This is a genomic window from Paractinoplanes deccanensis (assembly GCF_016862115.1).
GTDB lineage: Bacteria > Actinomycetota > Actinomycetes > Mycobacteriales > Micromonosporaceae > Actinoplanes > Actinoplanes deccanensis.
In genome coordinates this window covers 1-54,433 of sequence record NZ_BOMI01000158.1, presented here as the reverse complement: position 1 = coordinate 54,433, position 54,433 = coordinate 1, and the positions used below count along the sequence as shown (strand labels likewise).

The window sequence follows — 54,433 nt, the reverse complement described above, 5'->3', positions numbered from 1 at the left end:
ATCGCCAGCGCGGGAGTCGATGTCCGCGGGAGAGTCGAACTGGACCGTGTCCCGGTCCGCCGAATCGGCTGCGGGAGACGGGTCGCGTGGAGGAAGATCGTCGGAGGTGCGACGGCGCTGGGTCGCGGCGGCGAACTCGGGCTCCGCCACGTAGGCCTCGTCGGGATAGTCGTCGACGGGATAGCCGGCGTCGTCGGTGTAGGGGTCGTCGGCGAACGGCTCGCCGGCCGGTGCGGTGGATCGTGCGGCCGCGCGCCGGGCGGACGCCGCCTGGCGCGCGCCGACCACCAGGAAGACCGCGGCCAGCAGGCTGGCCACGATCGAGCTGATCAGCAGGTTGCTCGACCCGCCGGTGATGCCCAGCACGAGCAACGCCACCGCGACGAGGATGAGCAGGAGACTAGCGACAATCACGGCTCATCCTCGTCGTCGAAGACTTCGAAAACCGGCGGGGAGGGAGATCAGCGCCCGGACTCGATGGAGTTGGCGCGGCCGCCGCCGTACGAGCTGGCGAGGCCGGCCGCGGCGAGACCACCGCTGCCACCGACGGCCCGGCCGGAGTCGGCGCGCGACATCTCGGCCTCGAGGCCCTGGCCCCGGCCGTCGAGGTCGCGCAGCTGGCTCTCGAGGTAGGCCTTCAGGCGCGTGCGGTACTCGCGCTCGAACTGCTTGAGCTCCTCGATGTGCTTCTGCAGCGCCGTGCGCTTGGCGTCCAGGCCACCCATCGCCTCCTGGTGGCGCTGACGGGCGTCACGCTCGAGGGCGTCCGCCTTGGCGCGGGCCTCGCGGGTGACCTCCTCGGCCTTGGAGCGGGCGTCGGAGAGAAGCTTGTCGGCCTCGCGGCGCGCGTCGGCGACGTGGTCGTCGGCGGTGCGCTGGGCCATCATGAGCACGCGCAGCGCCTGCTGCTCGCCGTCGGCGCCGCCACCGGTGGCGCCACCGCCGACCGGGCCCGCGGCGCGGACCTGCTCGAGCTCGGCCTGCATCTGCCGGGCGGCCTGCTCGGCCTGCGCCTTGTCGCGCTGCACCCGGTCGAGCTGGGCCTTCACTTCGTTGAGCTCGGCCGCAAGGCGCGGGTCGGCGCTCGGACCGGCTGGTGCGCCACCCCGACCGCCGCGCTCCACCTGGGCGCGCAGCTCGTTGTTCTCCTCGATCAGACGGGCGAGCTCGCGCTCGACCTCGTCAAGGAAGGCGTCGACCTCCTCCTCGTCGTACCCCCGCTTGCCGATCGGGGGCTTCTTGAAGGCGACGTTATGCACGTCGGCCGGGGTCAGCGGCATCGAAACTCCTCGGGTCAGTCGCGGCCGCGGTGGGGCTGCTGTCTAGCTAGCTGAAGTTCACTATCAGGTTTTGCAGCACGAACCTCATGAGCACGAACAGGATAACCAGCAGCACGATGGAAGCCAGGTCCAAGCTCACGTTACCAATGCGCAGCGGTGGGATCACACGCCTCAACGCCTTGAGGGGCGGATCAGTGACGCTCCACACCGTTTCCAGTGCCGCCGACGCCCCTCGACTGGGTTGCCACCGGCGCCCGTACTGAAGTACCGCACCCAGCACGAACCTGGCAAGCAGGACGAGAAAGAAGATATAAACCAGCAAATACAATATTTGGAACACGACCGAGAGCACGGTGCTCGAGTCCTCCCCCATATGGGTTAAGCCGGGCGCCGAGGCCGTCAGCCCTGGCTGAAGAACCCGCCTTCAGCGATCTTGGCCTTGTCCTCCGCGGTGACCTGGACATTCGCCGGTGAGAGCAGGAACACCCGGTTCGTCACGCGCTCGATCGTACCGCGAAGGCCGAAGGCCAGACCGGCCGCGAAGTCGACCAGACGGCGGGCGTCACCCTCATCCATCTCGGTGAGATTGATGATGACCGGAACGCCGTCCCGGAAGTGCTCTCCGATGGTGCGGGCCTCACGGTACGTGGTCGGGTGCAGCGTCGTGATCTGGTAGCGCTGCTCCTCCTCGGCCTGGCGCGGCGCCGGCTGCGGCTGGTGCACCGTCTGCGGGGCGAGCGCGAGGTTCTCCCGCGTCGAGTAGTTGTGCACGGACGAGTCGTCGGCGCCGGCACCCGAACGGGTGATGGAGCGGACACTGGCGCGCTCGGTGCGCTCGACCGGCTCGTCGTCGACGTCGTCGTGCGCGGAGAGGCGGCTCGACAGCCGGCCGGCGCGCTCGGTGCGGGCCCGAGGCACCGTGCGCTCCTCCTCGAACTCCTCGTCCTCGTCGTCGAAGTCGGTCTCGTAGGCGCCGGCGGAGTGGCGGCGGTCGCGCCGGTGGTAGGAGTCGTCGCGGTAGCCGTAGTCGCGGTCGTCGTCCTCCTCGACGAGGCCCAGCCAGACGCCCGCCTTACGAACAAAGGCGCTCATGCCTTCACCCCATCCCGCATCCGAGCGTGAGCTCGCTCGGCGCCGACCCGACCAGCCATGTGCCCCCACCTTCGTCCGCTGCGCGGAACGCACCCCCTGCGATCCGCTGTCCCCCCTCGCACCTCAGCGGCCGGTCCGATCAGGACCGCACGCTGCGGCGACGCCGCGTCGTCGGACGCGGGGCCACCTTCCCCGGTAGCGCCGCGCGTAAACAACACCTATGTAGTTTGCTGCCCGCCGCAAGGCTACCGCAGCGGGTTTCGCATTCCGAGCAAAGAAGTGCCGATCCGGACGTGTGTCGCACCGTGCCGGACGGCCGCCTCGAGGTCGCCGCTCATGCCCGCCGAGACGGTGGTGACGCCCGGATGCGCCTTCACCAGGCGCTCCGCGATCACCGCGAGCTGCTCGAACGCGCGGTCGGGGTCCCAGCCGAGCGGCGCGACCGCCATGAGCCCGCCGAGGCGCAGGGTCTCCGACGCGGCGATCGAGTCGGAAACCCGCCAGATGTCGTCGCCCGCCGCGCCCCCACGCGCCGGGTCGCCGTCGATGCTGACCTGCACCAGCGCCTCGAGCGGCTCGGGCCGGCCGGCGGCCGCGCGGGCGAGCGCCACGGCCAGGCGCTCCGAGTCGACCGACTCGACCACGCCGGCGTACGAGACGACCGAGCGCGCCTTGTTGCGCTGAAGCCGGCCGATGAAGTGCCACCGTGGCCGCGCACCGGCGGCGGCCACCTCGGCGGCCTTCGGCGCGGCCTCCTGATCGCGGTTCTCGCCCACGTCGGTGACGCCGAGCCCGGCGAGCAACACCACGTCGCTCGCCGGGTACGTCTTGGTCACCGCGACCAGGTGCACGGCGTCCTCCGGCCGCCCGGCCGCCGCGCAGGCGCGGGCGATCCGCCCGCGCACCTCGGTGAGGGCCGCGGAGAGCTCGGCCCTGCGATCGGTCACCGCCGTCAGGAGCCGTTCTTCAGGAAGTCCGGCACGTCGACGTCGTCGAAGAGCACCCGGCGCGGCGTCGGCGTCGTGGTGGCGGGCGGCGGCGTGACCGCGGGAGCGGCCGGTGCCGTGGCCGGCACGGACGGCGCGGCCGGCTGCTGGACGACCTTGCGCGCCGGCTCGGACGGCTTGTACGAGGGCGAGCCCCCGTCGAAGCCGGCCGCGATCACCGTGACGCGCACCTCGTCGCCGAGCGCGTCGTCGATGACCGCGCCGAAGATGATGTTCGCGTCCGGGTGCGCCGCGTCGGTGACCAGCTGCGCCGCGTCGTTGATCTCGAAGAGGCCCAGGTCGGAGCCGCCGGCGATGGAGAGCAGCACGCCGCGCGCGCCGTCCATGCTCTGCTCCAGCAGCGGGCTGGAGATGGCCCGCTCGGCCGCCTCGACCGCGCGGTTGTCGCCGCGGGCGCTGCCGATGCCCATGAGCGCGCTGCCCGCGTTGCTCATGACGCTCTTGACGTCCGCGAAGTCCAGGTTGATCAGGCCGGGCGTGGTGATCAGGTCGGTGATGCCCTGCACACCGGAGAGCAGCACCTGGTCGGCCTGGCGGAACGCGTCCATCATGCTGATGCCGCGGTCGCCGAGCGCGAGCAGCCGGTCGTTCGGGATCACGATGAGCGTGTCGCACTGGTTGCGCAGCTCCTCGATGCCGGACTCGGCCTGCACCTGGCGCCGCTTGCCCTCGAACGAGAACGGCCGGGTGACCACGCCGATGGTCAGCGCGCCGAGCTTGCGGGCGATGTTCGCCACCACGGGCGCGCCGCCGGTGCCGGTGCCGCCGCCCTCGCCGCACGTCACGAAGACCATGTCGGCGCCCTTGAGCACCTCTTCGATCTCGTCGCGGTGGTCCTCGGCGGCGTTCTTGCCGACCTCGGGCTGCGCGCCGGCGCCGAGGCCACGGGTGAGCTCGCGCCCGACGTCGAGCTTGACGTCGGCGTCGCTCATCAGCAGCGCCTGCGCATCGGTGTTGATCGCGATGAACTCGACGCCCTTGAGCCCGACCTCGATCATGCGGTTGACGGCGTTCACGCCGCCGCCGCCGATCCCGACGACCTTGATGACCGCCAGGTAGTTGTGGGGAGGTGTCATGGGCTCTCAGCCTTCCCTTCCAGGGTTAGTGGATGCCGTTAGGCCCCGGCGCGGTCCGGCCAGACCACGCGTCGGCATCCGCTGCCGTACAAGGGAGGGCGAGGAAACCCTCACCCTCTACTAGAGGCTTAGGGTTATGTCAACCACTGAAGCCTCTGGTGGCAACGTAAGCGGGTTTCCGACGTCAACCAAAGACCCGGCGCGGCGTGTCGGCGTCCGCTTACGTGGCGAAAATCCGACGGACCCGTAACCTCGACCAAAAAGTGCCGTTTGGGCGTGGATGTCCGCTTAGCGGAAATGTTAGCGGATCGTCACGACCGACGGCACACTGACGTCGATCTCGTGGCCGGCCCGCTTCAGCAGCGCCGTGGCCACCTGGCTCTTGGTGTCGCTCTGGGTGTCGTCGCCCCACACCACCGTGCGGTTCTTCTTGAGCTGCAGCTCGATCCGGGCGGGCGCGGCCACCGACACGGCGACCAGCTGCTCGCGCAGGTCCTCGCTCAGGGCGGAGAGGACGGTCAGCGCCGACTTCGTGTTCACGTCCTGCGGCCCCGGCGTCGCGGTGCGCACCAGCGGCAGCCCGGCCGGCTGCTGCTGGACCGTGCGGTACGGCACACCGGAGCGGTCGATCAGCGAGAACTGGCCGGACGTGGGCACGGCGGCCACCGGAGTGCGTTCCACCACCTCGACCACCAGAGTGGAGGGCCAGCTGCGCCGCACCACCACCCGGTCGACCGCGGGCAGCGTGCGCACCTTGGCGCGCACGCTGTCGAGATCGACCCGGGCCAGCGGCTCGCGCTCCGGCACGGCCGCCGCCTGCTCGATCTGCAGCGGCGTGAGGAACTGCGTGCCGACCACCTTGACCTCGCGGACGCCGAGCATCGACGTGCCGTAGAGGATCCACGACACGATGCCGGCGAGGGCGAGGACACCCGCCGCGACCGCCCACGGCAGGACGGCGCGCAGCTTGCGCTTGCGGGCGCGGGCCATGAAGCGGCGCGCCGAGGCGGGCACCGCGTCGGTGTCCGCCCGCACGAGCCGCCAGTTGCGCCCGCCCCCGCTCATCACGCTCCTAGCGCTCCTCGAGCCCGTTGCCGCTGGGCTGCGCGGGCGCCGGCTGGAGGTCGGCCTCGGCCAGCGCGGCGAGCAGCTCGTCGCCCATCAGCGAGATCGGCGGCGCGCCCATGGTCACCACGACGTCGCCGGGGCGGCTGCGCCGGACGACCTCGGCCGGCACGTCCTCCCAGTCGGGCACGAAGATCTTGTGGTCGGCGGGCAGGTCGACGGCGGCGGTCAGCGAGACTCCGCCCTCGCCCGGCCCGCGCACCTCGCCCGGCCCGAAGACCTCCATGACGATCGCCTGGTCGGCGAGGCTCAGCCCCTCGGCCAGCTCGGCCTCGAGGTCGCGGGTGCGATAGACGCGGTAGGGCTGGAAGACCACCAGCAGCCGGCCGTCGCCGGCCACCTCGCGCAGCGTGCGCAGGGCGGCCTTCACCGAGGTCGGGTGGTACGCGTACTCGTCGTAGACCCGGACCCCGGCGGCGATGCCCTTGCGCTCGAAGCGGCGGCGCACGCCCGGGAACGACGCCAGCGCCTCGACGATCTTGTCGAGCGGCAGGCCCAGCCGCAGCGCGGTGAGCACGGCGGCCGCGCTGTTGAGGCCCATGTGCTTGCCGGGCAGCGCCAGCCGGATCTCGCCGAGCGGCTTGCCGTCGAGCTCGGCCTGGTAGCGCACGCCGCTGACCGTGGACACCACGTCGGTGATCCGGAGATCGGCCGACGCGCTCTCGCCGTACGTGTAGACGGTCTTGCCCTTGCTCTTGAGAGCCGCGATCAGCTCCTGCGTGCCCTCGTCGTCGGCGCAGGTCACGACGAAGCCGTCGGGGGCGGCGAGCTCGGCGAACTGGAGGAAGCCGGCCTTGAGCCCGTCGAGGTCGCCCCAGTTGTTGAGGTGGTCGCCCTCGATGTTGGTGATGATCGCGACGTGCGGGCGGTAGATGAGGAACGACTTGTCGCTCTCGTCCGCCTCGGCGACGAAGTGCGGACCGGTGCCGTGGTGGCCGTTGGAGCCGGCCTCGGAGATCTCGCCGCCGATCACGAAGGACGGGTCCTGCCCGGCGTGCTGGAGGATCACCGTCATGATCGACGTGGTGGTCGTCTTGCCGTGCGTGCCCGCGACGGCAATGGTCTGCCGGTTGGTCATCGCGGCGGCGAGCGCCTCGGAGCGGTGCAGCACCCGCAGGCCACGGCGGCGGGCCTCGACCAGCTCCAGGTGGTCGGCCGGGATCGCGGTGGAGTAGACCACGGTGTCGACACCGTCGAGGTTCGACGCGACGTGGGCCATGTGCACCGTGCCGCCCAGGGCGCGCAGCCCGGCCAGCGCCGGCCACTCGCGCAGCTCGCTGCCCGAGACCGGGACGCCGCGGGTGAGCAGCAGCCGGGCCAGGCCCGCCATGCCCACCCCGCCGATCCCGATGAGGTGCACGCTGCCGAGGTCCTCGGCGGTCAATTCGCCGGCCGGCCTCAGCTCCGCCGTGTTCACAGTCCTGCTCCCTTGATCGCGTGAGTCATCGGGCCTTCTGCACCGCTTCCAGAACGAATTCGAGCAGCGCTTCGTCACCGTCGCGGCGACCGTACCGGGAAGCGGCCATGCTCATCGAGGCGAGACGCTGCCTGTCCCGCGCCAGCGGGACGATGTTCTGCTCGATCCACTCGGGCGTGAGCTCCGAGTTGTCCACCAGCACGCCGCCGCCCGCCTCGACCACCGGCAGCGCGTTGCGCTTCTGTTCCTGATTGCTGTACGGGTACGGCACGTAGACCGCGGGCACGCCCAGCGCCGTGGTCTCGGCCACCGTGATCGCGCCGCTGCGGCAGAGCATCAGGTCGGCGGCCGCGTAGCCGAGCTGCATGTCCGACAGGTACGGCAGCACCCGGTAGGGCACCGGCAGGTCGGCCGGCACCTCGAACGGGTCGTTGCGGCCACCCTGCACGTGCAGCACCTGGACGCCGGAGTGGGCGAGCCGCTTGGCCGCCGCGGCGACCGCCAGGTTGATCGTGCGGGCGCCGGAGGAGCCGCCCGAGACGAAGAGCACGGGCAGGTCGGGCCGGAGCCCGAACTGGTAGAGCGCCTGCGGCCGAAGCGCCGCCCGGTCGAGGTGCGAGATCGCGGTGCGCAGCGGCACGCCGACCACCCGCGCGTCGCGCAGCGACTCGGCCTGCTGCGGCTGCTGCGGGAAGCCGACCGCCACGTTCTTGGTGAACCGCATGCCCATCCGGTTGGCCACGCCCGGCGGCACGTTGACCTCGTGGATGACGATCGGCACGTCGCGGCGCCAGGCCGCCAGGTAGGCCGGCACCGACACGTAGCCGCCGAAGCCCACGACCACGTCCGCCTGCACCTCTTCGAGGATCTTGCCGGCGGCGTGCGCGGACTTGTACATGCGGTCCGGGGTGCGCAGCAGGTTCATGTTGATCGACCGGGGCAGCTGGAACGCGGGGATGACCTGCAGGTCGTAGCCGGCCGGCGGGATCAGCTCGTTCTCCATGCCCTTGGGGCTGCCGAGCGTGGTGATCCGGACGTCCGGGAAGTGCCGCCGCAGCGCGTCGGCGAAGGCGAGCAGCGGATAGATGTGACCGCCGGTGCCTCCTCCGGCGAGCACGACCGACCGCAGCGGAGCCATTTACCTTTTCCTCCCAGCCCCCGCACCTTCCGTCGCCTTGGCAGCGGCCGGCCGCCGTTGCGGGGGCAGCGGCGGCAGCGGGGCCCAGAGTAGCCGTACCCACCTGGCGGGCGGACGGGCGTTCAGGGCTCGGGACGCGTCGGGCTCGGCGCGGGCGAAGGAGGCGAGGATGCCGACCGCCGCCATGGTGACGACGAGGGCGCTGCCACCTGCGGAGATGAACGGCAGCGGGAGGCCGGTGATCGGCAGCATGCCGGTCACGCCGCCGACGTTGATCACGGTCTGGGCGACCAGCCAGGTGGTGATCGCGGTGGCGGCGAGGCGGCGGAACGGGTCGGCGGAGCGCCGGGCGATCCGGAAGCCGGTGTAGGCGAGCACCGAGAACAGCGCCAGGATCACCGCGCAGCCGACCACGCCGAGCTCCTCGGCGACCACGGCGAAGATGAAGTCGTTCTCGGCCTCGGGCAGCCAGTTCCACTTGAGCGCGCCCTTGCCGAGGCCGACGCCGAACCAGCCGCCCTCGAAGATCGCCGACCGCGCCTGGATCAGCTGGTAGCAGGGGCCGTCGAGGTCGCACTTGTCGAGCGGCTGGAGGAAGTTGGTGAGCCGGGCCAGCCGGTAGTTCTCGGCGCCCTTCTCACCCGACCCGGCGCCGCCGGACGCGGCCGCGATGAGCAGGCTGATGCCGGCCAGGCCGAGCACGCCGAGCGCCGCGAAGATGCGCAGCCGTACGCCGGCCGCCCAGAGCAGGCCCACGATGAGCGCGAGCAGCACCAGCATGGTGCCGAGGTCGTTGTAGCCGACCAGCACGAACAGCAGGCCGACGACCGGGAACAGCGGGCGGGACAGCTCCCGCCAGTGCCCCAGCGCCGATCCCTTGCGGGCGATCACGTCGGCGCCCCAGAGCACCATGCCGAGCTTGGCGAACTCGGCGGGCTGCAGGCCGATCGGGCCGAGGTAGAGCCACAGCAGGTCGGCGTGGATCGGGCCGATCCGGGGCGCGCTGAGCAGGTGCACCGACTCGAGCGCCATCAGCAGGTCGAGGATGCCGAGCAGCGCGATGGCCACGCCCATCACGTATTTGCCGAGGTCGCGCAGGGTGCCGGCGGGGAGCCGCTGGCACACCCAGAACGCGAAGAGGCCGAGCAGGGCGAAGACCGCCTGGTTGGCGATGGCGCTGAACGCGTTGCCGTTCTTCGCGTACGCCTCGACGCTGGTGGCCGAGAAGACCATGGTCAGCCCGATCAGCAGCAGCAGACCGGAGCTGGCCAGGAGCAGGTAGTACGAGGAGAGGGGACGCGCCAGCAGCCCGTGCACGGCGGGCAGCAACTGCCGGCTCAACGACGGGCGAGGCGCCTGCGAGGTACGGTCGTCCGCCATCCACTCATCATCGTCGTCACGACACGCCAGCCCGTGTCATCTGCGCTGGCGTGTCGTGTGACTTGATCTATCCCATGACCGCCAGGAAGTCCGAATAGAACAACCCGAGACCGATGGCGACGCAGATGCCGGCCACGATCCAGAACCGCACCACGATGTTGACCTCGCTCCACCCGGCCAATTCGAAGTGGTGCTGCAGCGGCGACATGCGGAAGACCCGCTTGCCCGTGGTCTTGAACGAGATGATCTGGATCACGACGGACATCGTGATGATCACGAAGAGGCCGCCGATGATGATCGAGAGCAGCGTCGTCCGGGTCGCCACCGCCAGGCCGCCGATGAGGCCGCCGAGGCCCAGCGCGCCGGTGTCGCCCATGAAGATCCGCGCCGGGGACGTGTTCCACCACAGGAAGCCCACACACGCCGCCGCTGCCGCCGCCGCGATCATCGCGATCTCCAGCGGGTCGCGCACCTGGTAGCAGTAGTCGTTGACCCGCGCGTAGTCGGAGTCGCCGCACCAGTGGCGGTACTGCCAGAAGCCGATCAGGGCGTACGCGCCGAGCACCAGGATCGAGGCGCCGGTGGCCAGGCCGTCGAGGCCGTCGGTGAGGTTCACGCCGTTCGACATCGACATGATGACGAAGACGAAGACCAGCACCGACCCGACCTTGCCGACGTCCAGCCAGCTGATGTCGCGGATGAACGAGATGTGCTCGCTCGCCACCGTCTCGCCGTTGGTGCTCGGCACGTAGAGCGCCACGATCGCGAACGCGCCGCCGACGAGCAGCTGGCCGAGCAGCTTGCCCTTGGCGCTCAGGCCGTCGGAGTTGCGCCGGCGCACCTTGAGGAAGTCGTCCAGGAAGCCCACCACGCCGCAGAAGACGAAGAGGCCGAGCAGGACCAGCGCGGTCATGGTCGGGCTCTCCTGGGCGATCTGCCGCTCCGGGAGCGTGGTCAGGGCGACATGGCCCGCCGCGTACGCGAAGACGGTCGCCACGATGAACGCGACACCGCCCATCGTGGGCGTGCCCTTCTTGCCCTGGTGGGTCGCCGGCCCGATGGTCCGGATCGGCTGGCCCGCCTTCAGCGCCGTGAAGACACGGATCGCGATCGGGGTGCCGAACAGCGAGATGATGAAGGCGACCGCGGCCGCGACGATGACTGCCCTCACCGGGACTCCTCCTCGGGACGCAGCGCATCGACCACGTCCCATGTGCGGTACCGGGAGCCCTTGACCAGGACGACGTCGCCGTCCCGCAGGTCCCCCTCCAGGATCTCGATGGCCGCGGCCTGGTCGGCGGCGCGCAACGCCTGCCCCGTCCAGCCCTCGACCGCTTGCGCGCCGTCCACGATGGGCCCGGCCTCGGGCGCCACCGCGACGAGCCGGTCCACGCCGAGCTCGGCGGCGACCCGGCCGACCTCCTCGTGCCCGGAGCGCTCGTGCGGGCCCAGCTCGGCCATGTAGCCGAGGACGGCGGTGGTACGCCGGCCCGCGCCCATCGCGGCGAGCGCGTGCAGCGCGGCGGTGGTGGACGACGGGTTGGCGTTGTACGAGTCGTCGATCACCGTGACGCCGTCGGGGCGGGTGAAGACGTCCATCCGGCGGCCGGAGACGATGCCGACCTCGCCGAGCGCCTCCGCCACGTCCTCGGCGCTCATGCCCAGCGACAGCGCCACGCCCGCCGCCGCCAGCGTGTTCGCCACCTGATGGCGCCCGGCGACTCGCAATCGAACGTTTCCGGTTTTTCCGTCCCAGTGGAGTCGGTAGGAGGGGCGGCCCGCTCCGTCCACCACGACATCGGTCGCCCGCACGGCGGCGCGTTCCGCCTCACCGACCAGCAGGACGCGGGCTCTCGTGCGCGGCGCCATCCCCGCCACCAGCGGATCGTCGGCGTTCAGGATCGCCACCCCGGACTCCGGCAGCGCCTCCACCAGCTCGCCCTTGGCCCGCGCGGTCCCCTCGACGGAGCCGAACTCGCCCAGGTGCGCCGCCCCGACGTTGAGCACCACACCGACCTGCGGCCGGGCGATCTCGGTGAGGTAGCGGATGTGCCCGATGCCCCGCGCGCCCATCTCGAGCACCAGGAAGCGGGTCTCGGTCGTCGCCTGCAACACCGTGTACGGGAAGCCGAGCTCGTTGTTGAGCGACCCGGCCGGCGCGATCGTCGGCCCCAGCCGCGACAGCAGCTGCCCGATGTAGTCCTTGGTGGTCGTCTTGCCCGACGACCCGGTGAGCCCCACGACGGTCAGCTCGCCGAGCCTGCCGACCACGGCGCTCGCCAGCGCGGCCAGCGCCGCCAGCGGCTCCGCGACGACGACCCCCGGCTCACCGGTGTCGCGCGTGCTCAGCACGGCCGCGGCGCCCGCCGCGACGGCCTTGCCCGCGAACAGATGCCCGTCGACCTTCTCGCCCTCGAAGGCGACGAAGAGCCCGCCCGGCCCGATCTTGCGGGAGTCGTACTCCACTCCCCCGGTGACCTCGAGGCCCGGCTCCGCGTTGACCACGCGTCCCCCGGTGCACTCGGCGATCTCCGCCAGCGTCATCCGGATCACGAGCCGCTCCCCGCCGCGGCGGTCAGCGCCGCGGCCAGCTCGATCCGGTCGTCGAACGGCAGCATCTCGCCGTTCACCTCCTGGCCACGCTCGTGTCCCTTGCCCAGCAGCGCGATCACGTCGCCCGGTGCGGCCAGCCGCACCGCCTCGGCGATCGCGTCCCGCCGCCCGGCGACTTCGATGATCTTCGCAGGCGCCGCGGTCTCCTCGGCGCCGGCCCGCACGGCGGCGCGCACCGCCGCGGGGTCCTCGGTCCGGGGGTTGTCGTCGGTGATGATCACCAGATCGCTGCCGCGGGCCGCCGCGGCGCCCATCAGCGGGCGCTTGCCGCGGTCGCGGTCGCCGCCGGCGCCGATCAGGCAGATCAGCCGGCCACCGCGGCCGGTGGCGAGCTCGCGCAGCGCCGCGAGGGCCGCCACGATCGCGTCCGGCTTGTGCGCGTAGTCGACCACGCCGAGGATCTCGCCCGGCGCGCTCACCTGCTCGAGGCGGCCCGGCACGCCCGGGCAGGCCGCGATGCCGCGGGCGGCCGTGGCCGGGTCCACACCGGCGGCCACGAGCGCCGCCAGGGCCAGCAGCGCGTTCGCCACGTTGTGCCGGCCCGGCAGGGCGACACCGGCCTCCACCCGTACGCCCTCGGGCCCGTGCGCCTGGAAGCGCTGGCCGAACGCGGACGGCCGGATGTCGGTGGCCCACCACGTCGCGCCGGTGTCGCCGTCCGCCGAATAGCTGATCGTCACCGGCTTGAACAACGGGCGCAGCGCCGCGTCGTCGGCGTTGAGCACCTCGAAGCGGCAGCGGCCGTCGAAGAGCTTGGCCTTGGCGGCGAAGTAGTCGTCGGCGTCGGCGTGGAAGTCGAGGTGGTCGAGGCCGAAGTTGGTGTAACCGCCGACGGTGAACCGCACGCCGTTGACCCGGCCCACGGCCAGCGCGTGGCTGGAGACCTCCATGACCACGGCGGAGACGTCGCGCTCCAGGCCGGCGGCGAGGATCGCGTGCACGTCGGTGGCCTCCGGGGTGGTGCGCACGCTCTGCACCACCAGGTCGCCCAGCCGCGTCTCGACCGTGCCGATCATACCGGTGACCAGGCCGGCGGCCCGCAGGCCGGACTCGACGAGGTAGGCGGTCGAGGTCTTGCCGGCGGTGCCGGTGATCCCGATCACGGTGAGCCGCGCGGAGGGGTCGCCGTAGATCGCCGACGCCGCGGCGCCGAGGACGGCCCGGGGATCGTCCACGACCAGCACGGGCAGGCCGGTGGCGGCCGCGCGCTCGCGGCCGGTGGGGTCGGTCAGGACGGCGGTGGCGCCGGCGGCCGCGACGGCGGCGGAGAACTCCGCGCCGTGCCGGTTCGCACCGGGCAGGGCCGCGTAGAGATCACCGGGACGGACCTCGCGGCTGTCGTGGGTGATGCCGGTGACCTCGGCGTCGAGGCCGGTCAGCGTGGCCTCGACCAGCGAGGCGAGGCTCGACAACCGGTGGGGCGCCACAGAAAGGGGACGGGGAATGCCGGGCACGGCGTCAGACCCTACCCCGTGCCCGCCGCTCGGCGAAAAACGCCATACCGCCCCGCAAAGCCGTCATGGGTGGATCTTCAGCTTCGGCGCCGGCGTGGTCGACGGCGGCACCTTGTTGTGGAGCAGGGTGAACGACATCATCTTCGAGAACGCCGGCGCGGCCACGTCGCCGCCCGTGCCGACCGGCACGTCGGCCGAGACCGCGATGACGTAGCGCGGGTTCTCCGCCGGCGCCATGCCGATGAACGACCCGTAGTTCGCGCTCGTGTACTTGCCGTCGATGAGGCGCTTGCCGGTGCCGGTCTTGCCCGACACGCGGTACGCGGCGACGGCCGCCTTCTTGCCGGTGGCGCCCTCGGTGTCGACGACCGCCTCCATCATGGTGCGCAGCTCGGCGGCGACCTGGGGATCGAGCACCTTGTGGGTCTCCGGCTCCGGGCCGGGGGTGACCTTGCCGTCCTTGCCCGAGATCATCGCCTTGATGAGGTGCGGCTGCACGTAGGTGCCGTCGTTCGCGATCGCGTTGTAGCCGGCCGCCATCTGGATCAGCGTGGCGTCCACGCTCATGCCGATCGGCACCGAGCCCGACGCCGAGCCGCTCCACTCGTCCGGCGTCAGCAGCTTGCCGTCCGCCTCGCCGAGCATGCCCTCGTCCGTCGACTTCCCGAGCCCGAACTTCTGCTGGTACTCGTACACCTTCTGCTTGCCGAGCCGGTCCGCGATGAGGATCGTGCCCACGTTCGACGAGTAGGCGAGCAGGCCCGCCATCGTCATCTTGGTGCCCTTCTTCTGCTCGTGGGTGTCCTCGAAGCGGTATCCGCCGCGCTCCAGCGCCGGGCCGATGGTCAGCACCGAGTCGGGCGTGATCAGCCCCTCCTGGAGGGCGGCGCCGAAGATGAACGCCTTGTGCACCGACCCGGGGTCGGCCACGATGCTGCTCGGCACGTCCTCCCGCTCCGTGGGCGTGTAGTCGCCGGGCTTCGCCGCGTTGTAGGTGGGGCAGCTCGCCTGCGCGAGCACCTCACCGGTCTTCACGTCCATCACCACGGCGCCGGCCATGTACGCCTTCGACTCGGTGGCCTGCTCGCAGAGGATGCGCTGCACCTCGTACTGCAGATCGCCGTCGATGGTCAGCTGGAGCGACGTGCCCGGCTGCGGCTCGGTGTACTTCTCGTAGCCGCTCGGGATCGGCTTGTCCAGGTCACCCTTGCCGATCTCGAAGATCCGCTCGCCGTCGGTGCCGCGCAGCAGCGAGTCGTAGCGCGCCTCCAGCCCTTCGAGGCCGGAGTTGTCGGCGCCGGTGAAGCCGATCAGGTTGGCGGCCAGGTCGGCGTTCGGCACGTCGCGCCGCTCGTCCTCCTTGACCACGATGCCGTCCAGGTCCATCGCGGCGATCTTGTCGCCCACCGAGATGTCGACACCCTGCGCGAGATACTCGAACCGGGACTGGCCGCCGCCGGGCCGCTTGTGCGGCGTCATCAGCGGGATCAACTTCGACGCCTGTACGCCGATCAGCGGCGCGAGCTTCGCGGCCGTCCCCGCCGGGTCCTTGATGAGCATGGGGTCGGCGCCGATGTAGCGCGCCTCCACGCTGTGCGCGAGGACCGTGCCGTCACGGTCGATGATGCTGCCGCGGGGCGCCGGCAGGCGTACCTCGGCCAGCCGGTCCTCCCGCAGCTCGATCAGGCGCTTGGCGTCGGCCGGCGACGAGGCGACCTGGAGGATGACCAGCCGCACCCCGATCATCACGAAGAGCGAGAGCGCGACGACGGCGCCGATCCGCAGCCGCCGGGTGCTGTTGGCGAGCTTCGGCGGCTCGGGCGCGACCGCGCGCACGGCGCGGGAGACCCGCGGCCCGGTCACGATCCGCCGTGGCTTCTCCGCTTTTTCGGGCTTCGGCGCTCTTTGCGGGCGGCGCGGCTTCACTCCGATCCGGGCGCGACGGCTGACCAGCTCGTCGTCCTCGTCCGGCTCGGGGGCCCGGCTGCGCGGGGTGCCCTTGGGCTCACGAGTCTTGGCGGTGCCCTTGCGGCCCCGCTGGGGAGTCTCGGCGGCCTCCGCCGGCTCGCCCGGCTCGGGACGGCCCCCACGCCGGGGACGGCCGCCGTCGAGCACCTGGAGCGCGGGCCGGAACGGATCGGACGTCCGCCCGGCGCGCGGCGACCGCGTGCGCTGGTCGCGCTCGGCCATGGTGCGCCCGCGCGGGGTGTAGGCGCGCGCGTCCCCGATGCCGCCGAACCCGCGGCTCTTGCCGCCGTTGTCGTCACCCTCGGTGGGAAGGTCACGAGACGTGCCGCGCCGGGGCTGAGCGCCCCGGCGCGGTGGTGTGTCGTCAGAGCGCGGCGACATGCGGCCTACTGCCCGTTCCCGTTCTGGCCGGCGTTCTGGTTCGCCGGGCTCTTGTCCTTGGCGCCGGCGGCCGGGTCTGTCTTGGCACCCGCGGCCGGGTCGGTCTTGGCGCCGGCGGCCGGGTCGGTCTTGGCGTCCTGCGCGGTCACCGACAGCTTGCCCGTGGCCGGCATCGGCACGTTGATGGCCTTGCCGTCCGGCAGCCGCAGCACCGCCAGCTTCTCCGCCTTGACCAGGCCGAGCCGCCGCGCCGCCGCGTCCAGGTTGCCCACGCTGGACACCTCGATCAGCTGGTTGTCGAGGCTCTGCTGCTGGTTGTCGAGCGCCGTGCTCTGCTTCTCCAGATCAGCAATCTTGAACGAGTTCTCGTTCGTCTTGGTATTGATCAGCAGAATGCCCAGCACGCCGACGATGACCAGCCCGACAACCCCGGCCGCGAACGGCGCCCGAGGCCCCCGCCGAACCGGCGGCGGCGCCACGGACAGCCGCGGCCCCGCACCGGCCTCGGCCCGCCCGCTGCCGTCGGGCGCGACCTCGAGCTGAAGCGCCGCGGTGCCCTCGACGGGGGCCTCGGCACCCGCCTTGGACCGCGCCTTGTCGAGCTTGTCCTTGTCGAGCCTGCTCCCGTCCAGCCTGCCCCCGTCCAGCCTGCCCTTCTCCAGCTTGGCCGCGATCGGCCGCACCTTGTCCTGGTCGGCGTCCCGGCGGGCCCGCACGTCCTCGGTGATCCGCCGAACCCGCTCCCCCTCGACGTCCCGGCGAGCCTTCAGACCCTCCACGCCCCCACGGACCCTGAGATCCTCGGAGTCGCGGCGAGCCTTCACACCCTCGGTGTCACGACGAGCCGTGAGGTCCTCGGAGCCGCGGCGGGCTCGCAGCTCGCCGGTGTCCCGGCGCGTCTTGATGCCTTCGGTGTCCCGGCGGACGCGGCCGCCCTCGATGTCGCGAGCGCCTTCCGTGTCGCGAGCGCGGACGCGCGGCGTCTCGGCGTCGCGGCCCCCACCGCGAACATCCTCGATCTCGCGCCGTCGTGGGCTCGCGCTCCGGTCCGTGTCACGGCCGATCCCTGACCGGCGCGTGTCGGCCAGGCCGGAACCACCCCGGCCGCCGTCCGAGAAGTGCCGTGCCCCCCGGCCGGCACTGCTGCGGCCCTCCGCGGTCCTCTCCCGCCCAGCAGCCTCCCGGCCGCTGACCTCACGGCCGACGCCTCCGCGGCCGCTGACCTCACGGCCGACGCCTCCGCGGCCGCTGACCTCGCGGCCGACGCCTCCGCGGCCGGTGACCTCGCGGCCGACGCCTCCGCGGCCGTTGGCCTCACGGCCGATGACCCCCCGGCCGTTGGCCTCACGGCCGTCGACGTCGCGGCCGGCCGCCTCCCGGCCGGCCCTGCCTCGGCCGTCGCCGGCCCGGCTCGTGGCGTCCGCATCGCGGCGGCCCGTGCCCGGCTCGCGCCGTCCGTGCCCCTGGCGCTGCTCTTCCGCGGCCCGGCCCCCCGACCGCGGCGCGTGGGTGCGCTCGCTCATGCTTTCCCCTCCCCCTCTTCGCGTTCCCCCGGGCGTAACCGCCCTCGTCCCCCGTGCGTTGACAACCGGGGCCGTTCGCGGGCGGCCCCAGTCGCCTGGTCGTTCTTGTCGAGGCGCTCCACGGCGCGCAGCTTCACCGAAGCTGCCCGCGGGTTCGCCGCGACCTCGTCGTCGCTGGGCGGCTCCGACCCCTTTGTCAGCAGCCGCAGTGTCGGCCCGGTCCCGGGCAGTTCGACCGGCAGGTCGACCGGCCCGGTGCTGCGCGTCCTCGCGGTGAGGGCGCGCTTGACGATCCGGTCCTCCAAAGATTGGTAGCTCATCACCACAAGGCGCCCTTTCGGGGCCAACGCGTCCAGAGCGGCCGGAACCGCGGACTCGAGCGTGGCGAGTTCGCCATTTACCTCGATGCGAAGCGCTTGAAACGTTCTTTTCGAAGGATTTCCACCGGTTCGCCGGGCTGCTGCCGGGATGGCCTCTTTGACCAGCTCGGAGAGCCTGGCGGTGGACGTGATCCGGCCCTTCTGCCGCTCACGGACGATCGACGAGACGACGCGTGTGGCGAACTTCTCCTCGCCGTACGTCCGCAGGATGCGCACCAGCTCACCGGGCTCGTACTCGTTCACGACCTGCTCGGCCGTGATGCCCGTCGTCTGGTCCATGCGCATGTCGAGCGGCGCGTCCTGTGCGTACGCGAAGCCGCGGTCGGCCTCGTCGAGCTGCAACGAGGACACACCCAGGTCGAACAGTCCGCTGTGGATCCGCGGGATGCCGAGCTCGTCGAGCACCCGCGGCAACTCGTCGTAGACCGCGTGCACCAGATGCGCCCGGCCGGCGTACGGCGCCAGCCTGTGTCGCGAATGGGCGAGCGCCTCCGTGTCCCGGTCGAGTCCGATGAGGACGACGTCCGGGTATCGCTCGAGAACGGCCTCAGCGTGCCCGCCCAGCCCGAGCGTGAAGTCGACGTGCACCGCGCCCGGCAACTCGAGGGCCGGGGCGAGCAGCTCGAGGCACCGCTCGAGCAGCACCGGCACATGCGTACCGCGCGGCTCCCCCATGTCGACCCCCATCGCTACCCCGTCTGTCCCTGGCCCACGTGCAACCGGCCCCGTACCGGACCCCGTGCCAACCCCATCGACGACGCCGTAGCGATGTCGCCGCGCCCGAGCAGCCGCCCGAACGTCCTTCCGTACCGCCAGATCCCCATCCGCTCGTGCCCGTTGCCATCGGGCGCGCCCTGGGCCGGACACGCGCCTGGCGCCGGGGAAGAGGCGCCAGGTGCGGGAGCGGCTGGAGATCTCGCAGTACGGCGACAGCGACGCCCGGGCCCCGCAGGGCCGGCCGAATGCCACGCCTCACAGTCCGACGGGCAGCACCCCCTCCTCGATGTCGGCGAACTCGTCTTCGCTCGCCGCGAGGTAGTCGTCCCACGCCTGCTTGTCCCAGATCTCCACCCGGGTGCTCGCCCCGATCACCACGAGCTCGCGGTCGAGTGCCGCGTACTCCCGCAAGTGGGCCGGGATCGTGACCCGCCCCTGCTTGTCGGGAACCTCGTCGTGCGCGCTGGCGAAGAACACCCGGCTGTATGCCCGGGCGGCCTTGTTCGTGACCGGAGCCTCCCGAAGCTGACCCGCGATGCGCTGGAACTCCGGCATCGGGAACACGTAAAGACAGCGCTCCTGCCCCTTGGTGATCACGACACCTCCCGCCAGCTCGTCGCGGAACTTCGCCGGAAGGATCAGCCGCCCCTTGTCGTCGAGGCGCGGGGTGTGTGTGCCGAGGAACATCGGCCCCAACCCCCTGCCCCTGGCGGTTCGCGGTCCGCCTGTCAACTCGGGCCGGCAGGCTCCTCCGAGTCAGCTCTCTTTCGGCCCTGCCACTGCGCTCCACTCTACTCCACTTCCCTCCACCCGCAAGCCGAATGAGCGCGCTCGCGAAGCTTGTTCGCACAAGAAACCCCAGCTCAAAGGCATGCACGCAGAGTGGAGGGCCCCCGCATGATCAACCCCGTCCGGTTTCCGACATCCTCCGCGCACCCCCGTCAAGAACCCCGACAAACACGCCCAAACTTCGCACCCGGTCGCGTTGTCAACCCCCTCCGGGGAGGAAAGTGGAGGATCGCGAACACCACGCCCTGTCAATACCGACTCCAGTTCACTCATCCCCGCCGCCGCCCTCTCTCACGGAGAGAAAGGCACAGTCCCACCGAAGCCCTGACCCCCGACGCACCGCCAGCGCCCCTCGGACGCCTCACGAAAGCGTGCGGCGCGCGCCCATGGCGCTCCGCGCGCCAAAACGAACGCTCGCTCGCCGTGCACCGCGCGTCTTTATTGCGGCGGACAAGCCACGGCCCGCAAACGAACGTTCGTTCGTCAGCGTGCGCGCCGCCGAGAAAGCAGGCTCCAGGTCTGCAAGCGAACGTTCGCTCGCCTGCATACGGGTCGCCTTGGAAGCGAGCGCAGGTTTGGCAAGCGAGCGTTCGTTCACTGGCACGCGCATCCCCGCTCAAAGCGGGGCGCCCGGGTCCCGAAGCGAACGCTCGTTTCACTGACGTGCGCGTCACTTTCAAGGCAGGCCCGGCTCCGCAAGCGAACGCTCGTTCGCCGACACGCGCACCGCCGCCAGAGCGGCAGCATGGATCCGCCAGCGAACGCTCGCTCGACGGCGTGCGCGTCACTGTCAATGCAGGCGGCTCCGCAAGCGAACGCTCGCTCGACGGCGTGCGCGTCGCTGTCAAGGCAGGCGCGGCTGCGCAAGCGAACGCTCGTTCGCCGACACGCGCACCGCCCTCAAAGCCGTCCGCAGGCCGCGAACGAACGCTCGCTCGCCATGCGCACGCCAGCGTTGCAGTAAGGGCTGGGTGCGGAAGCGAACGCTCGTTCGCTGAAGAGCGCATCGGGTGGCGAGGCCGGGCTCTGGAAGCGAGCGTTCGTTCGCTGACGGAGGCATCAGGTGGCGCGGTTGGCGGCTAAGTCTTGGAAACAAAGTTCGCTCGCCAACGGCGGCCGCAACGCGGAACGCGTGCACTGTCATGGTTCGCCTTCCGCCGAAGGCGGATCCTCACGACGGGCGGCGGCCGGCCTATCTACCCCACAGGTTGTGCACGGCGAAGCCTCAGGTGCGCGAGCTTCACTGAGGAGGTGCACAGCGCGGGGCCCGGAGGGGGGAGCCTCCGGACCCGCAGCAGATCCCGCACGGCTTGACCACTCGGCCAAAGACGCCGGCAGGCCGAAGGCAAGCGCGGACCGAGGGCAAGCGCGGACCGAGGGCAAGCGCGGACCCAAAGCAAGCGCGAACCGAACGCATCAGCGAACCGAACGCATCAGCGAACCGAACGCATCAGCGAACCGAACGCAAGAGTGGGCCGGCAGCGCAGGAGCAGGGCCGAAAGCGGCAAACCGGCGCCAGCAGGCGCGGCATCAAGCGTTCCAAGCGAAAGAAACGACAGAGGGACGCGACCGAACCGGTCGCGCCCCACTGAGTACCTGTCGCAGTAAGCCGTCAGACGAGGCGGCGGACCACGTAGTTGGTGCTGAACATCTTGCGCTTCGACACGCGGGCGCCGGTGTGCGGCGAGTCGTACATGTAGCCGTTGCCGGCGTAGATGGCCGCGTGGTAGCCGTACGAGCCGTTGCGGAAGATGATCAGGTCACCTGCCTTCTTCGCGCTCTTCGAGACGGACCGGCCGGCCTTCTGCTGGGTGTTGGCCTTGTGGGCCAGGTTCTTGCCGGCGGCCTTCTTGTACACGTACTTGGTGAAGCCCGAGCAGTCGAAGCGGCTCGGACCCGAGGCGCCGAAGAGGTACAGCGCGCCGGTGTGGCTCTGCGCCTCGGCGAGGACCTTGGCGCCGCTGGCGACGACCTTCACCGAGAGGCGGCCGCCGACCTGCGGGGCGTACGCCGAGGTGCCGGTGTAGACCATGCGGAGCGAGCCGCTCACCTTGGGGGCGGCGTAGAGGGCCACGGCGCCGTTCTTGTTCACCTTGCCGGCGGCCCAGTTCTGCCACTTGCCGTTGCGGAGCGCCTGGAGGCGGACCGTACCGGTGGTGATGGCCTTGCCGTTGGTGGGGTTGATGTACTTCGCCGTCACCTTGACCTTGGCACCCCAGGCCAGCGTCCGCGTGCTGATGCTGGTGCGGACCGAAGGCTTGATCTTCGCCGCGGCCTTGGCGGTGGTCACCTGCGCCACCGCGGGAGCGGGGGCGGCGTGCGCGGCCGGCATGGTAGCCAGCTGACCGGCACAGAGGCAGAGACCCAGAGACAGTGCGAGCTTGCCGGCGCCGGACGCCATGCGGCGGCCCCGGCTCGAACTGTGTTCGTGCACGGTAGAGAAATCCCTCCGGCACGCCTGCGAGGTTAGCTGTCGGGTTCGGGCGGGAAGGTTGCCCGGCCGCGGGGAGGCGGCTTCACCCCAAGGTCTCTCCGTGTGCCGCCACCGGAGCGGGTGGCGCGGAGCGGACCGCTAGTGGGTCCCCCGTCCCTGCCCCCGTATGCCTTTGTGGTCGTACGTGGTGCTCGTGGTCGCGACGGGCGGCCCGGGGCAGGGCTCGGCGTGAACCGTTCGTCGCAAGCTTCCAGCGGGTTGCTGTCGGCCAGACCTTGGTACCTGAGATTTCGCTGCGGCGTCGGGAGCGATCCCATGACGCACAGTAGTTGGCACATGAATGCCTGTCCGATTTGTGACCGGCGCGTAACTTTTGCCATGACGGCTCGTGGTGATCCAAATACGGATCGTCGAAGGTTACGGGTGAATCAGAACACATAATTCGTTGGCAACCTGCCGGTCATCCCCGCCGAATATTCACTCTTCCGCCGTCGTACACGTCCCCACCGGCCAAAACCGGGTCGGCCGAACGGCGGAATCGGATCTTGGACGGACGGGCCCCGGCGACAACTCGACGTAACGTGCCGTTCCGGTACCCTCGTCGCCGTGACGGACGGGAAGATGCCCCTGCGTGCCAAGGTCGCGACCTCCGTGTCGAAGACCGCGGCGGCGCTCTCCAGGGCCGCGGGACGCGGCGACGGCTCGGTCATCGGAGGCTGGATCGGCCTCAAGATCGACCCCGAGCTGCTGAGCCACTTGGCTACCGGACGCGCGATCGCGCTCGTGTCCGGCACCAACGGCAAGACCACCACGACCCGGCTCGCGGCCGCCGCGCTCGGTGTGCTCGGGCCGGTCGCCACCAACTCCTTCGGCGCCAACATGCCCACCGGGCACACGTCGGCGCTGGCCAAGGCCGGCCAGACGCCGTTCGCTGTGCTGGAGGTGGACGAGCACTATCTCCCCCGGGTCATCGACGAGACCCGGCCGAGAGTAGTGGCCCTGCTCAACCTCTCCCGGGACCAGCTCGACCGGGCCAAGGAGGTGGCGATGATGGCGCAGCTCTGGCGCACCGCCCTCGCCGGCCACCCGGATGTGAACGTGGTCGCCAACGCCGACGACCCGATGGTGGTCTGGGCCGCGTACGGGTCGCAGAAGGTCACCTGGTTCAGCGCCGGTCAGCGCTGGCAGGACGACTCGTGGGTGTGCCCCGAGAGCGGCGACCCGATCGAGCGCGCGAACGGCGACTGGTGGTGCACCGGCTGCCCGCTGCGCCGGCCCATCCCGCAGTGGCGCGTCGAGGACGAGGGCGTCATCGACCCGCGCGGCGACTGGCACCTGGTCAAGCTCCAGCTGCCGGGCACGGTCAACCTGGGCAACGCGGCGACCGCGCTGGCCGTGGCCGCCGAGTTCGGCGTACGCCCGATCGAGGCCCTCCCCCGCCTCTCCACGGTGACCTCGATCGCCGGCCGCTACGCGCAGGTCGACCGCGACGGCCGCAACATCCGGCTGCTGCTGGCGAAGAACCCGGCCAGCTGGCTGGAGGCCTTCGACATGGCCGAGCAGGCGCCCACACTGCTGTCCATCAACGCGCGCGACCCCGACGGCTTCGACACCTCCTGGCTGTACGACGTCGACTTCGCCCCGCTGTACGGCCGGCCGGTGCTGATCACCGGCGAGCGGGCGTACGACCTCGCCGTGCGCCTCGAAGTGAACGGAATCCCGTTCCAACACGTTTCCACCTTTGACGAGGCGCTCCGGACGGTTCCGCCCGGCCGCCTCGAGGTGATCGCCAACTACACCGCGTTCCAGGACATCCGAGCGGAGCTTGACCGTGTCAATTGATCCCCGCGGCGGAAAGCAGAAGGACAAATCGTGAGTACCGAGGCCCTGCGCATCGTCTGGATCTATCCGGACCTGCTCTCCACCTACGGCGACCGGGGCAACCTGCTGATCCTGGCCCGCCGGGCGGCCCTGCGCGGCATCCCGGTCGAGACCTACTCGGTCCGCTCCGACCAGCCGATGCCGTCGACCGCCGACATCTACCTGATCGGCGGCGGCGAGGACGGCCCGCAGGCCCTCGCGGCCCAGCGGCTGATCAACGACGGCGGCCTGCACCGGGCGGTCAACCAGGGCGCGTCGGTCCTGGCGATCTGTGCCGGTTATCAGCTGTTCGGTCACTCCTTCTTCGCCAAGGGCGCCAAATGCCCGGGTCTGGGGCTGCTCGACCTGCACTCCGACCGGGGCGAGACGCGGGCGGTCGGCGAGCTCCGCGGCGACATCGACCCCCGGCTGGGACTGCCCCCACTGAGTGGTTTCGAAAATCACGGCGGCCGCACCCACCTGGGCCCGGGCGCCAATCCGCTCGCCCGGGTGACCGCCGGCATTGGCAATGACGGCCAAACCGAGGGAGCCTGGGCAGGGAAGATTCTGGGCACCTACTCACACGGCCCCGCGCTCGCCCGCAACCCAGCGATAGCCGATCTGCTACTGCGTTGGGCGATCGGCGCGGATAGTCTTGCCCTGGTCGACGACACCTGGACCGAGCGTCTCAGGGCCGAGCGACTGGCAGCAGCCGGAGCCTAGATCACGTTTCAGCCGACGACGAGCACCCGGGACGGACGACTGCATGACTGACACCCTGATCGCCCCGCGGGGCGCCATCGCCCTCGCGGACCCTCAGGTTGCTGCCCCTCAGTCCCTGGGCTGGAAGCGCCGGCTCGTCCGGTTCGGCGTGCTCGGCGTCGTCATCGCCGCCCTCGCGGTCGCCGCGGCGGTGCTCCCGCTCCAGGAGATCGCCGACGGCATCGCCAAGCTCGGCCCGATCGCCGCGGCGATCATCGCCGTCGTCGGCGGCCTGCTGCTCTCGGTCCTCGTCCCCCGCACCGCGATCACGGTGGCGTGCGGCGCCCTCCTGGGCGCCGCCACGGGTGCCGCCACCGCCCTGGCCGCGGCCGTCATCGCCGCCGCGGTCACCTACTACGCCGGCCGCTGGGTCGGCCGCGGCGCCCTTCAGGCCCGCGCCGGCGGCCGGCTCGGCAGCAAGCTCCACCGCCTCGACGGCTGGCTCAACAAGCGCGGCCTCTCCGCCGTCCTCCTGGTCCGGTTCCTGCCGCTGGCCCCGTTCGGCCTGGTCGGCTACGCCTACGGCACCACGAGCGTCTGCCGCAAGCGCTACCTGCTCGGCACCACGCTGGCCGCCATCCCGTCCGCCATCTCGTACGCCACGATCGGCGCCGCCGTGACCAAGCCCGGCGAGATGAGCGTGCTGTCGTTCGCCCCCGCCGCGATCGGCTTCCTGCTCACCACCGGCATCGTCCTGTGGTGGAAGCGCTCCGCCAAGAGGGCCGCGACCGCCTGACGATCAAGACCCACCAGCCTTCGGTACGCCTTGGCATCTCGCACAACCGCAGGAAGGCCGCGCCCGGTCGACGGCGCGGCCTTTCTGCGTCTCCGGGCCGCGGCGCGCGTTTCGCGCCACTGCGGGCAAAGGCGGCGGTCCGCCTCCCCCGCCGCCTCGCCGCATGGATCATGAGCTGGTGGACTCGACCGGGGCGCAGCTGCTTCTGGGCCTGCTGACGATCGCGAGCTTCTTCCTCGCGGTGGCCGGCGGTGTGGCGCTGCTCATGTGGTCGCCCCTCGACCACCCGCCGGGGACGCGGGCCCCTCGATCAGCGATGCGACAGGGCGGGGCCGCGCTGCGGCGGCTGTCGCTGCGGGCCGGCGCGAGCCTCGCCGGTGTGCGGCTGCCGGCATCGGTGGCCCGGCGGGCCGGCCAGGTGGCACGGCATCCGGCTCGGCTGGCCGTGCTCGGCTTCGGGGCGGCGGTCGTGGTGGGCTGGGGCCTGCTGCTGCTTCCGGTCGCCGGCGAGTCCGGGCACGGCACCGGAGCGGTCACCGCGTTGTTCACCGCCACCTCGGCGGTGTGCGTGACCGGGCTGGTCATCGAGGACACCGGTGCCCACTGGTCCGGCTTCGGTGAGGTGACCATCCTCGGCCTGATCCAGGTGGGCGGCTTCGGCATCATGACCGTGGCGTCGCTGCTCGGCCTGCTGGTGGCCCGCCGGCTCCGGATGCGGCTGCAACTGGGCACGCAGGCGGAGACCAAGGCCATGGGGGTGGGCGAGGTCCGCCGGGTCGTGCTGGGCGTGCTGCGGACCAGCCTGCTGGTGGAGGCCGCGGTGGCGGTGGCGCTGACGTGGCGCTTCGCCGACGGCTACGGCGAGTCGTGGGGCCGGGCCGCGTATCTCGGGGTGTTCCACGCGATCTCGGCGTTCAACAACGCGGGGTTCGGGCTGTATCCCGACAGCCTGGTGCGCTTCGCCGGCGATCCGCTGATCTGCCTGCCCGTCTGCGCGGCGATCGTCCTCGGCGGGCTCGGCTTCCCGGTGCTCTTCGAGCTGTGCCGTGCCCCGCGTACGCCGCGCAGGTGGTCGCTGCACACCAAGGTCACCATCGGGATGTCGGTGCTGCTGCTCGCCGGTGGCTGGTTCCTGATCACCTGGGCCGAGTGGGCCAACCCGGGCACGCTGGGCCGGCTCGGTCTCGGCGCCAAGCTGCTCGCCGGGTTCACCACGGCGGTGATGCCGCGCACGGCCGGGTTCAACAGCGTGGACCTGGCCCAGATGCACGACGTCACGCTGCTGGTCAACGACGTGCTCATGTTCATCGGCGGTGGCAGCGGCGGCACCGCCGGCGGGATCAAGGTGACCACGTTCGCCCTGCTCGGCTTCGTGATCCTCGCCGAGATCCGCGGGGAGCCGAGCGTGCACGCCCTGGGCCGGCGGCTCCCGGGCGGGGTCCAGCGGGAGGCGCTGACCATCGCGCTGCTCAGCGTCGGCCTGGTGACGGCGTCCACGCTGGCGCTGCTGGCGCTGACGCCGTTCTCGCTCAACCAGGTGCTCTTCGAGGTGATCTCGGCGTTCGCCACCGTGGGCATGACCACCGGCATCACCGCCCAGGTCGGCACAGCCGGGCATCTCGTACTCATCGCGCTGATGTTCATCGGCCGGCTCGGCCCGGTCACCGCCGCGGCGGCGCTCGCGTTGCGCGAGCAGACCCGCCGCTTCGAACTACCCGAGGAGCGAACCATCGTTGGCTAGGAGACCAGCTGCCCATGACCGCATCGCCGTGCTGGGCCTGGGCCGCTTCGGCAGCTCGCTGGCCCTGGAGCTGACCCGTCAGGGCTGGGAGGTGGTCGGCGTCGACGCCGACCCGCGCAACGTGCAGGCCCTGGCGGACGAGCTCAGCCACGCCGCGGTGGCGGACACCACCGACGAGGAGGCGCTGCGCCAGCTCGGGGTGCACGAGATGACCACCGTGGTGGTGGGTTTCGGCAGCGCCATCGAGGCCAGCATCCTGACCACCTCGCTGCTCACCGATCTGGGCGTGCCGCACATCCTGGCCAAGGCGGTCAGCCGGCCGCACGCCACGATCCTGCGGCGGGTCGGCGCGCACCACGTGGTGCTGCCCGAGCACGAGATGGGCGAGCGGGTCGCCCACCTGGTCACCGGGCAGATCCTGGACGTCATCGCGTTCGACGGCGACTATGTGCACGCGAAGGTCTGCGCGCCGGAGGCGGTGATCGACCGGACGCTGGCCGGCGCCGAGGTGCGGGCCACCCACGGGGTGACCGTGGTGGCGATCAAACGGCCCGGGGAACCGTTCACGTACACCACCCCCGACACCACCGTCTACGCCGGCGACCTGCTCATCGTCGCGGGCGCCTCCCGCAGCGTTCGGGCGTTCGCCGGCCTGGGCTGACGGCGGCGGGCGACGGCTGCGGGCGACGGCGACGGCGGGCGGCGGCGGCGGCGGGCGACGCTACCGGACGCGGCGGCGCGGCCGTCGCCACGCCAGCTGCTGCACGAGCAGCGTGAGGACGCCGCCGAGGACGATCGCGGCCAGGTTGATGGCCAGTTGCAGCGCCGATCCGTACGCCTCCTCGCGCACCCCGTACGCGAGGGCGACGGCGGCGTTGGCCGCGGCCGGCACCGTGGTCACCGAGATCAGCACGCCGACGAGGGTGCCGGCCTTGGCCGAGGTCAGCGACAGGATGCCGGCGATCCCGCCGAGGAAGCCGATCACCCAGGACAGGGCGTCCGGCCGCCAGATGAAGTCGGTCAGCGGCCGCGCCTCGAGCAGCATCGACTTGTCCACCAGGCCGGCCGCGGTGAGCAGCCACACCGCGACCACGGTCACGATCATGCCGACCGGGAAGCCGACCGCCAGGGCCAGCGCCGAGTGGCGTACCAGCGCGATCTTGCGCTGCACCAGCCCGACGCAGAGCGCGGCGAGCGGCCCGAACTCCGGGCCGACGACCATCGACCCGACGATCAGGATGGGCTGGTCCAGCAGCACCCCGATCGCGGCGATGACCGTGGCGACGCTCATGAAGGTGAGGAACGAGGCCGACAGCGCGGCCTCCTCGCCGGTCTGGCTCTCGATCTCGTGCCACACCACCGCGTCGACGCCGAGACCCGGCGTGCGGCGGGCCGCCCGGTCGGCGGAGGCGGACAGGGCGGTGTCGACGTGGTCGACGATGATGGCGCCGTCACGGTCGAGGCCCAGCTCGCGAAGGCCGTCGAGCACGTGGCTGGCACCCTCCCGGACGACGTCGAACTCCACGACGTCACCCCGCGGCGCCTTCGCCGCACCGGGCAGCACGACCAGATGGGTGACGGCTTCGTCGCCGGTCAGCCATTGCCGCACCCGTGCGCTGACCCGCTCCGGCGCGATCACCCGGACATGCAGCATGGACGGCCCCCCACGATCCGGCGCCGGCACCCCAGATCGGGAGGGCGGCCCGAAGGCTGCCCTCCCGCGATCGCGGAGCCGGCGCGGCCCGGCTCTCAGACGACGACGCTGACCAGGCGGCCGCTGACGACGATGACCTTCTTCGGCTCGCGGCCGGCCAGGACGTCGGCCACGGCGGTCAGGGCCTCGGCCCGGATGTCGGCCTCGGGGGTGTCCGGGGAGACCGAGACGCGGGCCTTGACCTTGCCGTTGACCTGGACCGGGTAGGTGATCGACTCGGCGACCAGCTGGGCCGGGTCGGCGACCGGGAAGTCCGTGTAGGCCAGGGTGCCGTCGTGGCCCAGCTTGCGCCACAGCTCCTCGGCCATGTGCGGGGCGAACGGGCTCAGCATCAGCACCAGCGGCTCGACGGCCTCACGGGAGGCGACGGGCAGCGGGGTCAGCGTGTTCGTCAGCTCGATCAGCTTGGCGATCGCCGTGTTGAAGCGCAGCTCGTCCATGTCCTCGCGGACGCCGGCGATGGTGCGGTGCAGGTGCTTGCGCGTCTTGTCGTCCAGCGGAGTGTCGGTGGTGCGGACGGCGCCGGTCTCCTCGTCGACGACCAGGCGCCACACTCGCTGCAGGAAGCGCTGGGAACCGACCACCGCCCTCGTCTCCCAGGGACGGGAGACATCCAGCGGGCCCATCGCCATCTCGTAGACCCGGAACGTGTCGGCGCCGTACTGCTCGCACATCTCGTCGGGGGTGACGACGTTCTTCAGCGACTTGCCCATCTTGCCGTACTCGCGGGTGACGGGAGCGTCGTTGTAGAACCACTTGCCGTCGCGCTCGACGACCTCCTCGGCGGGCACGATCACGCCGCGCGCGTCGCGGAACGCGTACGCCTGGATGTAGCCCTGGTTGAACAGCTTGCGGAACGGCTCGAACGACGAGACGTGGCCCAGGTCGTACAGCACCTTGTGCCAGAACCGCGCGTACAGCAGGTGCAGCACCGCGTGCTCGACGCCGCCCACGTACAGGTCGACGCCGCCGCAGTCGCCGTCGCGGCGGGGGCCCATCCAGTACGCCTCGTTGTCCGGGTCGGCCAGCGCCTTGTCGTTGCGCGGGTCCAGGTAGCGCAGCTCGTACCAGCAGGAGCCGGCCCACTGCGGCATGGTGTTGGTCTCGCGGGTGTAGTGCTTCGGCCCGTCGCCCAGGTCCAGCTCGACGTTGACCCAGTCCTTCTTGCGGGACAGCGGGGTCTCCGGCTCGCTGTCCGCGTCGTCCGGGTCGAAGGTGCGCGGCGAGAAGTCGTCGACGTCGGGCAGCACCACGGGCAGCATCGACTCGGGCAGCGCGACCGGCAGGCCGGTCTCGTCGTAGACGATCGGGAACGGCTCGCCCCAGTAGCGCTGGCGGCTGAACAGCCAGTCGCGCAGGCGGTACGTGGTGGCGCCCTTGCCGTGGCCGTGCTGCTCCAGCCAGGCGATCATCGCGGCCTTGGCCTCGGCGACGCCCTTGCCGTTCAGCCAGTCGCTGTTGATCGCCGGGCCGTCGCCGGTGAAGGCGCCCTCGAAACCTTCGGGCGCGGCGACGGTACGGATGATGGGCAGCTCGAAGACCTCGGCGAACTGCCAGTCGCGCTCGTCCTGGCCGGGCACCGCCATGATCGCGCCGGTGCCGTAGCCGGCCAGCACGTAGTCGGCGATGAACACCGGAATCTGTGCGCCGTTCACGGGGTTCGTCGCGAACGCCCCGATGAAGACGCCCGTTTTGTCCTTGGACTCGGTGCGCTCCTCATCGGTCTTCGCCGCAGCCTGTGCCCGATATGCCGCGATCGCCGCACGAGGATCCGCGTGCCCGCCGGTCCATTTCGGATTTGTCGCATTTGGCCACTGAGGGGGGGCAATCCGATCGACCAGCTCGTGCTCGGGCGCCAGCACCATGTAGGTGGCGCCGAACAGCGTGTCGGGCCGGGTGGTGAAGACGGTGATCGTCTCGCCGTCCACCGCGAAGTCGACGTGGGCGCCCCGCGAGCGGCCGATCCAGTTGCGCTGCATCAGCTTGACCGGCTCCGGCCAGTCCAGCGTGTCCAGGTCCTCGACCAGCCGGTCACCGTACGCGGTGATCCGCATCATCCACTGCTTCAGGCTGCGCTGGAAGACCGGGAAGTTGCCGCGCTCGCTGCGCCCGTCGGGCGTGACCTCCTCGTTGGCCAGCACCGTGCCCAGGCCCGGGCACCAGTTGACCGGCGCCTCGCTGACGTAGGCCAGGCGGTGGTCGTCGATCAGCTTGCGGCGCTCGATCGGCGACAGCTCGGCCCAGGGCCGGCCGTCCGGCGTCCGCTTCTCGCCGGTCTCGAACGCGGTGACCAGGGTCTCGATGGGGCGCGCCTTGCGCAGCGAGGGGTCGAACCACGAGTTGAAGATCTGCAGGAAGATCCACTGGGTCCAGCGGTAGTAGTCCGGGTCGGTGGTCGCGAACGTGCGCCGCTCGTCGTAGGCCAGGCCCAGACGGCGCAGCTGGCCGCGGTACCGCTCGATGTTGGCCGCGGTCGTGGTCGCCGGGTGAGTGCCGGTCTGCACCGCGTACTGCTCGGCGGGCAGGCCGAAGGCGTCGAAGCCCATCGGGTGCAGCACGTTGAAGCCGGCCTGCCGCTTGTAGCGGGTGTAGCTGTCGGTGCCGATGTAGCCGAGCGGGTGGCCGACGTGCAGGCCCGCACCGGACGGGTACGGGAACATGTCCTGGACGTGCAGCTTGGGCGCGCCGTGCCGCGGGTGGCCGGGGTCGGCCAGGTCGCCGGTCGGGTTGGGCGCGTGGAACGTCCCGTGCTCCGCCCAGTAGGCCTGCCAGCGCGGCTCGATCTCGTTGGCCAGGGCGGCCGTGTAGCGGAACGGCGGGGTCTCTGACTCGCTCATCGTCGGCATCCGTCTTCTCTTCAGTAAAGGAGGCTGGGCACAAAAAAACCCCTCACGCAGGAGGGGTCGCCGTGCTGTGCCGCCTAGGGGCGGGAGCAGCACGGCTTGCTAAGAAGCAGGAAGTGCCGAGCCATGCCTTGCATGATACCGGTCGCCGCCGAGCGGCGGCGACCGGTATCTGACGTGCTACGCGGCCGGTCCGTAGACCGACAGCTCGGTCGAGTCGAGGAACACGCAGCCGCTCACCGTCGGCGGCTGGCCGGCCGGGCAGAGGCCCGCGTCCTGGCCCTGCGAGGTCAGCATCGTGTACCGGATGAACTCGACGTCGTCGCCCGTGCCCGCGGCCAGCGCGACCGGGGTCGGTGTGACGGTGCCCGCCGGGAAGGTGCCGCTCGCGGCGACCGCCCAGGTCGTGCCGTCCGCCGAGGTCTCGACACGGTAGCCACCGGTCGAGGCGGTCTCGTCGTCGCCACAGGTGGCCGACGGGTTGATGACCAGCTCGGCGATGTCGACGGCGCCGGAGAGGCGGATCACCGCGTTCTGGCCGCCCGCCGCGACGTCCGAGCCCCAGCCCGCCGTCTGCGACTGGTCGATCAGCTCGCCCGGGCCACAGCCGTACGGCGTGTAGTCCGGACCGGTGAAGCTGACGATCGAGCCGCCGCCCGAGGAGGCCGCCCAGTCCTTGCGGACCGACCAGTTCTCGGTCCGGGTGCCCGAGTTGATCGACAGCGTCTTCACGACGATGTCGTAGCCGGCGCCGCGCGCGTACACCTTGGCGTACGTGCCCGGAATGATGCCGGTGATCCGGTACGTGCCGTCCGCGCCCGTGGTGGCGCGGTAGTCACCGGCGAAGCCGGAGGCGTGGCCGCCGAAGGCGACGGTCAGGCCGGAGACCGCGGCGCCGGTGTCCGAGTCGGTCACCTTGCCGGTCAGCGTGCCCCGCGGGGTGTTCGCCGACGGCGGCATCGAGAAGTCCTCGACCGGCTGCGCGTCGTCGCCGTCGATCGCGGCGGCGAAGTAGCCCATGCCCCGCTTGGCGAAGACCTTCCAGATCGTCTTGGCGTTCTTGCCCTTGTTGACGACCAGGTCGGCGGCGAGGATCGAGTTGCGCATGTCCAGGAAGGACGGGTTCGACGGGCTGAGCTCCATGGCCCGCGTCACGATCGACTGCGACGCCTTGCTGCCGATCGCGGTGCGCAGGTCCCACAGGGTCTGCGCCCAGATCTCGCCGTCCGCGTGCACCTCGGGACCACCGGCGTAGATCTTGCCGAAGTCGCCGTACGTGTAGCCGCCCGGTCCCGCGCCCGGCGTGCCGGGGCAGAGCGTGGCGGACGCGCCGACGGTGCAGTCCAGCGCCTCGGAGCGGATGGTGCCGCCGGCCGTCCAGTACTTGCCGATCAGCACGTCGCCGGGCTTGTTCGGGACGTCCTTCTCGAGGCCCTTGGCGAACAGGTAGTCGGAGGCGTACCAGTCGCTCCAGGCCTCACCCATGGCGCCGCCCTGGATGTCGCTGAGCGTCGAGTTGCCGGCCGCGTCGACCACCAGGCGGTTGGACAGGCCGTGCGTGTACTCGTGGTACACCACGTCGGCCTCGTCGCCCGTGTTCGCGGCGACCGAGCCGGGGCCCGGGGTCAGCAGGTACATCTGCATGACCGGCGGGATGCCGTCCGGCGGGGTGTTCATGTTGGCGTTGTCGGTGTGGTTGCCGTCGGGCAGGCCGTCGGCGGTGTTCGCGCCGTCCATCGCCTGGCCCTGCACCGCGTCGCCGTCCTGCGCCTCGAAGTTGCCCGCCGCCCGCGTGAAGCCGATCGGGGACGCCTTGAGGTGGTCGTGGAAGGTGCCGAGGAACGTGAACAGCTGCACCGCGTTCTGCTTGCGGTTCACCTGCCACGAGTTCGGCGTCTCCGGGTCCCACGAGCAGGGGTACGCGTCCGAGCAGAGCCCGCCCACCGCGTCGTTGAAGTCGACGAACGGGTAGTCCCAGCGCTTGAGGCCGGACGGGCCGACCTCCTCGCTGGCGTCCGCGAGGTCGTTGTCGTTCACGTCGGACCACACGTGCGCGACGTTGCCGGACAGCTGCCGGGCGTTGTTCGGCAGCCAGCCCTTGGCCGTCAGGTCGACGGGCTCCTGCTCGCCGCCGCGCGGGGCGCCCGGGTAGTTCTTCCAGGCGTCGGCGGTGTCGTTCGCGATCGTGCTCTTGCGGTAGAGCACCTCGCCGCTGGCCGCGTCGACCACGTGCACGTAGCCCTCGTCGACCACGATCGTCTGCCACGCCAGCCGCACACCGCTCGCGGTCTGGAACCAGACGAGCTTGGCGTTGCCGTTGTCGCTGAACGTGGTGACGCCGCCCGCGGTCTTGGTGGCCTTGGCGGTGGACGTGCCGAACACGTCCTTGACGGCCGCGGCGCGCGCGCCGGCGGCCGACAGCTTGGCGGCGCCGGCGTCCGACGGCAGCGCCTTGAGCGGCGAGCCGTCGACCTGCACGAGGCGGCCGTCCTTGGTCACGTGCGCCTTGAGGCCGTTGCCGAAGACCGGCACGCCGTCGGCGACCTGGATCCAGCTCAGGTGGTGGGTGCCCTCGATGTCGACGTAGTCCTGGCGCAGCTGAAGGCTGGCGAGGTCGGCGGCCGTGAGGCCGAAGACGTCGGTGTGCGCGGCGATGTAGTCGAGGGCGATCTTCGCCGGCTTCTGCTTGCTCGGGCCCGTCAGGAAGCCGTCGAGCTTGGCGACCCGGCGCGGGGTGCCGGTGGCCTTGTCGACGTCGACGATGCCCTGCACGCCGAGCGAGCTACGCAGCGTCGTCACCGCGGACGCGGGCGGCGTCGCGACGAGCGCGCGGCTCAGGGCGGCGGTGGGTGCGGCGGCCGCGGCGGCGGCCAGGTTGTCGCGGCTGTCGTAGTCGGCTCGCCGCTGCTGCTTGCTGTCGGTGGCCCCGGAGACGGCGCCGGGTAGCGGCGCGGCTTGTGCCTGTGCCGGCAGCAATGCTGCCAGCAGGGCGACTCCGGCGGCGGCCGCTCCCACCCGCTTGGTTGCGGATGGCACGGATAACGCTCTCAATTCAGCCCCTCTCGACCGGGCCAGAGACTGGCCCATCGATGGCTGATGCTCTTGCCGATCGGCAAATATAACTAGAGCGATGTCTGATTCTTTACCTATCCGATATGCATGTCCGGTTGACGGTCGTCGAAATGAGCGGGCGGCCGTCCTCGGCGAGTTGCTGTGATCGGGCTAACCTGTGTGAGCGGGCTCCTGCACGACCAGTAGGGCTGCGCATATGACCATGGAGGAGGCCCGTGACAACCCCGACCTGGGACGAGCCCGGTGGACCGCTGCCGAGCGAGGACTTCCGCGCCGCGACGACAGCCATCATGGCCAACATCGAGCAGGTCATCGAGGGCAAGAGCGCGACGGTGCGGCTCGCACTGGCGGTTCTGCTGGCCGAGGGCCACCTGTTGATCGAGGACGTGCCGGGCGTCGGCAAGACCAAGCTTGCCAAGGCCCTCGCGCGCTCCATCGACTGTTCGGTACGCCGCATCCAGTTCACCCCCGACCTGCTGCCCAGCGACGTGACCGGCGTCAGCGTCTACAACCAGGAGACGCGCGACTTCGAGTTCAAGCCGGGCGCCGTGTTCGCCAACCTGGTGGTCGGCGACGAGATCAACCGGGCCTCGCCCAAGACCCAGTCCGCCCTCCTGGAGTGCATGGAGGAGCGGCAGGTCACCGTCGACGGCACCACCTACGAGCTGCAGTCGCCGTTCATGGTGATCGCCACGCAGAACCCGATCGAGATGGAGGGCACCTATCCCCTCCCCGAGGCGCAGCGCGACCGGTTCACCGCCCGCATCGCGATGGGCTACCCCGACCCGCGCGCCGAGCTCGCCATGCTCGGCGGCCACGGCGCACACGACCCGCTCAGCGACCTGCGTGCCGTCGCGGACGCCGGGCTGGTCCGCCGGCTGATCGCCACGGTGCGCGACGTGCACGCCGCCGACGCCGTCCAGCAGTACGCGATCGCCCTGGTCACCGCGACCCGCGAGGCCCCCGAGATCCGGCTCGGCGCGTCACCGCGGTCGACGCTGCAGCTGCTGCGCACGGCCAAGGCGTTCGCCGCGCTCGAGGGCCGCGACTACGTGCTCCCCGACGACCTGCAGGCGCTCGCCGTGCCGGTCCTCGCGCACCGTCTCATCCCGACCGCCGACGCGCAGCTCAACCGGCGCACCACCGACGCCATCGTGGCCGAGATCGTGCACCGGCTCCCGCTGCCGCACGACCGCAACCGCTCGCCGTACGACACCCGCAACACCGGCGGCGCGCAGCAGCAGTACGAGCCGCGGGGGCGCTGACCATGCGGGAGGCCCTGCGCGGACTCACCACCCGCGGCCGATCGTTCCTCGCGGCGGCCGCCGCGGCGGGCATCTCCGCGATCATCCTGGGCGAGCGTGACCTGCTGCGGGTGGCCGTGCTGCTCGCCGCGCTGCCGCTGCTCGCCGCCGCGTACGTGGGCCGCAGCCGCTACAAGCTGGCCTGCACCCGGTCGCTGGACCCCGGCCGCGCCCCGGTCGGCTCCAGCGCCCGGGTGATCCTGCGCCTGCAGAACATGTCCCGGCTGCCCACCGGCACGCTGCTGCTGGAGGACCGGCTCCCGTACGCGCTCGGCAGCCGCCCCCGGGTGGTGCTCGAGCGCCTCGGCGCCCACCAGGCCAGCTCGGTCGCCTACACGGTGCGCGCCGACGTGCGCGGCCGATACCCGATCGGCCCGCTGGTCATCCGCCTCACCGATCCGTTCGGTCTCTGCGAGCTGACCCGCTCGTTCCCGAGCGTCGACAAGCTCATCGTGATCCCCCAGGTGGTCACCCTTCCGGCGGTGCGCCTCGCCGGTGAGTACGCGGGCACCGGCGACAGCCGCGCCCGCTCGGTGGCCGTGCACGGCGAGGACGACGCCGCGACCCGCGAATACCGCCGCGGCGACGACCTGCGCCGCGTGCACTGGCGCTCCACGGCCCGCACCGGCGAGCTGATGGTGCGCCGCGAGGAGCAGCCCTGGGAGAGCCGGGCCACGGTCGTGCTCGACACCCGGGTCTTCGCCCACCGCGGCGAGGGGCCCACGGCGAGCTTCGAGTGGGCGGTCTCGGCCGCCGCGAGCATCGCCATGCACCTGCGCCAGGCCGGCTACAAGCTGCGGCTCGTCACCGGCTCCGGCATCGACATCGACGCGTCCGAAGTGGCCGGCGAGGGCGTGATCCTCGACACCCTGGCCGACGTCAAGACCGCCCAGAACGGCGACATCTCGATCCTGGTCGAGCAGGTCCGCCGCCGCTCCGACGGCGGGCTGGTGATCGGCATCTTCGGCTCGCTCACCGTGCCCGAGGCCGAGCTGCTGGCCGGGCTGCGCGGCAACGGCGCCACCTGCATCGGCTTCGCCATCGACAGCTCGACGTGGGTCACCCTGAGCCCCGGCGAGCGGCAGGAGGCCGACCGCGAGCACGCCGCCGCCGCGCTGGCCCTGGTGCAGAGCGGCTGGCGCTCCGTGCCGGTCGTGCACGGGTCGACGCTGCCGCAGCTGTGGCCGGCCGCGGCCCGCGGGTCCAGCGGCTTCGCCTGGCGCGCCGCGATGGCCGAGACAGTGGGAGGAGTCATCCGATGACCGGCCCCCGACGGCTGGGGCTCGTCGCGGCCGGTGCGACGCTGCTCGCCGCCGCACCGATCTCGTCGATCTTCGACACGTGGAAATGGCTGATGATGTGCCTGCTCGTGGTGGGCCTCATCGCCGGTGCCGCGTTCGCCGCGCGCTCGCTGCGGTTCCCCACGTGGGCCCAGGCGGCCAGCATGATCGTGGTGCTGCTGCTCATGCTGACCTGGATCTTCCCGAGCGGGCACGAGTTCCTCATCCCGACACCGTCGACGTTCGGCCACTTCGCCGACCTGTTCACCCAGGCGGGCCAGGACACCCGGTCGTACGCGGTGCCGGTGCCCGACCGCGACGGCCTGCTCTTCGTCACGGTGCTCGGCATCGGCTCGGTGGCGATCGCCGTCGACCTGCTCACCGTGGTGGTGCGCCGGCCGGCGCTGGCCGGCCTGCCGATGCTGGCGATCTACTCGGTGCCGGTCGCGGTCTACATCGACAGCGTTCCCGTGCTGCCGTTCATCATCGGCGCCGTCGGCTTCCTCTGGCTGCTGGTCTCGGACAACATCGACCGGGTACGCCGCTTCGGGCGCCGCTTCACCGGCGACGGCCGTGACGTCGACGTGTGGGAGCCGTCGCCGCTCGCCGCCGCCGGCCGCCGCCTCGGCGTGGTCGGTGTGGCCGCCGCGGTGCTGCTGCCGCTCGCCGTGCCGACCATCACCGGCGGCCTGCTGTCGCGGCTCACCCAGACCGGCACGGGCATCGGCAACGGCACGGGCACCGGCACCGGCGGCGGGCGGATCAACCTGTTCGCCTCGCTCAGCGGCAACCTCAGCCAGAGCGAGACGGTCGAGCTGGTGCGCCTCACCACCAACGAGACCACCCCGTTCTACCTGCGCTTCGGCGTCGCCGACCAGCTCACCAACGTCGGCTTCGGCAGCCGCTCGCCCAGCGGCTCGTCGGTCGCGGCCGGCATGCCCGACCCGCGCACCGGCAACGCGGGCGGCAGCTACCAGGAGTTCACCGCCGACGTCAAGGTCAGCGACCGGCTCAACCAGGGCATGCTGCCGATCTACCAGAACACGGTGTCGGTCGACGGCATCCAGCGCGGCTGGTTCTACGACAACAACCAGCAGGTCGTCTACTCCAACCGCAACTCCACCAAGGAGCTGGAGTACAAGTTCACCTACGTGCGGGCCCGCTACACCCCGGCCGAGCTGCGCCAGGCTGAGCCGCTCGCCCCGGACGACCCGATCGTGCGGCTCAACACGGCCCACCCCGACGACCCGACGGTCGACGCGCTGGTCGCCCGCCTCATCGCGGGCAAGACCACCGAATACGACAAGATCCGGGCACTGTACGACTACTTCTCCTCGAAGAACGGCTTCACGTACAGCCTGTCCACGCAGACCGCGACCAACAGCAGCGAGATCGCCGCGTTCCTCAAGAACAAGGTCGGCTACTGCCAGCAGTACGCGGCGGCGCTGGCCTGGATGGCACGCGAGGCCGGCCTGCCCGCGCGGGTGGCGTTCGGCTTCACCCGGGGCGACAGCCGCGAGGGCAACACGTACGTCATCACGAACAAGAACGCGCACGCCTGGACCGAGGTCTACCTCCGCGGCTTCGGCTGGATCCCGTTCGACGCCACCCCGTCCGCGGGCGTCCGCGGCGCGGCCCGCTCCGACTGGGCGCCCGACACCGAGCTTCCGGCCCCCACGACCTCGTCCTCGACGGCCACCGCGGCCCCCGGCGCCGAGGCGTCGGGCCCCGCGGCGAACGTCGAGCGCCCCGACCGCCCCGACCTGAACGAGCCCGGCCTGGCCGGCTCGACCACCACGGGCGAGACCAGCAACCTGGGCACCACGCTGCTGATCGTCGCCCTGGTCGCCCTGTTCCTGGCCCTGCTCCTGGTCCCCGCCCTGCGCCGGGTCCTGCTCCGCCGCCACCGCTACGCGGCGACGGTCCCCCGGGTCACCTCCCTGACGGAGGCCCAGGCGGGCCGCCCCGACGTGGTGGTGACGGCCGAGACCACAAAGGCAAGGCAGGACGCCCACGCGGCCTGGGACGAGCTGCTCGACACGATGGTCGACTTCCGGGTCCCGCTGGACCCGTCGGAGACCCCCCGAGTCACCGCCCAGCGCCTCATCAAGGACGCCGTGCTGGTCGACCAGTCCGCGGCCGGCGCCACCCTGCTGGGCACCGCCGAGGAGCGAGCAAGGTACGCCCGCAAGCCCCTGCAGGGCGGCGAGCTGACCGCGGCCCTCACCCAGGTGCGCAGGGGCTTGGCCCGCTCGGCCACCCGCCGCACCCGCCTCACGGCGGCCATCCTCCCCCCATCGGTCCTGCTGCGCTGGCGCGTAGCCCTGGCCGAGTCCTCCACCAAACTGCTCGGCGCGGGCAGCCGCTTCCGCGACGTCCTGTCCCGCTTCAGCCCCCGCCGCCTCCTGACCCACCGGAGCCGCTGACGCAGGTCCTAAAGAGATGCCGCCGCCCCTCCGGGCGGCGGCATCTCTTTACTTGCTGCTGGCCTACTTCCCACGGGTGCGGCTGTCAGCCGGCGAAGGCCAGGTCGTCCAGCGACCGGATCCGCGGGACACCGGCGCCGGCATGCACGTCCGCCCGATCGAGCAGGACCGCCTCCAGCCCGGCCGCCCGCGCACCGAGCACGTCCTTGTGCAGCGAGTCCCCCACCATCAGGACCTCACCGGCACCGACCCCCATCCGCCCCACCGCATGCCGAAAGGCGCGCCGATCCGGCTTCCCCGCCGGCAGACTCGAGGAAGCCACCAGCAGGTCCACTTCGGACAGCAACCCAAGACGGTCAAGCTTGCGGCGCTGCTGACCCTCCTCCCCGTTGGTCAGCACCGCCACCACCAGCCCCGCCTCCCGAGCCCGCCGCAACGCCGGAACGGCATCATCGAACACCACCCAGCCGTCCTCATAGCGCGCGAGATAACCGGCGAAGAGCCGATCAGCCTCCCCTTCGTCGAGAGCAACCCCGAGAAACTCCCGCACCCGCTCCCGCCGCTGCTCAGCAAACCCGATCTCCCGGCGCTGATAGCGCGCATAATGCCGCTCCGAGATCCGCGCCCACCGCGCCGCTACCTCGTCGCCCCCGCCGCGTCCGTCGCCCCCGCGTCCGTCGCCCCCGCCGGCCCCAAGCTCCGCAGCCCAGGCCACAACCGCACCCCGAGACGCCGCCTCCTGGTCAACAAGCGTGTCATCGAGATCGAAAAGCACACCCCTCACCACACCCGAATCCTGACATGTCCACACGAGACCACTCACCCACGAGCAGCACCTTCCCGATGAGATCCGACCGTCGGCAGGCGCCGCCGACTCCCCGCCTCGGTCACCGACCGGCGCCCGCGGATACCCACATAAGAGAGAACGAACGTTCTGTCTAGCGGCCCCGCCCCGGCCCCGGCCCCGGCCCCGGCCCCGGCCCCGGCCCCGGAGGCAGCATCGTTGCAGGAGACGCACATCGAAGAGAGAAACGACCGCTCTCTCTGCCGAGGTGAGGCCGCCGCTGCGCGCACCGGCGGCACCGAGCCGGGCGTTCATCAGTCCCATCGCGCACCGCCTTCTCCACCTGCACCGCCGCACACGGCGTTCTCCACCAGCACCGCCGCACGGTCCGATACTCCGGAGAGCGAACGCTCGTTCGCTGACGCGAGGACCCTTGCCACTGGCGACCCCTTGGCCACCGCCTGGCACCACGGCATTGGATGGTCGGCCAGCGCAGGCACGCACGGAGCACGCGCCTGATGAGGTGGTGCCGGTGGGGCTTCCGGTGGCGAGGCTGCCGCCCGGCCTACCCCACCGTCAGCGGACTTGGACGCCCTCGCGGAAGACGGCGTGCACTGCGGTCAAAGCGGTCAAGTCGGCCAAAGGGTCGCCGTCCACGGCCAGGAGGTCGGCGTCGAAGCCGGGGGCTATGCGGCCCTTGCGGTCGGCTGTCCCGCAGGCTCGGGCGGCTTCTGAGGTGACGCTGCGCAGGAGTTCGGCTGGGGTTCCGCCCAAGTGCTTGGCCATCATGGCGGGGCCGTACGGCAGGGCGTCGATCGGCTTGAGGGGGCCGATGCCGGCGTCGCTGCTGCAGATCACGGGGATGCCGGCCGCTTGGATCTGCTGGAAGACGGCGACGATCAAGGGGATCAGCTGGATCATGCGTGGGGGTGGGGTGTAGGCGGGGTTGGGCTTTTGGGCGATGGTGGCGCCGATGGGGATGCCGGCTCGGGCTATCGCGGCGATGACTGTGGGGTCGGCGGCGACGCTGTCGGCGGTCATGAAGGTGCCGTGCTCGATCATGTCTACGCCGGCGGCCACGGCGTTGGCTATGCCTTGCGTGCCGTGGGCGTGGGCGGTGGCCGGCAGGTTGAGCCGGTGGGCCTCGTCGACTGCGGCGCGCAGGTCGGCGGCGGTGAACTGGGGCAGGTGCGACGCCGAGCCGGGGGTCAGCTCGCCGCCGGTGGCCATCAGTTTGATCACGTCGACGCCGCGTTCGGCGTGGGCGCGTACGGCGGCGCGGATGGTGCCGGCGCCGGGGGTGATCGCGCCGCCGAGGAACCAGCAGTGGCCGTTGCCGGTGGTGATCGGCGGGCCGGCGGCGAGGATGCGCGGGCCGGCGGTGGGGTCCGTGGCCGTCTCGTCGCGCAGCTTCAGCGACAGGTAGTCGCGGTCCCCGAGGTCTCGCACGGTGGTGATGCCGGCGGACAACGCCAGCCGGGCCGACGCCCGCATCGTCGCGAGGACCTGGTCGTCGTCGGCGGCGGCGAGCCGGTCGACCGAGTCGACGCTCGCGTCGAAGGCCAGGTGGACGTGCGAGTCGATCAAGCCGGGCAGCAGGGTCGCCGTGCCGAGATCGACGACCTGCGCGCCGTCCGGCGGGTCGCCTCCGCTCTGGACGGCGACGATCCGCCCGTCCTCGACGAGGACGAGGGGACACTCCACCGGCTTGGCGTCGACACCGTCGAAAAGCCGGGACGCCCGGACAGCCATCATCATGAACCGAGCAGACTCCCCGGCCCGGCCCGGGTCAATCGGGAAGTTGTCGGAGGCACCCGCACAGGTGAAACGCGAGATGGCGGCTCGAGGCCGCCATCGTGCGATGGCCGGCTGGGTGCGCCGGCACGGGGTGGTCCGCTATGACGTTGTGGCCGTCAGCGGTGTCCCTCGGGGCGCTGGCGCCAGCGGTCCTCCAGGCGGTCCAGCAAGCCCGACTTGCGGGTCTGGCGGGTGCGGCGGGTGGCTGTGCCGCCCACGGCGTGGAGGTCGGGGGCCGAGACCTTGCGACGGGACTGCATCGCGAAGGCGGCCGAGCTGAGCATGACGACGAAGCCGGCCACGCCGAGTGGCGTGTTGCTGCTGACCGTCCCGTAGACGACCAGGGCGAGGCCAATGATGATCACGAACGCGGCGATGAGGAGCCGGCGCCGTGCGTGGAAACGCGGGTCGCTGGCCCGCACAGCCGAGGCGAACTTGGGGTCCTCGGCAAGCGACCGCTCGATCTGATCGAACAGCCGCTGCTCGTGCTCCGAGAGCGGCACGGCATTCCTCCCCGGGCGCGTAACCGATTCCGTGAGTGGAGTCGGGGTGACACTAAGGTAAGTGGCGCGGGACAGCCGTCGGCTGCCTTACCGAGCAAGTCTACGAGGGGGTTGGCGGGTCGGAAAGCGGGACGACCGTCGAGTGCGGGTGATTTTCGGTCCGGCGGAGATCGCTTTGTCCCAAAAGACTGGCCGGGCGGACGCTGGCGCGGCCGAAGCGGGCGATCACCGCGTCGGTCGCGGCCTCGGCCTCGCGCCAGCCGCGCTCGGGCTCACCCAGGCTGAGCTGGCGTGATGTGGTGGCGGCGTCGGTGAGGCCCTCGACGCGTACGCCGACCAGACGGATGTGATCACGGGCGCCGAGCGCCGTGAACAAATTCCAAACCGTCTCGAAAATCTCACGTGCCACATCGGTGCTCGTGGACACCGTGCGAGATCGATTGACGGTACGGAAGTCGGCGAGCCGCACCTTGATCGCGATCGTGCGGCCGACGTGGCCGCTCGCGCGCAGCCGGGCGCCGACCTTTTCGGAGAGGGCCAACAGGCTGCGCCGGATGACCAGGGGGTCGGCGACGTCGGTGTCGAAGGTCATCTCGGCGCCGATCGACTTTTCCTCGCGCTCGGGGCTCACCGCGCGCGGGTCGCGGCCCCAGGACAGCTCGTGCAGATGGGTGGCGGAGGCCTCGCCGAGCGCGCCGCGCAGCATGCCGATCGGCGCCCGGGCGATCTCGCCGACCGTGGTGAGCCCGAGCCGGCGCAGGGTCTCGGCGGCGCGCTCGCCCACGCCCCACAGCGCGTCGACCGGCAGCGGGTGAAGGAAGTCGAGCACCAGCGCCGCCGGCACGACCACCACGCCGTCGGGCTTGGCGCGGGTGGAGCCGAGCTTGGCGACGAACTTGGTGGGCGCGACGCCGACCGAGCAGGTGAGCCGCTGCTCCTCGAGCATGCGGCGGCGGATCAGCTGGGCGATCTCGACGGGGCGGCCCAGCAGCCGCTGGGCGCCGGCCACGTCGAGGAAGGCCTCGTCGGAGGAGAGCGGCTCGACCAGCGGCGTCACGTCTCGGAAGATCGACATGACGGCGCGGGAGGCCTCGCCGATGGCCGGGCCGTCGACCGGCAGGAAGATCGCGCGGGGGCAGAGCATGCGGGCGCGGGCGGTGGGCATGGCGCTGCGCACGCCGAAGCGGCGCGCCTCGTAGCTGGCGGAGCTGACCACGCCGCGGGGGCCGACACCGCCGACGACGACCGGCTTGCCGCGCAGGGACGGGTCGGCTCGGACGGCCACGGAGGCGAAGAACGCGTCCATGTCGACATGCAGGATGGTGCAGCCCGCGTCGTCGGCGTCGAGGCCGAAGCGCGGGTCGCGGCCCCTCGGCACAGCCTGGCTACGTCCCACGAGGGAGAGGCTAGCCGGACCCCCCGACAAAAACGGGCCGGCTAGCCGCGGGCGATCAGCAGCGGGACCGTCATCTCCGTCGCCGTCACCGAGCCGTGGTAGGCGATCAGCCTGCCCACCGGGGGCGGCTCCCAGCCGGAGGCCAGGGCCACGGCGCGGTCCTGGCAGACGATGACCAGGTCGCCGATGCGGGAGCGGTGGCCGGCGGGGACCGGGCCGAACCAGCCGGCGTCGATCATCTCCTCGCGGGTCATGATCCAGGCGGCGTCGCCCATGACCGCCTTCCAGGCCGCGGCCAGGTCGGCCGTGGCGCCGCGGGCCACGTGCAGGTAGCGGACCCGCGGCTCGCCGGCGACGGTCACCACGCCGTCGGACAGGGCGGGGTCGTCGGCCATGTCGTAGCGGGCGTCCACGGGCACGTTGAGCTGGCCGTGGTCGGCGACCACGAGCAGGGCGGAGCGCGGCGGCAGGCCGTGGACCAGGCGGTCGAGCAGGTCGTCGACGCCCTGGGCCGCGAGGTGCCAGTAGTGCGAGCTCACCCCGTACAGATGGCCGGTCTTGTCCAGATCGGGGTGGTAGCCGTAGACCAGCGCGCGCCCCGGCGCGGCGGCGAGCGCGGCGAGCATCTGGTCGGCCAGCTCGGCGCCGGTGGAGGCGGGGCGGAAGGCGGCGCCCCGGTAGGCGGCCACGGTCAGGCCGCTGCCGCGGAACTCGGGGCGGACCACCTGGGTGACCGCGACCCCGGCGGCCTCGGCGGTCTCGAAGCGGGTCGGCACGGGCTGCCAGCCGGCCGGGTCGGGGTCGTCGGTCCAGTGCACGTGATTGAGCAGCCGGCCGTCGGGCCGCAGCGTGGTGAAGCCGAGCACGCCGTGCGCTCCGGGCGGCACGCCGGCGCCGAGCGTGACCAGGCTGACCGGCGTCGTCGAGGGGAACCCGGTGGTCAGGGTGCCCGCTCCGGCGGCCAGTTCGGTCAGGACCGGGGCGTACGGGGCGGCAGCCGGCAATTGGTACGCGCCCAGGCCGTCGACGAGCAGCACGGCCACCCGCTCGACGCCGTCCAGGCTCTGCCGCAGCCCCAGCGTGTCGGCGGCGCCCGGCACGCCCAGCACCGCGCTCACGCTGGGCAGCACGTCGGCGAGGCTGCCGTCCCCGTACGCGGGCGGGCGGGTCTCGAAGGCGGAGGCCGGCAGGTGGTCGTCGGGAACCACGAGCGGCCCGGTCAGGGACGGTTGCGTGTCCGGCGGGATCTCACCGGCGAGCACCTGGCGCGGCGACGGGGAGGCCACGGGCGACTCCGGGGGTCAGAGCGGGCGGCGGGCGAACACGTGCAGCTGGGAGGCGATGTCGCGGAACGGGGGCCGCGACGACAGCTCCAGCTCGAGCGAGAGCAGCCCCTGCGGGTCCTGTTCGACGACGGCGGCCGGGAGGAGGTCGGCCAGCACGCGCACGCCATGGGTCTCCTCGGGCTCGAGACCCGCGGAGCGCAGGAGGGACGCCGCGCCCTCGGCGTCGAAGCGGCGGCGCAGGGTGTCGCGGGCGCCGGCGCGGCCCTCGGGGTCGGCGGCGACCGCGGCGGCCGAGCGCAGGTGCCCGTTGATCGCGCGGCCCAGGATGGCGGCCGCCTTGCTCGCCACCAGCAGGCTCACCGCGCCGCCCGGGCGCAGCGCCGCGGCGATGGCCGCGACCACCGAGGCCGGGTCGTCGACCACCTCGAGCACCGCGTGGCAGAGGATGAGGTCGGCGCTCGCCGGCTCGACCAGGGACGCGAGCGCGTCACCGTCGCCCTGCACGGCGCGGACGCGCCCGGCGACCCCGGCGTCGGTGGCGCGGCGGGTCAGCGCGGCGAGCGCGTCGGGGCTCGCGTCCACGACGGTGACGGTGTGGCCCGCCTCGGCGAGCGGCACGGCGAAGCCGCCCGTGCCGCCGCCGACGTCGATCACGGTCAGCTCGCGGCCGGCGTTGCGTTCCACTTCCCGGCGCAGCACCGCCCAGACGGCGGCGGTCCGGGCGGTCACGAGCGGTCCGGGGGTACGCGTCGATGCGATTTCCACACGCGCAGCGTAACGGGACTCCGCCCTCAGAACTCGAACAGCACCCCGGTCGCACGGCGCATCTCGCAGGTGTTGCCGTACGTGTGGGTCCACTTCACCGGCATGCGGCGCCACACGCCGGTGACCTCGGCGACGACCGGCGCGTAGATCATGACGCAGGCGGTGGGCTTCGGCTCGATCTTGCCGGGGTCGGCGCCGACCGCGCTCAGCGTCTCGCAGGCGGCCTCGGCCTTGGGGTGGCCACCGCCGTACGGCTCGCAGTCCAGCGTGACGGCCATCGCGAAGCCGGACTCCGCCGTGTACTGGAGCTTGAGCGCGACCTTCGGCTCGCTCTGCCGCGGCGGCGAGCCGTACGGCGGCGGGTCGGCGATCGGCCCCGGCAGAACGGCGGACAGCAGAGCGGAGGCAAGAAGGACGTTGAACACAGGATCTCCTCGAAACGGGCAAAGCCGGAGGATACCCGCTAATCACCGGAAGTCCCGGGATGCCGGGGTCACCGGTGGAGTCACCGCCTCCAGCCGGTCCGCCACCAGGTTGAGCACGCCCTCCGCCTTTTCCAGGCGGCCCCGCACGATCAGCGCCGAGCTCGTCCGCGCCACCTTGCGGTAGCGCTGCCACAGGCCCGGCGAGCAGGTCACGTTCAGCATCCCGGTCTCGTCCTCGAGGTTCACGAAGGTCACCCCGCCCGCGGTCGCCGGCCGCTGCCGATGGGTGACGATGCCGCCCACCCGGATGCGGGTGCCGGCCTCGACACCGCCCAGCCGCGCGATCGGCAGGGCGCCCACCCTGTCCAGCTCCGCGCGGATGAACTGGGCGGGATGCGCGTCCGGCGACAGTCCGGTGGCCCACACGTCGGCGACCAGCTCGTCGACGTCGCTCATGCCGGGCAGCATCGGCGCGTCGGTGCCGCTCACCGTGCCGGGCAGGCGGTCGGGACGGTCCTGCGCGGCGGCGCCGGCGGCCCACAGGGCCTCGCGGCGGGTCAGCCCGAAACCGGCGAACGCGTCGGCGGTGGCGAGCGCCTCGAGGTGGGCGGTCGTGCAGCCGGTACGGCGGGACAGGTCGGTCATGCTCGCGTACGGCCCGTGCTCGCGGCGTTCCCGCTCGATGCGCTCGGCGAGCTCGTCGCCCAGCGTACGAACGGAGGAAAGCCCCTGCCGCACGGCCGGGCCACCCAGCCCCCAGGCGTGCGGCGGCTCCCCGGGCGCCGCCCCCCACCGCGTCCGCGGCGTCGACTCGAGCGTGGCCGCGGCGTTGCTCAGGTTGATGTCGGGACGGCGCACCTCGACACCGTGCCGGCGGGCGTCGTCGACCAGCGACTGCGGCGAGTAGAACCCCATCGGCTGCGCGTTGAGCAGGGCCGCGCAGAACGCCGCCGGGTGGTACCGCTTGAGCCACGCGCTCGCGTACACCAGATAGGCGAAGCTCATCGCGTGACTCTCCGGGAACCCGTAGCTGGCGAACGCGGAGAGCTTCTGGAACAGGTCGTCGGCGAGCTCGCCGGTGATCCCCCGCTCGGCCATGCCCTGGTAGAGGCGGCCGCGGATGCGCTCCATCTTCTCCACCGAGCGCTTCGAGCCCATCGCCCGGCGCAGCTGGTCGGCCTCGGCCGGGTCGAAGCCCGCCACGTCGATCGCGAGCTGCATGAGCTGCTCCTGGAAGAGCGGGACGCCCAGCGTCTTCTCCAGCGCGTTGCGCATCAGCGGATGCGGATAGGTGATCTCCTCGAGGCCGTTCTTCCTCCTGATGTACGGGTGCACGGAGCCACCCTGGATCGGCCCCGGCCGGATCAGCGCCACCTCCACCACGAGGTCGTAGAACTCGCGGGGCTTGAGCCGGGGCAGCGTGGCCATCTGGGCGCGGCTCTCCACCTGGAACACCCCGACCGAGTCGGCGCGGCAGAGCATCTCGTAGACCTCGGGATCGGTCAGGTCCATCGAGCCGATGTCCAACTCGGACTCGATCATCTCGTGGGCGTACCGCAGCGCCGACAGCATGCCGAGCCCGAGCAGGTCGAACTTGACCAGCTCGATCGCCGCGCAGTCGTCCTTGTCCCACTGCAACACGGTCCGGCCCGGCATCCGGCCCCACTCCACCGGGCACACCTCGATGATCGGCCGGTCGCAGATGACCATGCCGCCCGAATGGATGCCCAGGTGCCGCGGAAAATCCTGGACCTGGTTCGCGTACGTGATGACCTGCTCCGGAATGTCGTCGACGTCGACGGCGGCGACACTGCCCCACCGGTCGATCTGCTTGCTCCACGCGTCCTGCTGCCCCGGCGAGAAGCCGAACGCCTTGGCCATGTCCCGCACGGCGGAGCGCGGCCGGTACGAGATGACGTTGGCGACCTGCGCGGTGTGCTCGCGCCCGTGCTTCGCGTACACGTGCTGGATGACCTCCTCGCGGCGGTCCGACTCGATGTCCACGTCGATGTCGGGCGGACCGTCCCGTTCGGGGGCGAGGAAACGCTCGAAGAGCAGGTTGTGCGCGACGGCGTCCACATTGGTGATCCGCAGCGCGTAGCAGACCGCGGAGTTGGCCGCCGAGCCCCGCCCCTGCGCGTAGATCCGGTTGAGCCGGCAGAACTCGACGATGTCGTAGACGACCAGGAAGTACCCGGGGAAGCCGAGCTCCTCGATCATCCGCAACTCGTACTCCAGCTGCTCGTACGCCCTGGGGTGCGCCTCCGGCGGCCCGTACCGCTCCCGGGCGCCGCGCATGGTGAGCTCGCGCAGCCAGCTCATCTCGGTGTGCCCCTCCTCCGGGATCGGGAAGTCGGGGAGCTTGGGCGCGACGAGATTGAGGTCGAAGGCGAGATCGTCACCGAACATGGCGGCGTTGGCGACCGCACCCGGATAGGCGGCGAACCGGCGGGCCATCTCGTCACCGCCGCGCAGATGGGCGGTGCCGGCCGCGGGCAGCCAGCCGTCCATCTCGTCGAGGCTGCGCCGGGCCCGCACGGCGGCGAGAGCGGTGGCGAGACGCCGGCGAGCCGGCACGGCGTAGTGCACATTGTTGGTGGCGACGGCCTCGAGACGGCGGCTCCCCGCGAGGGCGTACAGGATGTCGTTGCGGTCGTCGTCGTAGGGATCGCCGTGCGAGGTGAGCTCGACGGCGACATTGGGCCGGCCGAAAAGAGCAACAAGCCGGTCCAGCTCGTACGCGGCGGCCTCCACCCCCTCGGTGGCGAGAGCGAACGGCACACTCCCCTTCCGGCACCCGGTCAGCACGAGGACGTGATCGCGCAACTCGGCGGCGATGTCCTCGAGATCGCCGTACGCGGGCTTGCCCTTCTCGCCGCCCGCCAGCTGCCCCCGCGAGATCACGCGGGCGAGCCGGGCGTACCCCTCGTGCCCGTGCGCGAGAGCGAGCAGGTGCCGGCCCTCCGGATCGGGCTCACCGTTCTGCGGCTTGCCGAGATCGAGCGACAGCTCGGCCCCGAAGATGGTGGGCAGGCCCAGCTCCCGGGCGGCCTGCGAGAACCGCACCACACCGTAGAAACCGTCGTGGTCGGTGACGGCCAGACCGCGAAGACCGAGGCGGAAGGCCTCCTCGGCGAGCTCCTCGGGATGGCTGGCGCCGTCGAGAAAGCTGAAGTTGGTGTGACAGTGCAACTCGGCGTAAGGGGTGCGGCTCTCGCTCTTGATCAGGGCGGGCGCCTGGTAGGGCTGGCGCTTGCGGGACCAGGCGGGAGAATCGCCGCCGTCGCCGTCCACGGCGAGCGGGTCCACCACGTAGGGCTTCTTGCCGGAGAGGGTGCCCTCCAGATCTGACCAGGAGATGTCGGGGTTATTGAAGCCCATGAGCGCTCCAACCCGCAGGGCCCACCCTCCCTAGGGGGCCCCCACCTCCACCAGTCTGACGGAAAACGCCACGGCGCGCGGAGTGCCCTGTGGACAACCGGCGGCCTGTGGACAACGGCGCCGGCATGCTGTCAGTCATAGATGGCCTCGACCGCCCAGTGCCCCGACGCGAGGACCAGCAGAAAAGCCTGCCCGTCGGCGAGCACGACCTGGAAGCGGGCACGCCGCCGCCCCTCACCGACCGCCCACCAGCGCTCGTCGATCGGCCACGGCCCGGCCCAGCCGGCGATCTCGACCGGCTGTCCGCGGTCGACCACGAGGGCGGCGGGTTCCCCGGTGAGCTCGAGGCGAGCGCTGACTCCCACGGGCGTCCCGGTGGCGTCGAGCACCACGGCGCCCAGCGGCTGCGGAAGGACGAGCGCCGGCGCCGGCTTGGGCAACCGGCCCGGCCACGGCGGCAGGGTGGGCGGTTTGGGGGGTTTGCGCCCGACACGCTCGGCCCACGCCTCACGAGGGCGGTCGGCAGCCGCGGGCCGGGCGTCGACGGCCGCGGCAGGCCGGGAGTCGGCGGCGAGCCGGGAGTCGGCGGCGCCCCGGACGGAGGCGGAATGGGAGTCGGCGGCCCGAGCGGCGGCAGGCCGGGCGTCGGCGGCAGGCCGGGCGTCGGCGGCAGCCCAGGAGTCGGCGGGCCGCGAGTCGGCGGGCCGCGAGTCGGCAGCCCGGGAGTCGGCAGGCCGGGAATCGGCGAGCCGCGAGTCGGCAGCCCAGGAGTCGGCGGGCCGCGAGTCGGCAGCCCGCGAGTCGGCAGCCCGGGAGTCGGCGAGCCGCGAGTCGGCGGGCCGGTGGTCGGCGAGGTGGGAGACCGACGCCAACCCCATGCCCTCCCAGGACAGCGCGGCCTCGGCACCTCTCGGCCGGCGCGACGACATCGGGATCACCGTGCCGTCGGTGGCGGGCTCCGGGCGCACCTCTGCTGGGGGGTCGTAGTCGGGCAGGTCGGGTGTGAGGGCCGGAGCCGTGGACCGCGGCAGGAGCGGCGCCGTGATCACGCCCGGCACCGGGTCGTCGTGGGGGGCGGAGGGGCGGGCGGGCGCTCGTTCGTCGCCCCAGGGGACCAGGCGGATCTGGTCGTCGGTGGAGCGGCCGCCGCCGAGGACGGGTGTGACGACCGCGTGGGGGCCGAGCAGGCCCTGGACCCGGCTGAAGGCTCGGTGGGCGCGTTCGCGCTCGGCGCCGGTGTCGCCCCACAGGCCGGGCTGCAGTCCCAAGTGGACCAGGACGCCGTCGGGGATCAGGCGCAGGCGTACGAGGCCGGCGGTGGGACGGGCGGGCGCGCCGCGGCGGGCGCCGGTGAGCCAGCCGTCGAGCTGCCAGCGGACGCGTTCGGCGATGGCCGCCGCCGTCAGGGTGCCGTCGTGGCGCCAGACCCGGTGCAGTTCCTGGCCGTTCGCCGTGATCGCCTCGATGCCGAGGCGGGTGCAGGCCAGGCCGTACGCGGCGAGCCGCTCGTGCAGGCGCTCGGCGAGCACCCGGCCGGCGAAGGCGGCCACGTCGACCCGTTCGAGAGGCTCGTCGTACGTCTCCTCGACCTCCAGGTCGGGCGGCGGCTTGCGGACAGCGAGCGGCCGATGGTCGAACCCGGCCGCCAGCCGGTGCGCGAGCGCCCCGTCGAACCCGAACCGGCTCAGCACGTCGCCCGCCGGCAGCTTCGCGAAGTCGCCGAGCGTCGTGATGCCGAGCCGCTTCAGCAGGTCGGCGAGCTCGGGGCGTTCCAGCGCCTCGATCGGCTCCCCGGCCAGGAACGCGGCCGTCCCGCCCGGCGGGATCAGCAGCCCCTTGCGCGCCGCGAGTCCCGCCGCGAAGACGCCCTCGGCCACGCCGGCCTGGCTCTCCACCTCGCACCGCTGGGCGACCTGCTCCACGATCCGCTCGGCGGCCGCCTCCTCGCCGCCGAAGTAGCGGGCCGGACCGCGCGCCGCGAAGGCGCAGGCACCCGGCCGGATCACCTCGACGCCGACGGCGGCCTCCTCGACCGCCGCCACCACGGATTCGAAGGCCCGGGCGTCCCGCGCGGGATCGTCCTCGACGACCACCAGCCGCGGGCAGCGGCTCTGCGCTTCCCGGCGGCGCAGTCCCCGCCGTACGCCTTCCCGCCGCGCCTCCTCGGAACAGGCCACCACCCTGTTGCCGCGCAGCACGACGACCGCGCCGGCCGCCGGAACGCCCTCCACGATCTCGGCCGCGACGACCGGCCAATCCGGGCACCAGAGCACCATGGTCCGCGGCCCGGCCGGCCCGGTCACTCCCGCCACCGCCACGTCAGCCCACCGCCGCCGGGAGCCGGACCACAGCGCCACCGGCCGAAGCCGGCGCAGCGGCGCCTCCGGAAGAAGCGTCCCCGGCAGAGGCGCTCCGGCGGGCCGGGCGGGGATCGGTGGCGGAGGGGGCCGGCGGCAGGGTGATCGGGCGGATCGTGACGCCCGGCATCCACATGGTGGCCTCCTTGGGGCGGGCGGCGGCGCCGCGGCCCCGGGCCAGGACCGTCAGCTCCCGGCGGCGCAGGCGGCCGTGGCCGGCGCCCAGGCCCTCCCAGCGGGCGGCGACGACGCGCAGGGTCACGTCGGCGCCGGACCAGTCGCCGAACGGGACGAGGACGCTGCCCCGCTGGCGGGCCCGGGCCACGAGGCGGGAGGCGATCGAGCCGGAGACGCCGCCGGGCACGGACGTGACGACCACGTCGACGCCGTCGATGAGGGCGGCCACGACGGTGGGCCACTCGGGGCCGGGGTCGGGCACGAGGGCGAGCCGGTCGAGGGCCACGCCGCTCTCGGCGGCCGCGATCGCGCCCAGCGAGGGCACGCCCACGACCGCGCACCACGAACCCGCCCGGGACGCCTCGGCGAGCAGCGCCAGCAGCAGCGACGTGCCGCCGCTCGCGACCGTCTCGCGGCCGCCGGGGGTGACCGCGACGGTGCTGCCCCGCCGGAGCCCGCGCCCCGGCAGCAGGGTGCTCAGCTCGGGCGCCACCGGCAGCATCCGCTGGACACCGCTGGTCTCGGTCTCGCCGGCCGCCCGCACCAGTTCAGCAAGGGCGGCCGCACCGTTGATCATGCGTCCCGCCATGTGTTGCCTCGCTCTTGTCGCTCAGGCCTGGTGTTGCTCAGGTCCGGTGTCGCTCAGGTCCGGTGTCGCTCAGGTCCGGTGTCGCTCAGGTCCGGTGTCGCTCAGGTCGGCCCACGCCGCAGCCCGGGCCGGGGAGATCGAGCGGGTGAAATCGAGCGGGCCGCCCTCCGTGGCGACTCCCGTCCCGTGCGGGCGGCTCTCAGGCGGCCAGGGGCGGCTGATAGGTCAGGCCCAGGGCCGACTCGACCACGGCCACGAACTGCTCGGCGGCACGGAGAAGGTCGTCGGCCTCGCGGGGACTCACCACACGGGGAATGCCGGCCTCGGCGGCGGCCCGCTTGCCGGCGCCCAGGGCGAAGTAGTTGGCCCACTCGCCGAACTCGGGAGCCACCAGGACGAGCAGCGACCAGACGCTGGTGACCCGGCTGCGCCGGGTGGAGGCGGCCGGGCGGGCCCGGGCGGCCAGGACAGCGGCGGCGGCGCGCAGGGCGGCCAGGTGGGCCGCCGCGTAGCGCAGGCCGTCGGGGCGGGTGCGCGCCGCCTCGTCGAGGCCCTGCCGGGCGATGGTCAGCAGTTGGGCAGGGGTGCGCTGCGGCAGCATGTGCGCCGGAACCGTGGGCGCCTCCGAACGGGCGGCCGCGGTCGGCGCGTGCGCCAGACCGGGCACCTGGGTGAGGCCCGCCGCCGTGTTGCTCGCCATCGTGTTTCTCCTCGCGTGTCTCGCATCCGACGTGCTGGTCGAACCGATCCGCTGCGGAGGAAGACGCAGCAGCCCGTGGGGCAGCCGGCCGGGTGTGAAGCTTCCCCACACCACACCCGGCCGGACTTACCGGCGGGTCCGTCGCCCGCCACCCGGGGGTCGGGGGCAGCGGACGACGGTCCTGCCTTGTCTGAAGGCGCCGGACCCGCGAATGCCCGGTGCCTCACGCGCGGCACTTCGCGGGTGCCACGCTCCGGGAGCAGAGCCGCGAAACACCGCTCCCGGCGCCAGAAGGAAGCTCTTTCGAACATCCGTTCTAACTAAGGAAGAGACTAGCACTCCTGTACGACAAAAAAGCAACTCCGCGCGGCCGACACGCGGCATCCGCCACACCTGAACAACCGCGCCTCTCCGGCACCGTGGTCATCAGGCCGGGCAGATGGCTCCGGGCTGGTGCCGGCCGGGCAGGTAGAGCGTGCGCTCCGCGGTGCTCAGGTCCCGGGCGACGGCCCGGCAGATCTTCGCCACCGCCGCGCCCGGGTCCGGGGACGGCATGTCCCACAGGCGAGCGGCGGCGCCGTCGAGGGAGACGAGCGTCCGGCTGTCCGGGGAGAACACCAGCCCGGTCACCCGGTCCCCGTGCCCGGCCAGGGTGGTCAGCGGCTGCCGGCTCGTCACGTCCCACAGCTGCACCGTGCGGTCGCCGCCACCGGCGAGGATGCGCCCGTCCGGCGAGAACGCCAGGGCGTCCGTCTCCGCGG

40 protein-coding genes, 1 pseudogene and 1 riboswitch are annotated in these 54,433 nt (G+C 72.0%); of the genes and pseudogenes, 8 read left to right on the top strand and 33 right to left on the bottom strand.

What is annotated here, in order from left to right; all coding sequences use genetic code 11:
* The 18 genes and pseudogenes from Ade02nite_RS38920 to Ade02nite_RS38835 form a co-directional block, all read right to left on the bottom strand.
* Positions 1 to 414: pseudogene (locus Ade02nite_RS38920) on the bottom strand (hypothetical protein); the annotation flags it as partial.
* A 47-nt stretch (positions 415 to 461) separates the two neighbouring features.
* Complete coding sequence (locus tag Ade02nite_RS38915) at positions 462 to 1,280, bottom strand: DivIVA domain-containing protein (RefSeq protein ID WP_203774919.1); 819 nt, start codon at positions 1,278 to 1,280, stop codon at positions 462 to 464.
* Positions 1,281 to 1,326: 46 nt separating this feature from the next.
* Entirely contained in the window at positions 1,327 to 1,632 is a 306-nt protein-coding gene (locus Ade02nite_RS38910) for a YggT family protein (RefSeq protein ID WP_203774918.1), read from the bottom strand.
* A 47-nt stretch (positions 1,633 to 1,679) separates the two neighbouring features.
* A complete protein-coding gene (locus Ade02nite_RS38905; protein ID WP_203774916.1) occupies positions 1,680 to 2,372 on the bottom strand; it encodes a cell division protein SepF in 693 nt (230 codons plus the stop codon).
* A 245-nt stretch (positions 2,373 to 2,617) separates the two neighbouring features.
* Complete coding sequence (locus Ade02nite_RS38900) at positions 2,618 to 3,328, bottom strand: YggS family pyridoxal phosphate-dependent enzyme (protein ID WP_203774933.1); 711 nt, start codon at positions 3,326 to 3,328, stop codon at positions 2,618 to 2,620.
* Positions 3,325 to 4,455, bottom strand: a complete 1,131-nt coding sequence (ftsZ, locus tag Ade02nite_RS38895; RefSeq protein ID WP_203774914.1) for a cell division protein FtsZ — start codon at positions 4,453 to 4,455, stop codon at positions 3,325 to 3,327. Before ftsZ ends, Ade02nite_RS38900 begins: the two co-directional genes overlap by 4 nt.
* 300 nt (positions 4,456 to 4,755) lie before the next feature.
* Positions 4,756 to 5,520: a cell division protein FtsQ/DivIB gene (locus tag Ade02nite_RS38890; protein ID WP_203774910.1), complete on the bottom strand. Its 765-nt coding sequence runs from the start codon at positions 5,518 to 5,520 to the stop codon at positions 4,756 to 4,758.
* 7 nt (positions 5,521 to 5,527) lie between these two features.
* A complete protein-coding gene (gene murC / locus Ade02nite_RS38885; RefSeq protein ID WP_203774908.1) occupies positions 5,528 to 6,997 on the bottom strand; it encodes a UDP-N-acetylmuramate--L-alanine ligase in 1,470 nt (489 codons plus the stop codon).
* A gap of 25 nt (positions 6,998 to 7,022) precedes the next feature.
* Positions 7,023 to 8,135, bottom strand: coding sequence for an undecaprenyldiphospho-muramoylpentapeptide beta-N-acetylglucosaminyltransferase (gene murG, locus Ade02nite_RS38880; RefSeq protein WP_203774906.1), 1,113 nt, complete (start codon positions 8,133 to 8,135; stop codon positions 7,023 to 7,025).
* Complete coding sequence (locus tag Ade02nite_RS38875) at positions 8,136 to 9,515, bottom strand: FtsW/RodA/SpoVE family cell cycle protein (RefSeq protein ID WP_203774904.1); 1,380 nt, start codon at positions 9,513 to 9,515, stop codon at positions 8,136 to 8,138. It lies immediately after the preceding gene.
* Positions 9,516 to 9,582: 67 nt separating this feature from the next.
* Entirely contained in the window at positions 9,583 to 10,686 is a 1,104-nt protein-coding gene (gene mraY / locus Ade02nite_RS38870) for a phospho-N-acetylmuramoyl-pentapeptide-transferase (RefSeq protein WP_203774902.1), read from the bottom strand.
* Positions 10,683 to 12,068 (bottom strand): UDP-N-acetylmuramoyl-tripeptide--D-alanyl-D-alanine ligase, encoded by a 1,386-nt coding sequence (locus tag Ade02nite_RS38865; protein ID WP_203774900.1) that lies wholly within the window; start codon positions 12,066 to 12,068, stop codon positions 10,683 to 10,685. Before Ade02nite_RS38865 ends, mraY begins: the two co-directional genes overlap by 4 nt.
* A complete protein-coding gene (locus Ade02nite_RS38860) occupies positions 12,065 to 13,540 on the bottom strand; it encodes a UDP-N-acetylmuramoyl-L-alanyl-D-glutamate--2,6-diaminopimelate ligase (RefSeq protein WP_239169364.1) in 1,476 nt (491 codons plus the stop codon). Before Ade02nite_RS38860 ends, Ade02nite_RS38865 begins: the two co-directional genes overlap by 4 nt.
* 105 nt (positions 13,541 to 13,645) lie before the next feature.
* Positions 13,646 to 15,931 carry a peptidoglycan D,D-transpeptidase FtsI family protein gene (locus tag Ade02nite_RS38855; protein ID WP_203774896.1) on the bottom strand — a complete coding sequence of 762 codons (2,286 nt, stop codon included), beginning with the start codon at positions 15,929 to 15,931 and terminating at the stop codon, positions 13,646 to 13,648.
* Positions 15,932 to 15,936: 5 nt separating this feature from the next.
* Entirely contained in the window at positions 15,937 to 17,454 is a 1,518-nt protein-coding gene (gene ftsL, locus Ade02nite_RS38850; RefSeq protein WP_203774894.1) for a cell division protein FtsL, read from the bottom strand.
* On the bottom strand, positions 17,451 to 18,521 hold the full coding sequence (gene rsmH, locus Ade02nite_RS38845; RefSeq protein ID WP_203774892.1) for a 16S rRNA (cytosine(1402)-N(4))-methyltransferase RsmH: 1,071 nt from the start codon (positions 18,519 to 18,521) through the stop codon (positions 17,451 to 17,453). The genes ftsL and rsmH overlap by 4 nt, the downstream gene beginning before the upstream one ends.
* A 285-nt stretch (positions 18,522 to 18,806) precedes the next feature.
* Positions 18,807 to 19,238 (bottom strand): division/cell wall cluster transcriptional repressor MraZ, encoded by a 432-nt coding sequence (gene mraZ / locus Ade02nite_RS38840; RefSeq protein WP_203774890.1) that lies wholly within the window; start codon positions 19,236 to 19,238, stop codon positions 18,807 to 18,809.
* Between the two features lie 1,714 nt (positions 19,239 to 20,952).
* Positions 20,953 to 21,672 (bottom strand): C40 family peptidase, encoded by a 720-nt coding sequence (locus Ade02nite_RS38835; RefSeq protein ID WP_239169362.1) that lies wholly within the window; start codon positions 21,670 to 21,672, stop codon positions 20,953 to 20,955.
* Between the two features lie 108 nt (positions 21,673 to 21,780).
* Positions 21,781 to 21,903: riboswitch (cyclic di-AMP (ydaO/yuaA leader) on the bottom strand.
* Positions 21,904 to 22,395: 492 nt separating this feature from the next.
* Between Ade02nite_RS38835 and Ade02nite_RS38830 the strand changes: the two genes are divergently transcribed.
* The 5 genes from Ade02nite_RS38830 to Ade02nite_RS38810 all read left to right on the top strand — a co-directional run bounded on the left by Ade02nite_RS38830 (position 22,396) and on the right by Ade02nite_RS38810 (position 27,534).
* Positions 22,396 to 23,616 carry a MurT ligase domain-containing protein gene (locus tag Ade02nite_RS38830; protein ID WP_203774929.1) on the top strand — a complete coding sequence of 407 codons (1,221 nt, stop codon included), beginning with the start codon at positions 22,396 to 22,398 and terminating at the stop codon, positions 23,614 to 23,616.
* A gap of 30 nt (positions 23,617 to 23,646) precedes the next feature.
* Positions 23,647 to 24,357 (top strand): type 1 glutamine amidotransferase, encoded by a 711-nt coding sequence (locus Ade02nite_RS38825; RefSeq protein WP_203774888.1) that lies wholly within the window; start codon positions 23,647 to 23,649, stop codon positions 24,355 to 24,357.
* A 43-nt stretch (positions 24,358 to 24,400) separates the two neighbouring features.
* A complete protein-coding gene (locus Ade02nite_RS38820; RefSeq protein ID WP_203774886.1) occupies positions 24,401 to 25,132 on the top strand; it encodes a TVP38/TMEM64 family protein in 732 nt (243 codons plus the stop codon).
* A gap of 163 nt (positions 25,133 to 25,295) precedes the next feature.
* On the top strand, positions 25,296 to 26,873 hold the full coding sequence (locus tag Ade02nite_RS38815) for a TrkH family potassium uptake protein (protein ID WP_239169361.1): 1,578 nt from the start codon (positions 25,296 to 25,298) through the stop codon (positions 26,871 to 26,873).
* Positions 26,866 to 27,534, top strand: coding sequence for a potassium channel family protein (locus tag Ade02nite_RS38810; protein WP_203774884.1), 669 nt, complete (start codon positions 26,866 to 26,868; stop codon positions 27,532 to 27,534). Before Ade02nite_RS38815 ends, Ade02nite_RS38810 begins: the two co-directional genes overlap by 8 nt.
* Positions 27,535 to 27,594: 60 nt before the next feature.
* On the opposite strand, the gene Ade02nite_RS38805 is transcribed toward Ade02nite_RS38810, so the two are convergent.
* From Ade02nite_RS38805 to Ade02nite_RS38795, 3 genes are all read right to left on the bottom strand, one after another.
* The gene (locus tag Ade02nite_RS38805) at positions 27,595 to 28,527 is read right to left on the bottom strand and encodes a DUF389 domain-containing protein (protein ID WP_203774876.1); all 933 of its coding nucleotides are present in this window, start codon (positions 28,525 to 28,527) and stop codon (positions 27,595 to 27,597) included.
* 95 nt (positions 28,528 to 28,622) lie between these two features.
* Positions 28,623 to 31,433, bottom strand: a complete 2,811-nt coding sequence (leuS, locus tag Ade02nite_RS38800; RefSeq protein ID WP_203774874.1) for a leucine--tRNA ligase — start codon at positions 31,431 to 31,433, stop codon at positions 28,623 to 28,625.
* A 177-nt stretch (positions 31,434 to 31,610) separates the two neighbouring features.
* Positions 31,611 to 34,466, bottom strand: a complete 2,856-nt coding sequence (locus Ade02nite_RS38795; RefSeq protein ID WP_239169360.1) for a M36 family metallopeptidase — start codon at positions 34,464 to 34,466, stop codon at positions 31,611 to 31,613.
* Positions 34,467 to 34,717: 251 nt separating this feature from the next.
* Here Ade02nite_RS38795 and Ade02nite_RS38790 point away from each other — a divergent pair, with 251 nt between their 5' ends.
* From Ade02nite_RS38790 to Ade02nite_RS38780, 3 genes are read left to right on the top strand one after another with little or no spacing between them, the layout of a single operon-like run.
* Positions 34,718 to 35,767, top strand: a complete 1,050-nt coding sequence (locus Ade02nite_RS38790) for an AAA family ATPase (protein WP_203774866.1) — start codon at positions 34,718 to 34,720, stop codon at positions 35,765 to 35,767.
* Between the two features lie 2 nt (positions 35,768 to 35,769).
* Positions 35,770 to 37,068 (top strand): DUF58 domain-containing protein, encoded by a 1,299-nt coding sequence (locus Ade02nite_RS38785; RefSeq protein ID WP_203774864.1) that lies wholly within the window; start codon positions 35,770 to 35,772, stop codon positions 37,066 to 37,068.
* On the top strand, positions 37,065 to 39,512 hold the full coding sequence (locus tag Ade02nite_RS38780; RefSeq protein ID WP_203774862.1) for a transglutaminase TgpA family protein: 2,448 nt from the start codon (positions 37,065 to 37,067) through the stop codon (positions 39,510 to 39,512). The genes Ade02nite_RS38785 and Ade02nite_RS38780 overlap by 4 nt, the downstream gene beginning before the upstream one ends.
* 85 nt (positions 39,513 to 39,597) lie before the next feature.
* Here Ade02nite_RS38780 and Ade02nite_RS38775 read toward each other — a convergent pair whose 3' ends face one another.
* From Ade02nite_RS38775 to Ade02nite_RS38720, 12 genes are all read right to left on the bottom strand, one after another.
* Positions 39,598 to 40,287, bottom strand: coding sequence for an HAD family hydrolase (locus Ade02nite_RS38775; protein WP_239169359.1), 690 nt, complete (start codon positions 40,285 to 40,287; stop codon positions 39,598 to 39,600).
* A 585-nt stretch (positions 40,288 to 40,872) separates the two neighbouring features.
* Positions 40,873 to 42,054 carry an amidohydrolase family protein gene (locus Ade02nite_RS38770; RefSeq protein ID WP_307871252.1) on the bottom strand — a complete coding sequence of 394 codons (1,182 nt, stop codon included), beginning with the start codon at positions 42,052 to 42,054 and terminating at the stop codon, positions 40,873 to 40,875.
* Between the two features lie 155 nt (positions 42,055 to 42,209).
* The gene (locus Ade02nite_RS38765; protein ID WP_203774860.1) at positions 42,210 to 42,596 is read right to left on the bottom strand and encodes an SCO2097 family morphological protein; all 387 of its coding nucleotides are present in this window, start codon (positions 42,594 to 42,596) and stop codon (positions 42,210 to 42,212) included.
* 100 nt (positions 42,597 to 42,696) lie between these two features.
* Positions 42,697 to 43,992: a DNA polymerase IV gene (gene dinB, locus Ade02nite_RS38760; protein ID WP_203774858.1), complete on the bottom strand. Its 1,296-nt coding sequence runs from the start codon at positions 43,990 to 43,992 to the stop codon at positions 42,697 to 42,699.
* A gap of 41 nt (positions 43,993 to 44,033) precedes the next feature.
* The gene (locus Ade02nite_RS38755) at positions 44,034 to 45,278 is read right to left on the bottom strand and encodes an alkaline phosphatase family protein (protein ID WP_379036991.1); all 1,245 of its coding nucleotides are present in this window, start codon (positions 45,276 to 45,278) and stop codon (positions 44,034 to 44,036) included.
* A gap of 15 nt (positions 45,279 to 45,293) precedes the next feature.
* Complete coding sequence (locus Ade02nite_RS38750; protein ID WP_203774851.1) at positions 45,294 to 46,043, bottom strand: methyltransferase domain-containing protein; 750 nt, start codon at positions 46,041 to 46,043, stop codon at positions 45,294 to 45,296.
* Positions 46,044 to 46,069: 26 nt separating this feature from the next.
* Positions 46,070 to 46,468: an SSI family serine proteinase inhibitor gene (locus Ade02nite_RS38745; RefSeq protein WP_203774849.1), complete on the bottom strand. Its 399-nt coding sequence runs from the start codon at positions 46,466 to 46,468 to the stop codon at positions 46,070 to 46,072.
* Positions 46,469 to 46,510: 42 nt separating this feature from the next.
* On the bottom strand, positions 46,511 to 49,849 hold the full coding sequence (locus Ade02nite_RS38740) for an error-prone DNA polymerase (RefSeq protein ID WP_203774847.1): 3,339 nt from the start codon (positions 49,847 to 49,849) through the stop codon (positions 46,511 to 46,513).
* Between the two features lie 131 nt (positions 49,850 to 49,980).
* Positions 49,981 to 52,125, bottom strand: a complete 2,145-nt coding sequence (locus Ade02nite_RS38735; protein ID WP_203774920.1) for a DNA polymerase Y family protein — start codon at positions 52,123 to 52,125, stop codon at positions 49,981 to 49,983.
* Positions 52,126 to 52,168: 43 nt separating this feature from the next.
* A complete protein-coding gene (imuA', locus tag Ade02nite_RS38730) occupies positions 52,169 to 52,972 on the bottom strand; it encodes a DnaE2-dependent mutagenesis accessory factor ImuA' (RefSeq protein WP_307871250.1) in 804 nt (267 codons plus the stop codon).
* Positions 52,973 to 53,171: 199 nt separating this feature from the next.
* Positions 53,172 to 53,573 (bottom strand): SAV_6107 family HEPN domain-containing protein, encoded by a 402-nt coding sequence (locus Ade02nite_RS38725; protein WP_307871253.1) that lies wholly within the window; start codon positions 53,571 to 53,573, stop codon positions 53,172 to 53,174.
* 525 nt (positions 53,574 to 54,098) lie between these two features.
* The coding region (locus Ade02nite_RS38720) for a WD40 repeat domain-containing protein (RefSeq protein WP_369076681.1) at positions 54,099 to 54,433 on the bottom strand (335 nt) is incomplete at its 5' end.

What these genes read in the sequence shown, in the direction of transcription:
- Ade02nite_RS38915 (WP_203774919.1), bottom strand. Translation starts at nt 1,280, where the DNA reads ATGCCGCTGACCCCGGCCGACGTGCATAACGTCGCCTTCAAGAAGCCC.
- Ade02nite_RS38905 (WP_203774916.1), bottom strand. Translation starts at nt 2,372, where the DNA reads ATGAGCGCCTTTGTTCGTAAGGCGGGCGTCTGGCTGGGCCTCGTCGAG.
- ftsZ (WP_203774914.1), bottom strand. Translation starts at nt 4,455, where the DNA reads ATGACACCTCCCCACAACTACCTGGCGGTCATCAAGGTCGTCGGGATC.
- Ade02nite_RS38890 (WP_203774910.1), bottom strand. Translation starts at nt 5,520, where the DNA reads ATGAGCGGGGGCGGGCGCAACTGGCGGCTCGTGCGGGCGGACACCGAC.
- murG (WP_203774906.1), bottom strand. Translation starts at nt 8,135, where the DNA reads ATGGCTCCGCTGCGGTCGGTCGTGCTCGCCGGAGGAGGCACCGGCGGT.
- Ade02nite_RS38875 (WP_203774904.1), bottom strand. Translation starts at nt 9,515, where the DNA reads ATGGCGGACGACCGTACCTCGCAGGCGCCTCGCCCGTCGTTGAGCCGG.
- Ade02nite_RS38855 (WP_203774896.1), bottom strand. Translation starts at nt 15,931, where the DNA reads ATGTCGCCGCGCTCTGACGACACACCACCGCGCCGGGGCGCTCAGCCC.
- ftsL (WP_203774894.1), bottom strand. Translation starts at nt 17,454, where the DNA reads ATGAGCGAGCGCACCCACGCGCCGCGGTCGGGGGGCCGGGCCGCGGAA.
- rsmH (WP_203774892.1), bottom strand. Translation starts at nt 18,521, where the DNA reads ATGGGGGTCGACATGGGGGAGCCGCGCGGTACGCATGTGCCGGTGCTG.
- mraZ (WP_203774890.1), bottom strand. Translation starts at nt 19,238, where the DNA reads ATGTTCCTCGGCACACACACCCCGCGCCTCGACGACAAGGGGCGGCTG.
- Ade02nite_RS38835 (WP_239169362.1), bottom strand. Translation starts at nt 21,672, where the DNA reads ATGCCGGCCGCGCACGCCGCCCCCGCTCCCGCGGTGGCGCAGGTGACC.
- Ade02nite_RS38830 (WP_203774929.1), top strand. Translation starts at nt 22,396, where the DNA reads ATGCCCCTGCGTGCCAAGGTCGCGACCTCCGTGTCGAAGACCGCGGCG.
- Ade02nite_RS38820 (WP_203774886.1), top strand. Translation starts at nt 24,401, where the DNA reads ATGACTGACACCCTGATCGCCCCGCGGGGCGCCATCGCCCTCGCGGAC.
- Ade02nite_RS38815 (WP_239169361.1), top strand. Translation starts at nt 25,296, where the DNA reads ATGGATCATGAGCTGGTGGACTCGACCGGGGCGCAGCTGCTTCTGGGC.
- Ade02nite_RS38805 (WP_203774876.1), bottom strand. Translation starts at nt 28,527, where the DNA reads ATGCTGCATGTCCGGGTGATCGCGCCGGAGCGGGTCAGCGCACGGGTG.
- leuS (WP_203774874.1), bottom strand. Translation starts at nt 31,433, where the DNA reads ATGCCGACGATGAGCGAGTCAGAGACCCCGCCGTTCCGCTACACGGCC.
- Ade02nite_RS38785 (WP_203774864.1), top strand. Translation starts at nt 35,770, where the DNA reads ATGCGGGAGGCCCTGCGCGGACTCACCACCCGCGGCCGATCGTTCCTC.
- Ade02nite_RS38780 (WP_203774862.1), top strand. Translation starts at nt 37,065, where the DNA reads ATGACCGGCCCCCGACGGCTGGGGCTCGTCGCGGCCGGTGCGACGCTG.
- Ade02nite_RS38770 (WP_307871252.1), bottom strand. Translation starts at nt 42,054, where the DNA reads ATGATGATGGCTGTCCGGGCGTCCCGGCTTTTCGACGGTGTCGACGCC.
- Ade02nite_RS38740 (WP_203774847.1), bottom strand. Translation starts at nt 49,849, where the DNA reads ATGGGCTTCAATAACCCCGACATCTCCTGGTCAGATCTGGAGGGCACC.
- Ade02nite_RS38735 (WP_203774920.1), bottom strand. Translation starts at nt 52,125, where the DNA reads ATGGTGCTCTGGTGCCCGGATTGGCCGGTCGTCGCGGCCGAGATCGTG.
- imuA' (WP_307871250.1), bottom strand. Translation starts at nt 52,972, where the DNA reads ATGGCGGGACGCATGATCAACGGTGCGGCCGCCCTTGCTGAACTGGTG.
- Ade02nite_RS38725 (WP_307871253.1), bottom strand. Translation starts at nt 53,573, where the DNA reads ATGCTGCCGCAGCGCACCCCTGCCCAACTGCTGACCATCGCCCGGCAG.